Here is a 50,609-nt window from a genome sequence, read left to right as displayed (position 1 = left end):
CCCGCCGACCTGCGCGCCGCCGTCATCGCCGCACCGGGCCGGGTGTTCGTCCGCGCCGACCTCGGCCAGATCGAACCCCGGGTGCTCGCCGTCGTCTCCGCCGACCCCGCCCTCGCCGCGGCCACCCAGGCCGACGACATGTACGCCCCCGTCGCGGCGCAGCTCGGCCGTGACCGGGCGCACGCCAAGGTCGCCATGCTCGCCGCCATGTACGGCCAGACCACCGGTTCGGCCGGCGAGGCCCTGCGCCGGATGCGCCGCGCCTACCCGACCGCGCTGGCCTTCCTCGACGCCGCCGATGCCGCCGGCCGCTCCGGCCGCGACCTGCGCACCTACGGCGGCCGGCTCGTCCGCCTCGCCCCCGCGGCGGCGGACCCACCCCGGGGCCTGACCGACCCGGCGCCGCCCGACGAGGCGTCCCCACCCTCCGGCGGCGTCACCGGGACGGCCCGCGGCCGCTTCGCCCGCAACGCCGTCATCCAGGGCCCCGCCGCCGAGCTGTTCAAGGCCTGGGCGGTGACCGTCCGCGCCGAACTGCCCGCCCTCGACGGCGAGATCGTGCTCTGCCTGCACGACGAACTGCTCCTGCACGTCCCCGCCGCGCACGCCGACGCCGCCGCGGACCTGCTGCGCCGCGCGCTCGCCGCCACGGCCGCCTACTGGGCGGCGGGCAGCGGGGTGCGCTTCGTCGCCGACGTGTCGATCCTGCGCTGCTGGTCCGACGCCGCCCACTGAGCCCGCGGTCCACCCCACCAAGATAATCAACGCTGTTGACGAATCGGCCAGGCATTTTGATCATCCTAGGAAACCAACCAGGACAGCACCCGGGGGAGCAGTGGAATCGACCGGCCCGGGTTCGCCTTCGTGTGCCATAACAACCTGTGTGACAGAGCCCAACTCCCCGGACGGCGCCGAGCCCGTCTTCGACCAGCGCGCCGCGACGTACAGCAACCACACCTGGCACATCCGGTACGCCGAACGGCTCGTCGAACTCGCCGCCCCCACCCCGGGCATGCGCATCCTGGATGCCGCGACCGGCACCGGGCTCGCCGCGATCGCCGCCGCCCGCGCCCTGGGGCCGACCGGACACGTGATGGGCGTTGACATCTCCACGGGCATGCTCACCCGAGCGCGCCAGGCGATCACCGCCGCCGGGCTGACGAACATCGAACTGGTCAGGGCGGACGCCACCGCCCTGCCCCGGTTCGGGAACGGCTCGTTCGACCTGATCCTCTGCTCGGCCGGTCTGCTCTACCTGCCGGTCCAGGCTGCCCTGAGGGAATGGCATCGGCTGCTGACACCGGGCGGGCAGGTCGGATTCTCCACGATGGCGGCGGGTTTCCCCGTCGCGGCCAGGCTCTTTCGCGACCACGCCCGCCGCTACGGCCTGACCCTCACCGACCCGGCCACCGCCCTGGGGACGTCGACGCGATGCCGTCAGGTACTGCGCGACGCCGGGCTCACTGCGGCCAAGCTGGTGGGGGAGACCATCCGCTTCTCCTCACACGACCTCGACCACGCCTGGGAAGCCCATGCCCGCGGCCCGCACCACGACGCGGTCGCCACCCTCACGCCGAAGCAGACAGAGACGTTCCAGCGCGACTACACCGACGCCCTGGCCGATCTCCTCCGCACCGACGAAGACCGCCTCCTCACCTCGGAAGTGATCTACGCCTTCGGTGAGAGGTGAACACCGCGCGGGAAGCACGTCGGCCCTGATCATCGCAGGGCGGCTGCCCACACCTCGGTCCGGGCGTCCAGATAGTCGGAGACCGCGAGCCAGTAGGGGCCGTCTTCGGTCCAGATCCTGGCCCATGGTTGGTGCTGCCGTTGGGCGCCGTCGCGCAGCAGGTTGTACATCGCCCGGGCGCGCCGACCCAGCATGCTCGCCAACGCCGGCCGGGACGCTCCCTCCAAGCCGTAGCCGTCCACGAAAGCGCGTAACCGTGCCGCTGATTCCGCCACCGGCCGATCGGCACGCAGACCCGCCATGGCCTGCGCGGCGTACGCGAGATCCCACAGCCGGGAACTCGGCGCGGCCGCGTCCCAGTCGATGAGCACCCAGCCTCGGGCGGACCTGACGAGGTTCCACGGCGCGACGTCGTTCTGACAGATCAGCTCCTCCCGATCCGGCGGGATGACCCTGTTCCACATGGCCCCGGCCGGCGGCACGAAACCGGCGAGGGCCCGGTGCAGGTCCGCCAGCATCCGACCGATCGAGAACAGCTCCGCCACCGAGTACGTGCCGGCGGCCGCGCCGAGCTCGCCGGGGACGTACTCCAGCACCTGGCGTCCCTGCACGTCCCGCCCCAGCGGGCGCGGGGCACCGGCGAAACCCACCGCGTGCAGGTGTCCCAGCAGTGCCTCGACCGCGTCCGTCCACGGCCCGACCGGGCGGCGAACGGTCCCACCCACCCGCACCACGCCGGTCGTGACCTTCCCCGTCAACGGCTCTTCCTCGCTACCCACCCCAAGAGCCTGGCGCAGACGAGACGCGGAAACGAGTCGTTCCGGCGATCAAGGTGTTCCGCGCAACCGCCCCCGCCCTGCGGCCCGGCCGCGTCCCACTCCCAAGTGGCGATCAAGGTGTTCCATCGATCGGCGGTCTTCCACCAAGATAATCAACGATGTTGACGAAACCTCACACCATGATCAAAAACAAATCCCGAAACCCAGCAACTGAATGCCGGGGGAGCGGCCAATAGTCAGAATGATCATCATTCAGAATGATCATCGTGTCGAACTCGGTTGTGACCTGCCGAAGGTGATCTTGATTGGGTAGGTGGCCCGCTGGTTCGCGGGCCGAGAGAAGTCCGGATGCCGGTGGATCTCACCCGTCGATGCCACCTGCTGTCCGAAGTTTGAGGCGATCGGGAGGAGTGAGGGGAGCGGTCGACACGGTTCTACTTGACATAATGTGCATTATCGGCGCGGCTGGTGGGGTAGTGGTTGCTGGGGTTTCGGGCTGTGTCGGCTGGCTTCGTGTGGAGTGCGTTCTTCCTGTGTGCGCCGATCGTTCTCGGTCGGTCGCTGCTGTTCGTCTGTTCGTTGTCGAGGTGGCGCGGGCTGGGTCGGGTGCGCGCGTATGTCGTACCGGTCGTGGGTTGCGCTGGCCGGTGGTGGGTGCTGCGGGTGGCTTTGCCGGTGGATTGGTGGCACCGCTCGCCGCTTCGTTCTGGTGTTCGACTGGTGTGGTGTTGGGTTGGGGGTCTCTCCCCTGGGCTGTCGTCTGGGCTGTCGTCGTTTGCTGGGTCGGCAATGTTTTTGGGGTGGCTGCGGGTGGTGGGTGAGGGTGTGGGGGTCGGTGTGCGGCTCGGTGTGGAGGGTGGTCGTGATGGTGGAGGCGGGGTTCGGCGGGCTGGGTGGGGTGCCGGTGGCGGAGTTCTGGGATGCGCGGTATGCGGGTGCGCCGCGGATCTGGAGTGGTGAGCCGAATGTGGCGTTGGTGCGGCTGGCGGGCGGGGTGGCGCCGGGGCGGGCGTTGGATCTGGGCTGTGGTGAGGGTGGGGATGCGGTGTGGTTGGCGCGGCGGGGCTGGCGGGTGACGGCGGTGGATGTGTCGGAGGTGGCGTTGGGGCGGGCGGCGGCGCAGGCGGCTGCGGCCGGGGTCGGGGATCGGGTGGTGTGGCGGCGGCTGGATCTGGGGGTGGAGTTCCCGGCGGGGATGTTCGAGCTGGTGTCGGCGCAGTTTCTGCATTCGGAGGTGGAGCTGCCGCGGGTGCGGATTCTGCGGGCGGCGGCGGGGGCGGTGGTGGTGGGTGGGACGCTGCTGGTGGCCGGGCATGCCGCGGGTCCTGCGGGGCATGGGCATCCGGGGCTGGTGTTCCCGTCGGCGGGTGAGGTGCTGGCGTCGTTGGAGTTGGTGGTGGGTGGGTGGGAGGTGGTGGTGTGTGAGGAGTTCGAGCGGTCGGTGCGCTGGCCGGACGGGTCGGTGGGGGTGCGGTTGGACAACGTGCTGGCGGTGCGCCGCCTGGGGGCGGGGGGCGAGGGGCGGTCGCCGGACTCCCCCGGCGGCGGCCGTGTCTGAGCCGGCGTCCCGGTGCTTCGGCGGTGTTCGGGTGGAACCGCCGGTGCGCACCGGGGCGCTGGACGGTGGCGGTCAGGGGCGTGGCCTGTCCCCCGTGGCGGGGTGGGGCGGTGGGGCGGCGAGGGGCTGGTGGGCGGCGGCGGCGGTGCAGCCGGTTTCCCAGGGCAGGGTGCCGGCGGGGTCGCTCCAGAGGATCTGGTAGGCGGCGACGGGGGGGCCGTCGGGGTGCTGGTAGGTGGCGTTGGCGTGCGGGAGCAGCTCGTCGCAGGCGGCGGGGCTGAGGGTGAGCAGGTGGTGGCGTCTGGGGGGTGCGAGGTCGTCGAGGGTGGTGTCGGGTGGCGGGGGGTTGCCGGCGCGGATGCGGGTGGCGAGGAGGTTGAGCAGGGCGGCGGCGTCGTGCGGGTGCAGGCCGGCGATGAGGAGTTCGGGGTGGTGCAGTGCGGTGAGGCCGATGGTGTAGGCGTAGTCGGGTTCGTCGGTGTCGGGTTTGGCGAGGACGGTCTGGACGGCCCAGCCGTGGTGGTGGATGGTCTGGCGGATCCAGGCGGCGTGTCGCCGCTGCCAGCCGTTGGTGCTGGCGGTGAACGCGTCGCCGGCGGTGGTGGCGTCGTCGCGGTTGGGTGACCTGTTGACGGCGGTGCCTGTGGAGGGGTTTCCATCTGGCGAGGCCGGGTGCGTTGCCGTTGCCTCTCGTGCCTGCGGGGTTCGCTCGGCGTTGAGGGTGCTGGGGGTGCGGCTGTTGGTGGTGGGCGGGCCGGCCGGCGCGTGGACGCACCGGCGGCGGCCCGGTTCGCGGCTGGGTGGGTCAGTGGGTGTCGAGGTCGAGGGCGAGGCTGTTCATGCAGTAGCGCTGGCCGGTGGGTCCGGGGCCGTCGTCGAAGACGTGGCCGAGGTGTCCTCCGCAGCGGGCGCAGCGGACCTCGGTGCGGATCATGCCGTGGGAGCGGTCTTCGATGAGTTCGACGGCGTCGGCGACGGCGGGTTCGGTGAAGCTGGGCCAGCCGGAGCCGGAGTCGTACTTGGTGTCGGAGGTGAACAGGGCCGCGCCGCAGCCGCCGCACCGGTAGGTGCCGGTCTCCTTGCTGTAGGTGTAGGCGCCGGTGAAGGGGGGTTCGGTGGCGGCCTGGCGCAGGATGGCGTAGCGCTGGGGGGAGAGTTCGGCGCGCCACTGTTCGTCGCTTTTGGCGACGTCGCCGGTTGCGGGGCCGGTGGGGGTGGTGCCGGTGGCGTGGTCGCTGGTGGTCACGGCGTCACGTGGTCCTTTCTGCGGGCATCCGTCGGTGGACGGGTGCGGCGGGGTGTGGTGGGGTCACTCCCCCGGTCCGGTGTGGGTGGTGCGGGTCAGGGGTGCGGCGGCGGCGACGCCGCCGAGGGCGGCGGTGGCCATGGCGGTGCCGAGGGCGGGTGGGAGGTGGCCGCGGGCGGTGGAGGCCGTGAAGACGGAAACGTCGGCGGCGTCGGCGATCATTCCGGCCCACAGCCAGGTGGCGGTGTCGCGGCCGGTGGCCATGGCGGTGAGCAGGCCGGCGCCGAGGGCGAGGTCGCGGATGCCGGCGAGGCGGGCGACCCAGGCCAGGCGGGTGGCGGTGAGGCGGTCGACGCCGGTGATGCGCAGGGTGTCCACGGCGCGGGTCAGGACGAGGGTGCCGACGGCGCAGCGGGTGATGCCGAGGGTGGCGGTGTGCAGGGTGCGGATGGGGCCTGTGGGACGTTTCGGGGTGGGGCGGCGACGCTGTGCGTTCATGATTGTGTTACGGGTCCTTCCTCGGCGGGAACGTCTCGGCTGGCCAGAACGTTGTCGAGGGGTAGTTGCACACGTCTCGACGCTCGGAGGAGTTATATGGGCGAGCGCATCCTGCGGGGAAGCCGTCTCGGTGCAGTGTCCTACGAGACTGACCGCAGCACCGAGCTTGCCCCACGGCAGTCGGCGTCCTACGACTGCCCCAACGGCCACCAGTTCACCATGCCCTTCGCGGCTGAGGCGGAGGTGCCGTCGGTGTGGGAGTGCAAGGTCTGTGGTGGGGCGTCGGTGATCGTCGATGGTGAGCGGCCTGAGCCGAAGAAGTCGAAGCCGCCGCGGACGCACTGGGACATGTTGATGGAGCGCCGGACCACCGATGATCTGGAGGAGGTCCTGGCGGAGCGGCTGGCGGTGTTGCGCGGTACCGGCGAGGGTCGGCGTACCGCTTAGAGGGCTGTTCGTCCGCGGTTTCAGGGTCGGGCACGGGATGTGCGTGCCCGACCCTTCGGCATGCCCGGGGCCGGTCTGGTGTGCGGTGTGGCGTCGTCGTGGCGGCGGGTGGGGTGGGGCCCCCGCGGGGTGGTGATGGTCAGGCGCCGCGGCTGGTGGTGACGTTGTCGGGGTGGTCGGTGGGGTGGTCGGTGGTGGGCTGGCGTGGGGTGGGGCCCGCGGGGATGTGGGTGGGGCGGGGGGTGGGTCGGCGGCGGCGGGTGGTGGCGGCCCACCAGGCGACGCGCCAGAAGGCTTCGGCGACGATGGCGTTGCTCATCTTGGAGGTGCCGCGTTCGCGTTCGACGAAGGTGATGGGGACTTCGGTGACGCGGAAGCCGGCCCGCCAGGCCTGCCAGGCGAGGTCGACCTGGAAGCAGTAGCCCTGGGAGGACACGCCGGTCAGGTCGCGGTTGCGCAGGACGTCGGCGCGGTAGGCGCGGTAGCCCGCGGTGGCGTCGCGTAGTGGCATGCCGAGGGCGGCGCGGACGTAGATGTTGCCGCCGCGGGAGAGCAGCAGTCGGGTGCGGGGCCAGTTGCGGACCTCTCCCCCGGGTACCCAGCGGGAGCCGATGACGAGGTCGGCGTGGGCGAGGGCGGCGAGTAGGCGGGGTAGCTGTTCGGGTTGGTGGGAGCCGTCGGCGTCCATTTCGACGATGACGGTGTAGCCGTGGTCGAGGGCCCAGGTGAAGCCGGCGACGTAGGCGGTGCCGAGGCCGGATTTGCCGTCGCGGTGCAGGACGTGGATGTGTTCGTCGTTGTCGGCGAGTTCGTCGGCGATCTTCCCGGTGCCGTCGGGGCTGGCGTCGTCGATGACGAGCAGGTCGACCGTCGGGTTCGCCGCGCGCAGGCGGCGGGCGGTGTCCGGGAGGTTGTCCCGCTCGTTGTAGGTGGGGACGCAGACGACAACGCGGTGGAGATCCACGCGGTTCCTTTCCTGATCGGGGGCCATGTCCGTCAGGCCGGCCCGGCGGGCGTCACCGTGGGTGTCGTCTCGTGGGGTCGTGGGGCCTTCGGGGTGGTGCTGGTGTGGTCGGGGCCGCCGGTGGGGCGGGTTCGGCGGCGGATCACTCCCGCCATCATGGCGCCCACGCCGAGGGCGAGCAGCACCGCCTCGGGGACGATTCCGGCACGGTCGGCGAGGGTTCGGCTGGTGCGTCGGGGCAGGGCGGCGGTGAGGATGGCGGGTTCGTACAGGCCGGTCTTGGCCAGCAGGGTGCCGTCGGGGGCGATGAGGGCGCTTTCGCCGCTGGTGGAGACCTGGACGGTGGCGCGGCCGTGTTCGACGGCGCGTAGCCGGGACATGGCGAGCTGCTGCTGGCTTTCGCCCTTGCGGCCGAAGGAGGCGTTGTTGGTCTGGATGACGAGGATTTCGGCGCCGTGGTCGACGGTGTCGCGGACGAGGTCGTCGTAGGCGACTTCGAAGCAGATGACGTCGCCGATGGTGGTGCCGGCGACGCGTAGGGCTCCGGGGGTGTCGCCGGGCAGGAAGTCGCTGGGCATTTCGTCGGCGAAGCGGCCGATGAGGCGGGTGAGCAGGGCGCGGCCGGGGAGGTATTCGGCGAAGGGGACGGGGTGTTGTTTGACGTACATCTGGCCGGTGAAGCCGTTGGCGGTCCAGATCATGCCGGCGTTGCGGACGTGGCCGGCGCCGGGGCCGTCGAGGACGGCGCCGACGAGGAGGGGGGCGCCGGCGGTGCGCGCGGCGCCGCGTAGGGCGGCGGCGACGGTGGGGTCTTTCAGGGGGTCGAGGTCGGAGGAGTTCTCGGGCCACAGGACGAGGTCGGGGGCGGGGCGGCGGCCGGCGGCGACGTCGGCGGCGAGGCGGCGGGTGCCGGCGACGTGGTTGGCGGTGACCTGGAAGGCGCGGCCGAGGGCGTGGATGCCGCCGTTGGCGGGGACGTTGCCCTGGATGGCGGCGATGGACAGGCTGCCGTGTTCGGCGGCGGTGGGCAGGGGGATGAGCAGGCCGGTGAGGGTGAGGGCGCCGGCGCCGAGCAGGGGTGGGGTGAGGCGTCGGGGGGCGGCGCGCCAGCGGCCGGTGGTGGGGCGGGTGAGGGTGTGGGCGTGCAGGAGGGTGCGGGCGAGCAGGGCGCCGGTGGTGGCGACGACGGCGGTGAGCAGGGGGGCGCCGCCGAGGGCGGCCAGTGCGGTCAGGGGGCTGTCGGACTGGGTGAAGGCGAGCCGGCCCCAGGGGAAGCCGCCGAAGGGGGCGCGTCCGCGTAGGGCCTCTTGGGCGACCCAGACGGCGCCGGTCCACAGCCAGGGTGCGGGTAGGCGCCAGGCGAGGGTGGTGGCGGGGGCGACGAGGGCGAGGATGGCGGCTTCGGCGACGGCGAGGGCGATCCAGGCGTCGGCGCCGACGAAGGAGACGAAGCGCAGCAGCGGCAGGCAGAACGCGAGGCCGAACAGCAGGCCCAGGGCGTAGGAGGCGCGTAGGCGGCGGCCGCGGACGGTCAGGGTGAGCACGGTGACGGCGAGGGGGGCCAGTGGCCAGGCGCCGACCGGTGGGGTGGCGAGGTAGAGCAGGGCGCCGCCGAGCAGGGCGGCCAGGGCGGGTGGGGTGCGTCGGCGCAGGGTGGCGCGGCGGCGGGTCCGGCGGGTGGCCTGGTCGGTGTCGGTGGGGGCGGGTTCGGCCCGGTCGGTGTCGGTGGGTTCGGTGGGTGGCGGGTCGGTCGCCGGGGGCAGCTCGGCGGTGGGCCGGGGCTGGGCGGGTACGGCGGTGGGTGGGGTCGGCGGGGCGGCGGGGGGCGGTGGTCGCCGGCCGCCGGGGCCGTGGGGCTGGGGGTGGCCGGCGTGGGGGTCACCCGACCAGTTTCTGTCACGCGGGCCGCGCTGACCACGTCGCCCCTGGACCGAAGGGGGTGGGAGTGTGGCGGCGGTGTGGTCTGGCGGTGCGGTGGGGGTGGGTGAGCCGTTCGTGGGGGCGGTGCGTCGGCGGGTCGGCCGGGCTGCGCGGTGGTGGGCCGCCCTCGACGAAATCGAACGTGTGTGCGATGATCGGGGTGGTTGCGGGGTGGAGGTCAGCGCAGCGTGTCGTGCAGGATGCGTCCGCGTAGGACGGTGCGCCGGCAGTGCGGGGTGGGGCCGGTGAGGTCGGGTAGGCCGGCGACGGCGCCGCGGGGGTCGGTGGACCAGGCGGCGATGCGGGTGTCGGGGGCCTGGATGACGAGCTCGCCGGGGTGGTCCCAGATGGCGTAGGTGGCGGGGTGGCCGGGGGCGAGGATGCCGTGGCCGTCGGTGTCGGCGCGTCCGGCGCGCCAGCCGCCGCGGCTGGCGGCGGTGAAGGCGGCGCGGGCGGAGATGCGGGCGGCGGGGGTGTGGTGGTGCACGGCCGCGCGCAGGGCGCCCCAGGGGTCCAGGGGGGTGACGGGGCTGTCGGAGGAGAAGGCCAGCGCGATGCCGGCGCGGGTGATGGCGGCGTAGGGGTTCATGGCGGCGGCGCGGGTGGGGCCGAGGCGGGTGGTGTACATGCCGCCTTCGCCGCCCCAGCGGGCGTCGAAGGCGGGTTGGGCGCAGATGATGACGCCGAGGGCGGCCAGGCGTGGCAGGTGGTCGGTGGTGGTCATCTCGGCGTGTTCGAGGCGGTGGCGGCCGGCGGCGACGCGGGCGAGGCCGATGGTGGCGGCGGCGGCTTCGAGGCCGGTGAGCACGGTGGTGATGGCGGCGTCGCCGATGGCGTGGAAGCCGGTCTGCAGGCCGGCGTCGGTGGCGTCGAGGACGGCGTCGCGGATGGCGTCGGCGTCGAGGTGCAGGCTGCCGTGGGTGTGGGGGTGGTCGGTGTAGGGGGTGTGCAGGGCGGCGGTGTGGGAGCCCAGGGAGCCGTCGACGAAGGCGTCGCCGCCCCAGGCGGTGCCGAGTTCGATGGCGGTGGGCAGGTCGCCGGCCCAGTAGCCGACGATGTCGGGTCCCGGCACGGTGCGGGCGTGGGTGAGCAGGCCGGCGAGGTCGTCGGCGGAGGAGACGTCGGGTCCGGCCATCTCGTGCAGGGCGGCGATGCCGAGGGCGGCGGCGCGGGTGCGGGTGGCCTGCCAGGCCTGGCGGCGTTGGCTGGGTGCCAGGGTGGTGTCGGCGGTGCGCCGGGCGGTGTGGTGGGCGGGGCCGGTGACCAGGCCGTCGGGGTGCCAGCCGGGGTGGGTGGCGGCGTCGGCGGCGGTGGCCAGGGCGGTGGAGATCACGGCGCTGTGTCCGTCGACGCGGGCGAGGTAGACGGCGGCGCCGCCGCTGGCGCGGTCGAGTTCGCCGGCGGTGGGGGGTGTGGGGTCGGCCCAGGTGGTCTCGTCCCAGCCGGTGCCGAAGATGGTGGTGTGGCGGTGGTGGCGGGCGTGGGTGGCCAGGGCGTCGAGGGCGGCGGTGCGGGTGGGGGCGCTGGTGAGGTCGAGGCCGGTCAGGGCGAGGCCGGTGGCGGTGGTGTGGATGTGGGCGTCGACGAAGGCGGGGGTGATCAGCGCGCCGTCGAGGTCGATGACGGTGTCGGCGTCGAGGGTGGCGGCGGTGTCGTCGGAGCCGATCCAGGCGAGGGTGGCGTCCTGGGTGAGCATGGCGGTGGCGGTGGGGTGGGTCGGGGTGTGGATGTGGCCGCCCCGGTAGAGCACGGTGCGGCGGGGGGCGTCGGGGTCGGTCACGCAGGTGAGTCTGCTCGCCCGTCGGGTCGGCTGGTCGGCGGCCTGGTGCGGTGGAGGTCTCCCCCGGGTGGTGGGTGGCGGTGTGTCGGGGGTGTGGGGCCGGCGGCGAGGTGTGGGTGTGTGCGGTGGTGTGCGGTGGGTGCGTAGGACTCCCCCACCGGCCGGGTTGAGGTGTGTTGCTGTCATCGTGGTTTTATGGTGCGTGGGGCGGGGCATCGCCGATCCGCCGTGGGGTGGGGTGTGCGGGAGCCGGATGGGTGGTGACGGGCACGGTGGTCGTCGTCGCAGGGCCGCGTCCGCGGTGGCGGGTGCGCCGGTCCGGGGGGGTCGCCGGGTTGTTATCCGGTCGGGGTGGGCGGTGCCTGTCGGGTGGGCGGTCTGCGGGGGGTGGGCGGCGTCGGGCGGGGCGGGGCCGGGTCGGGCTGGTCGCGGCGGTGTGCGCGGTGGTGGGGCTGGTGGGCTGCGCCTCGTCGGGTCCGGCGCGGGGGCCGGTGACGGTGCGCTGGTATGTGTACGACGAGTCGTCGGGGTCGTTTGCGAAGGCGGCGGCGGACTGTTCGGCCGCGTCGCGGGGCGCCTATCGGATCGCGATCAGTGTGCTGCCCAATGATGCCGACGGGCAGCGGGCGCAGCTGGTGCGCAGGCTTGCCGCCGAGGACTCCTCGATGGACGTTCTGGCGTTGGACGTGACGTGGACGGCGGAGTTCGCCGAGGCCGGGTGGATCGTGCCGTTCGACGCGGCGTCGGCGCGGGCGATCACGGCGGGGACGCTGCCGGTGGCGGTGCGCACGGGTAGCTGGCGGGGGCGGTTGTATGCGGCGCCGTTGAACACCAACGTGCAGCTGCTGTGGTATCGCAAGGATCTGGTGGCGCGGCCGCCGGTGACGTGGGCGCAGATGCTGGCGCAGGCGAGGGCGTTGGCGGCGGCGGGTAAGCCGCATCTGGTCGAGGTGCAGGGGGCCCAGTACGAGGGCTACACGGTGCTGTTCAACTCGCTGGTGGCCTCGGCCGGTGGGTCGATCCTGTCCGCGGACGGGTCGCGGGTGGAGCTGGGTGAGCCGGCGCGCCGCGCGGTGGAGGCGATTGCGGCGTTGGCGCACTCCGGTGCGGCGGATCCGTCGTGGTCGAACCAGCGGGAGGACGACAACCGGTTGGCGTTCGAGACGGGGTCGGCGGCGTTCCAGTTGAACTATCCGTTCATCTACCCGTCGGCGCGGGCGAACGCGCCGGATCTGGTGGATCGGATCGGGTGGGCGCAGTGGCCGAGTCTGGTGGCGGGCCGGCCGTCGCATACGACGGTGGGGGGTTACAACCTGGCGGTGTCGTCGTACAGCCGGCATCCGGGTCAGGCGCGGGCGGCGATCGGCTGTCTGCGCAGTCGGGCGAACCAGATCCGCACGGCGGTCGACGGGGGGTTGGCGCCGACGCTGGAGGCGTTGTATTCGGATCGGGCGTTCATCGAGGGTGGGTATCCGTTCGCGGCGGCGATCTACGCGGCGTTGCGTCATGCCAGTGTGCGGCCGCAGACGCCGGCGTATCAGAGCGTGTCGTTGCAGATCGCCGACCGGTTGTCCCCGCCGGGCTCGGCGTCGGTGTCGGCGCTGGGTGGGTTGCGGGGGGCGATCGAGGATGCGTTGGACTCGAAGGGGCTGGTGCCGTGATGGCCGGGCGGGTGCCGTCCGCGGGACCGGGTGTGCCCTCGGCGCCAGGAGCGGGCCCGGCGCCGGGGGTGGGTCGGGTGGCGGTGCCGGGCCGGGGGCCGCGGGTGGGGCTGACGGCGCAGCAGCGGGCGCAGCGGCGGTTGGGGTGGCTGCTGTGCGCGCCGGCGGTGGTGGTGATCGTCGCGGTGGCGGGCTATCCGATCGGCTATGCCGTCTACCTGTCGTTGCGCCGCTATGACCTGCGTTTCCCGGCGCAGTCGTCGTTTGTGGGGTTGGGTAACTATGCCACGGTGCTGGGGTCGTCGCTGTGGTGGAAGGCGCTGGCGGTCACGGTGGTGATCACGGTGGTGTCGGTGGTGGTCGAGTTCGTGCTGGGGATGGCGTTGGCGCTGGTGATGCATCGGGCGGTGGTGGGCCGGGGGCTGGTGCGCACGGTGATCCTGATCCCGTACGGGATCGTGACGGTGGTCGCGGCGTTCGGCTGGCAGTACGCGTGGACGCCGGGGACGGGGTATCTGTCGGGGTTGTTCGGGGATGCGGCGCCGTTGACGTCGCAGACGTGGGGCGTGGCGGTGATCGTCGCCGCGGAGGTGTGGAAGACGACGCCGTTCATGGCGTTGCTGCTGCTGGCGGGGTTGGCGCTGGTGCCCGACGAGTTGCTGCGGGCGGCGCGGGTGGACGGGGCGGGGCCGTGGGCGCGGTTCACCCGGGTGATGGTGCCGCTGATGAAACCGGCGATTCTGGTGGCGTTGCTGTTCCGGGTTCTCGACGCCTTCCGGATCTTCGACAACATCTATGTGCTGACGGGTGGGTCGTATGACACCCGGTCGGTGTCGATTCTCGGGTACGACAACCTGTTCACGGCGCTGAATCTGGGGGTCGGGTCGTCGTTGAGCGTTCTGATTTTTCTGGTGGTGGCGCTGGTGGCGTTCGTGTTCGTGAAGGGGTTCGGGACCGCCGCGCCCGGCGGGGAGCGGGAGGCGGGCCGGTGACGACCGTGGCGGCGGGCGGCGCGACATCCGACCGGGCGACATCCGACCGGGCGGCTGGCGGTCGGGGGCGTGGTGGCGGTCGGGGGCGTGGTGGTGGCCGGCGGGGGTCGGCGGTGTCGGGGTGGGTGGCGGTGAACACGGTCATCGTGGTGGTGTCGCTGGTGCCGTTGGCGTGGCTGGTGTCGTTGTCGTTCAAGACGCCGGCGTCGGTCGGGGACGGGCATTTCGTGCCGCGGCACTGGACGTGGGAGAACTATCGGGGGATTTTCGATGCGTCGCTGTTCACCCGGGCGTTGGTGAACTCGATCGGGATCGCGTTGATCTCGACGGTGCTGGCGGTGGCGGTGGGGGCGATGGCGGCCTACGCGGTGGCGCGGCTGGTGTTCCCGGGGCGCCGGCTGCTGGTGGGGCTGGCGTTGCTGATCGCGATGTTTCCGCAGATCTCGCTGGTGAGTCCGCTGTTCAACCTGTGGCGGCAGATCGGGATCTTCGATACGTGGATCGGGTTGATCGTGCCGTATCTGACGTTCTCGCTGCCGTTGGCGATCTACACGTTGTCGGCGTTCTTCCGGGAGATTCCGCGGGATCTGGAGCGGGCGGCGGCGGTGGACGGGGCGACGCCGTGGCAGGCGTTCACGCGGGTGATCGTGCCGCTGGCGGCGCCGGGGATGGTGACGACGGCGATTCTGGTGTTCATCTTCTGCTGGAACGATTTCCTGTTCGCGATCTCGTTGACGTCGACGGAGTCGTCGCGGACGGTGCCGGCGGCGATCGCGTTCTTCACCGGGGCGTCGCAGTTCGCCCAGCCGATCGGGTCGATCGCGGCGGCGGCGGTGGTCATCACGATTCCGATCATCGTGTTCGTGCTGGTGTTCCAGCGTCGGATCGTCGCCGGGCTGACGTCCGGCGCGGTGAAGGGATAGGCGCGCACGGTTATGGCGGACATCGAGCTGGAGCATGTGAGCAAGTGGTTCGCCGACGGGCAGGTGGCGGTCGACGATGTGAACCTGCGCGTCGCCGACGGGGAGTTGGTGATCCTGGTGGGTCCGTCGGGGTGTGGGAAGTCGACGACGTTGAACATGATCGCCGGGTTGGAGGACATCAGCGACGGTGAGCTGCGCATCGGTGGGCGGGTCGTCAACGGGCTGGGGCCGGCCGATCGTGACATCGCGATGGTGTTCCAGAGTTATGCGCTGTATCCGCACATGACGGTGCGGCGCAACATCGGGTTTCCGTTGTCGTTGGCGAAGGTGCCGCGGGCGCGGGTCGAGGAGAAGGTGCTCGAGGTGGCGCGGATTCTGGATCTGACGCCGTTGTTGGACCGTAAGCCGGGGATGCTGTCGGGGGGTCAGCGTCAGCGGGTGGCGATGGGGCGGGCGATCGTGCGCTCGCCGGCGGCGTTCCTGATGGACGAGCCGTTGTCGAACCTGGATGCGACGCTGCGGGTGGCGACGCGCACGCAGGTGTCGCGGTTGCAGCGGCGGCTGGGCACGACGATGGTGTATGTCACCCATGATCAGACCGAGGCGATGACGCTCGGGGATCGGGTGGCGGTGCTGCGGGCGGGGCGGGTGCAGCAGGTCGCGGCGCCGGTGGAGCTCTACGAGCGGCCGGTGAACCTGTTCGTGGCCGGGTTCATCGGTTCCCCGGCGATGAACGTCCTGCCGGCGACGGTCGAGGGGGATCTGCTGCGTTCGCCGCTGGGCGAGGTGTCCCTCGACGATCGGCTGCGCCGGGCGCTGTCCGCCGGCCCGCCGCGGGCTGCGGGTGCGGACGGTGCGGCGGGGTCGGCGGCGAGGGGTGCGTCGCTGGTGGTCGGGATTCGCCCGGAGCATTTCGAGGACGCCGCGATCGTGGGGGCCGACCGGCCCGGCGGGCGGGTGCGGGTGAACGCGGAGGTGGTGGAGTCGGTCGGGTCGGACAAGTACGTCTACGCCGCCGTACCCGCCGGGCCGGGGCGGGTCGGGGACTTTGCGGGGGTGCTGGGTGAGGCCGGTGCCGCCAGTGTGCCCGGCGCCGGGGAGCAGATCGTGGCGCGTCTGGACGCGGCGAGCACGGTGGCCCGTGGGGCGCGGGTCGAGCTGTGGTTCGACCCGGGGCGGCTGCACCTGTTCGACGCGTCCAGCGGCGCGGCGCTGACCGGCTGAGGCGGCCCGGCCGGTTCCCGGGCGCGAGGGGCCTGCCCCGGGGCCGGAGAGCTTTCGGGCCGGGGGCTACAGGGCCGGGGGGCGGCCCTCGTAGGGGGTGGAGAGCACGACCATGGTGCGGGTGGACACGTTCGCCGCGGCGCGGATGCGCTGCAGCAGAACCTCCAGGTCACCGGGGCTGGCGACGCGCACCTTGAGCAGGTAGCTTTCCTCCCCGGCGACGCTGTGACAGGCCTCGATCTCGACGATGTGGGCGAGCCGGTCGGCGGCGTCGTCGGGTTGGCTCGGGTCGATCGGGGTGATCGAGACGAACGCGGTCAGGGGCAGACCTACCTGGGAGGGGTCGACGAGCGCCGTGTAGGACGTGATCACTCCACGTTGTTCCAGGCGTCGTACGCGCTGATGGACGGCGGAGACCGACAGACCGGTGGCCCGGCCGAGGTCGGTGAAGCTCATGCGCCCATCTCGGCACAGCATCTGCACGATTCGACGGTCGAGATCTTCCAGCACGATCCGGAGCGTACGCACGTCGGCGCGGGGCGAGGGAGCTGTTTCTGGTCCGTTGCCTGGTCCCGGTGGGACAGCCGGTACGGTCGGGATCAGGTGTGAGTGGGGCGTGATCGTTGCGGTGGCGGCGGGGCGCGGGCCGGGGGGTGGGGGGCGTCCCCCGGTAGGGGGACGGACGGCAGGGGGCGGATCGGCGATGACGGGAGGCCCGGCTGTGGGGAGCCCCGCGGGGAGTGCGGCGCAGGCCGGTCCGGTGCGGGAGCGCGGGGGCGGGTTGCTGCTCGCCGACGCCCCGTCGCTGTACTTCCGGGCGTTCTACGGGGTGCCGCGTTCGGTGCGTGCGCCGGACGGGACGCCGGTCAACGCGGTGCGCGGCCTGCTCGACGTGCTGGCCCGTCAGATCGTCGAGATCCGCCCGCGGCAGCTGGTGGCCTGCTTCGACGCCGACTGGCGTCCGGCGTTCCGGGTGGCGCTGCTGGCGTCGTACAAGGCGCACCGGGTGGCCGTGCCCGCCGACCGGGCGGGCGCCGCGGCGGGTGGGGACTCGGGGGGTGGGGACGTCGAGGAGGTCGCCGACGAGCTGCGCGTCCAGCTACCGATCATCGACGCGGTGCTGGACGCGTTCGGGATCGCCCGGGCGGCGGCGGCGGGGTTCGAGGCCGACGACGTCATCGCGACGCTCGCGACCCGGCACCGGGTCGCCGCGGGCAGCCGGGGTGAGGCCGACGACCTGGAGGCCGACGACCTGGAGGCCGATGGTCAGGGTGGGGCGGGCGGCGGCGGGGTGGACATCCTCACCGGCGACCGGGATCTGTTCCAGCTCGTCGACGATGCCGCCGGGGTGCGGGTGCGCTACGCGGTGGAGAGGTTCGCCGTGGTGGACGAGGCGTCGGTCGCCGCCCGCTACGGCATTCCGGGGCGGGCCTACGCCGATTTCGCGGTGTTGCGCGGCGATCCCAGCGACGGGCTGCCCGGGGTCGCCGGCATCGGTGCGAAGACCGCGGCGACGCTGCTGGGCCGGTTCGGGTCGCTGGCGGCGATCCTCGCCGCGCTCGACACTCCCCCGGCCGCGGGTGGCGCGGGGGCGCAGGGGCTGCCGGCGGCGGCGCGGCGGCGGCTGCTGGCCGCCCGCGACTACCTCGCCGCCGCGGTGGGGGTGGTCGCGGTGGTGCGCGACTGCGGCGTCGGCGACGTCGACGGGTGGCTGCCGGCGGCCCCGGTGGATCCGCGGGCGGTGGCGGTGCTCGGTGAACGGTGGGGGCTGGCGGGGCCGTGCACGCGGCTGGTGACGGCGCTGGGCGCGGTCGCCGCCGGCTAGGCGGCCTGCCGGCACCGCCAGGGGGGCGTCCGGGAGCACGGCAACGCCGGGGTGGCCCGTTAGTGGCCCCGGGTTGGGGAAGCAGATCGGTGGGGTGGTTGTCCACTCGGCTGGCCGGATGGTGGGGCTGCCCGTCACCGCGTAGGGGTGCGGACGGTAGGTTTCCCTGCGTACCGCGGCCTGGGCACGCACCGGTGATGACCGGGTTGGCGCCGCGGGGGCGGATCGTCGCCTAGGGTGGCCCACCGGATGTGCACCCGCCCATCCGGACTTACGGCGGGTGCGGGTACCCGGATGAGGGTGTCGGCGGTGACGGCAGCGGAGGTCAGGGTGGGGCTGCGCGAGCGGCTCGCGGGCAGGCGTGTGTTCGTGACCGGGGTGACCGGGTTCATGGGTGAGGCTCTGCTCGAACGGTTGCTGTCGGACTTCCCCGACACCTCGGTGGTGGCGCTGGTGCGGCCGCGGGGCAGTCACACGGGGCAGGCGCGGTTGGCGCGGATGCTGCGCAAGCCGGCGTTTCGTGAGCTGCGCGGCCGGCTGGGAGCGGCGGGGCTGGCCGAGCTGGTGGCGCGCCGCGTCGAGGTCGTCGAGGGTGACCTGGCGCGCATGCCGGCGTTGCCCGGCGACATCGACGTCGTCATCCACTGCGCCGGGGAGGTGTCGTTCGACCCGCCGATCGACGACGGGTTTCGGATCAACGTCGGTGGGGTGCAGGAGCTGCTGCGGGCGCTGGCGGCCGCCGGGGCGCGTCCGCATCTGGTGCATGTGTCGACGGCGTATGTGGCGGGGCTGCGCTCGGGGCACATCGCCGAGGGCCCGCTGGCCCATGACGTGGACTGGCGCGTCGAGCAGGACTCGGCCTCCCGGGTGCGTCAGCAGACCGAGGACGCCTCGCGTTCCCCGGAGTGTTCGGCGCGGTTTCGGGCGCAGGCGCAGGGGCGGTTCGCCGCGGCCGGGGCGCAGACGGTGTCGGCGGAGGCGGAGAAGCTGCGCCGGGCGTGGGTGGCGCGCCGGCTGGTGGAGGCCGGCGGGCAGCGCGCGCAGGTGCTGGGCTGGACCGATGCGTACACGTTCACCAAGGCGCTGGGGGAACGCTATCTGGAGGAGCATCACGGCGATCTGCCGTTGACGATCCTGCGTCCGTCGATCATTGAGAGCGCGTTGGCGCGGCCGTTCCCCGGGTGGATCGAGGGGTTCAAGATGGCCGAGCCGCTGATCTTGGCCTACGGCCGTGGGGAGCTGCCGGACTTCCCCGCCTCCCCGGACGCGGTGGTCGACATCATCCCGGTGGATCTGGTCGTCAACGCGACGCTGGCCGCGGCGGCGACGGTGCCGCCGGTGGACACCCCGGCCTACTACACGGTGTGTTCGGGGTTCCGTAACCCGCTGCTGTTCCGGGATCTGTACACCTATGTGCGCGAGTATTTCCTGGCCGATCCGTTGCCGCAGCGGGGCCGGGGGGCGATCGCGGTGCCGTCGTGGCCGTTCGCGGGGGCGGCGGCGGTGGAGGCGCGGCTGCGCCATTCGGAGCGGCTGGTGGGGCTGGCCGGCCGGGCGCTGGCGCAGGTCCCGGCGTCGCAGCGCACGCGGCGGCTGGCCGGGGAGTTGGAGCGGGCGCAGAGCCGGGTGGCGTTCCTGCGCCGCTATTCGGATGTGTACCGGGCGTACACGAAGGCGGAGCTGGTCTACGTCGACGATGCGACGGCGGCGTTGCACGAGGCGTTGGACCCGGCCGACCAGGTGGAGTTCGGGTTCGACCCGGCGTGCTTCGACTGGCGGCACTATCTGCAGCAGGTGCACTGTCCGGCGGTGACGGCGGTGCTGCGTCGCCCGCGGGATGCCGCGCCGCGTCGGCGGCTGTCGGGGCATCTGGCCGCCGGTGACGGGGTGCTGGCGGTGTTCGATCTCGACGGTGCGGTGGCGAGCGCGTCGGTGATCGAGTCGTATCTGTGGATGCGGCTGGCGGATGTGGGGCCGCGTCGGCGTGTCCGGGAGCTGGCGGGGCTGGCGGCGGCGCTGCCCGGGTATGTGCGTGCGGAGCGCCGTGACCGGGGGCATCTGATGCGCGCGGTGTACGCCCGCTACGCCGGGGTGGACCCCGAGGAGCTGGAGCGTCTGGTGGCCGAGGTGGCCGGGGACATTCTGCTGCGGCGGGTGAAGCCGGCGGGGATCCGCCGGGTGCGGGAGCATCGGGCGGCGGGGCATCGCACGGTGCTGTTGACCGGGGCGGTGGAGGTGTTGACCCGGCCGTTCGCGCCGCTGTTCGACGAGGTCGTCGCCGCCCGCCTGGAGGTGGGTGGCGATGGGCTGCTCACGGGCCGGTTGGCCTCCTCGCCGCTGGTCGGCGACGCCCGCGCGGCGTATCTGGGTCATCATGCGCGGCGTACGGGTGCGGATCTGGCGGCGTCGTGGGCGTATGCGGACAGCCAGTCGGATCTGCCGTTGCTGCGCGCGGTGGGTAATCCGGTGGCGGTGAACCCGGATGTGGCGTTGCATCAGGTGGCGCGGGGTGCGGGTTGGCCGATCGAGGAGTGGGCGGCGGCGGCGGGGGAAGCGCGCCTGGTCGTGGGTAGCCGGGTGGAGCGGGGCTGGCAGGCTGCGGCGGCGCGGGCCCGGGCGGCCGGCGTCGCCGGTGCTGGTGGTGCTGGTGGTGCTGGTGGTGGTGTGGGGGGTGGGTGGTGACCCGCGGGCTGGAGCTGTACGACTCCCCGGCGCGTCAGGCCGCGGCGCGGCTGGTCGCTCAGGCGCCGGGGGGGACGTCGGCGAGGCTGGGGCGGGCGGTGCCGTTGCGCTATGTGGACCGCGGTGATCCGCGGCCGCCGGACGGGCGGTGGGTGCGGGTGCGGCCGTCGCTGGCGGGGATCGGCGGGGCGGATCTGGCCCTGGTGACCGGGCGGGCGTCGGCGTATCTGACGGCGGTGGTCGGGCTGCCGTTCGTGCCGGGGCGGGAGGTCGTCGGCCGGGTGGAGCAGCAGGTGACCCTCACCGGCGGGCAGGTGCTGGCCGCGGGCGCCCGTGTCGTCGTCGACCCGGTGGCGCAGGTCGACCCGGGGGCGCAGGCGGGGCCGGGGTTGCGGGCGGGTGAGGTCGGGGTCGGTGGCGGCGGGTGGAGCCGGGTCATGCTCGCCCACCATGCGCAGTTGCAGGCGGTGCCCGACGGTCTGCCCGACGAGCGTGCGGTGCTCGTCGACGCGCTGGCCCGCGCGGTGCACACTGTCGACCGGGCGCGGGTGTCCTGCGGGGCGCGGGTGCTGGTCGTCGGCGCGGGGGCGTTGGGTCTGTTCACGGTGCTGGCGCTGCGGGCGTTCACCGACGCCGGGCCGGTGGCGGTCGTGGCGCGCCATCCGCGTCAGGCGCAGCTGGCCGCCCGCTTCGGCGCGGATGCGGTGTTCGATCCGGCGGGGGCGGTCGCCGGGGTGCGTCGGGGCACGCAGGCGATGCGGGTGACCCCGGATTCGGGCGGGTCGTTCCTGCTCGGCGGGGTGGATGTGGCGCTGGAGGCGGCGGGTAGCGGTGCGGCGCTGGCGACGGCGCTGCGCACGACCCGCGCCGGCGGTCGGGTGGTGGTGGCGGGTACCCCGTCGGGGCGGGTGGATCTGACGCCGCTGTGGGCGCGGGGCCTGGAGCTGGTGGGGGCGGCGCGCACCACGGCCGATCCCGGTGGGGCGGACGTGCTGGCGCGGGCGTGGGCGCTGGCCGGCGCGGCGCCGCTGGACGGGCTGGTCACGGGCGGCTATCCGTTGACCCGCTGGCGTGACGCGCTCGCCCATGCGCTGGGCGCGGGGCGGCTCGGCGCGGTGCGGGTGGCGTTCGATCCGGCGGCGCCGTCGTGACCGGTGCTGTCGTGACCCGCGGCGGGGTGGCGGGGGTGGACTGGGCGCACGCAGGGTGTGGCTCAACGTGGCGGACATGGAGAGGATCGCGACAGTGAGACCGGGGTTCGTGCTCGAGGTCGACGAGCGGACTCCCCCGCTGCTGGTCCATTCCGGCGCCGGGGTGCTGCTGGAACGGTTCCCGTTGGGCACGCGGGTGGTGTATCCGCCGCAGCCGCGGGCGGGGGTCGGCGACGTCGACGCGGCGATCGGTGCGGCGCTGGCCGAGCCGTTGGACAGCGCGCCGCTGTCGGCGCTGCTGCGCCCGGGGATGCGCCTGGCGATCAGCGTGGATGACGTGCGCACGCCGCAGCCGCGGATGCGGCGCGGCGATGTGCGCGGGCGGATCCTGGAGCAGGTGCTCGGCGCGGCGGCGGCGGCCGGTGTCGACGAGGTGACGCTGGTGGTGGCCAACGGGTTGCACCGACGCCTGGGTGCGGCCGAGGTGGCGGGGATCGTCGGGGAGCGGGTGTTCCGCTCGTTCTGGCCGACCGGGCTGGTCTGCCATGACGCCGAGGATGCCGCGAACCTCGTCGAGGTCGGGGTCAGTGACGCCGGCGAGCCGGTGGCTGTCGCCCGCGCGGTGGCCGAGGCCGACCTGCTCGTCGCCGTCGGGATCGTGCAGGGCCCCGGGCAGGGGGGTCTCGGGGCGCTGGTCGAGGGGTTGTCGTCGTATGCGTCGCTGCGCGCGGTGCACAGTGTGGCGGCGGTGACGCAGGCCGCCGCGGCGGGTGCCGGGGGCGGCGGGGTGGTCGAGGGCCGCCTGGTGCAGGGTGCCGCGGCGGAGCGGTTGGGGGCGGTGCTGGGCGCGGCGGTGCCGGTGTTCGCGGTGGCGGCGACGGTGGACGCGGCGGTCGGGCCGGGGCCGTTTCTGACCCGCCGGGAGTGGGAGTGGTCGCCGGCGGACCAGGCGATGGCGTTCGGGGTGGGCCGGGGTCTGGAGCTGCTCGGCGGGCGGGGGCGGGCCCGGGTGTTGCGCGATCTCGCCGCCGACTATGCGATCACCTCGCTGTCGGCCGGACAGCCGCAGCGGGTTGCGGCGGCGGCGTGGCAGGCCGTCGATGCCCAGCAGCGTGTCGACGTCGACGGGCAGAGTGACGTCGTCGTCGTGGGGTTGCCCCCGTTCGGGGCGTATCAGGGTGGGGCGCCGGCGGATCCGGTGCTGGCCGCGCACGGTGCGCTCGCCGAGGTGTTCGCCCGTCATCGGGGGCGGCCCGTCGTCCGCGAGAACGGAGCGATGATCGTTTACCATCCGGTGGCGGCCCGGTTCTCCCAGCTGCATCAGCCGTCGTATGTGGACTTCTACGAGGAGGTGCTCGCCGAGTCGGCCGATCCGGCGACGATCGAGGCGAAGTTCGAACGGCAGTACGCCACCGACCCGTGGTATGCCTCGCTGTACCGGACGTCGCGGGCGCATCACGGGGTGCATCCGTTCCACCGCTGGTATGAGACGGCGCCGGCGCGGGCGCATCTGGCCGAGGTGGTCTTCGTCGGCGGGGATCGGGCGGCGTGCGCGCGGCTGGGGTACCGGGCGGCGTCGACGCTGGCGGACGCGTTGGAGATCGTGGCGGGGTCGGTGGGGCGCGATCCGTCGATCACCTATCTGCACAGCCCGCCGCAGCTGATCACCGATGTGCGGTGAGCCGGCGCGGCGGTGGGCTGGTGGTGGGGCTGCGGCGCGACGGTCGGGGCCGGCGGGTTGCGGTGGAGGGGACCGGTAGGGCGATGGTGCTCGGGACGGATGGGTGATCGGGATGGGTAGGCCGCGACGGGGTGTGGGGCTGCGCGAGGCCGCGCGGGGTTTTCGTCGGGGTGGTCCGCCGTGGGCGCCGGTTGGGGAGGCGGGTCGGGCGGCGCGGCCGGCGGCGCGGGAGTTCCCGACGGGGTGGGCGCGTAGCGGTGCGGCGCGCACGACCCGGGCGGCGTTCCTGCGCGGGGTGATGAACCCGCTGCTGCACGTCTCGCTGACCGCGGATGCGCATGGCGCGGAGGTGTTCGACACCGTCCGCGACACCCCGGTGATCATCGTGTCGAATCACACCAGCCATCTGGATGCCCCCCTGCTGCTGTGTTCGCTGCCGGGGTGGGTGCGTTCGCGCACGGCGGTGACGGCGGCGGCGGACTACTTCTTCGGCAGTGTGTGGCGGGGGGCGTCAAGCGCGTTGGCGTTCGCGACGGTGCCGATCGACCGCAGCGGCGGGGCGCCGTCGTCGACGCCGATGGATCTGCTGCGTGACGGCTGGAATCTGGTGATCTTCCCGGAGGGGACGCGGTCGCGGGACGGGGCGCGGGGCCGGTTCCGGTTGGGGGCGGCGTATCTGGCGATCAACGCCGGGGTGCCGGTGGTGCCGGTGGGGGTGCGGGGGGCGTTCGCGGCGATGCCGCGGGGCCGGTCGTGGCCGGTGCCGGGCCGCCCGCAGGTGACGGTGCGCTTCGGTCGGCCGCTGCGCCCGGTGCCGGGTGAGGATGTGCGGACGTTCACCGCCCGGCTGGCCGCCGAGGTCGACCGGCTGTGCGCCGAGGACGCCACCAGCTGGTGGGATGCCACCCGTGCCGCGCTCGCCGAGCAGCCCAGCGACTCCCCCACCCCACCCGCTCCCGGCGGGCGCGGCGGGCCACCACGTCAGCCGACCGCCGCCGATCACGCCGATGGTGATGCCGACGGCCTGTTCCCCGCCGCCGGGCCTGCCCTCGCCGGGCCTGCCCTCGGTGGGCCGCGCCTGCGCGGGGGGGACGACGGAGCGAACGGCAGCCCGTCCGCCGGGGGGGCTGCGCCGACGGCGGCCGTCGGCGAGGCCCGCACCCTCGGCCGCCACCGTCCGCGTGCCGCGGCGCGCAGCGGGACCGGCCCGGTGTCGATCTCCGCGCGGCTGCGTGGCGCCCCGGGCACCCCGACGGCGCGTTGGCGGCGGATCTGGGCGGCCACCGAACCGCTGCCGCGCAGCACGTCGCGTTCCCCCTGGCGCCGCTGAGCGCCGCCGGCACCGGCGTGCCTGCCCCAACCCCGGCGGCCGCCGCCGGGGTGCAGATGCAGGAGGTTGATGGGTGATGGGTGAGGCCCACCCGGCGGACCAGCTGGTCGAGCTCGCCGCCCACGACCCGGCGTGGGCGGGCAGGTTCGCCGAGCAGCGCGACCGGCTCACCGACATCCTCGGGGATCTGCTCGCCGCCGCGGTGGAGCACATCGGCTCCACCGCGGTGGTGGACCTGCCGGCCAAGCCGGTCGTCGACCTGCTCGCCCCGGTGCACGACCTCGACGCCGCTCGCGGCGCGGTGCCGGCGCTGGCCGCCGACGGCTGGCTGTACTGGCCGCAGGATCCGGCCGGCCGCTACCGCCTGTGGTTCCTGCGCCCCCATCCGGCCGCGCGCACCCACCATCTGCACGTGATTGCCTATGACGATCCGCAGGCCCGCGCGCTGCTCGCCTTCCGCGACGCCCTGCGCGCCGATGCGGACCTGCGCGGGCGGTACGCCCAGCTCAAACGGCGCCTGGCCGCGGCGCATCGCGACAACCGCAACGCCTACACCAACGCCAAGGGTGTGTTCATCGACGAGGCGCTGCGCGCGGTCGGGATCGACCCGCCGCACCGCGAGGTCCTGCCGGAAGAGGTCCTGCCGGAAGAGGCCGCGCGGCCGACGATCCTCGACCCCTGACCGGCCACCGCAGAACGTGCCCCGGACCTCCAGCGCAATCAGTCGCCGGCGACCGCGGCAACGGGGGCGCGGGCGAGCAGGCCAGTGAGGGCGAAGGCGGCCAGGGCCATGATGACCACCCCGAACTCGGTGGAGGTCCGCGACAGCCCGCCCGAGGTGACCAGGGCGCCGGCGATCACCGCGGGGATGCCGAGGGCGAGGTAGCACAGCACGTAGATGGTGGACAGCACGCCGGCGCGTTCGTGGGCGTCGGCCAGCGGCAGCAGGGTGCGCAGCCCGCCCTGGAACCCGGCGCCGAGACCGACCCCGGCGATGGTGGTACCGGTGAAGAACACCGCCGTCGAGCGGGTGGTGACGGCGAGCAGGGTGACGCCGACGCCGACGAGCAGGCCGACGGTGCCCAGGAACATCACCGAGCGGGGCGCGGTGTTGCGGACGGCGATGATCGTCAGCGAGGCGGTCGCGGCGAGGGAGAGCAGGGCCAGGCCGCCGAGGACGATCCAGTGTGAGCCGGCGACGAGGCGGGCCAGGCTCGGGCCGAGGGAGAAGTAGAACCCGCCGAGCGCCCAGGCGGCGACCATGCACGGGCCGGCGACGACGAGGGCGCGGGCGACGGGGCCGGGCAGGCCGATGCGGGGGCGCAGCGAGGCGCGGGCGCCGGGGACCCGCGGGGAGGTCTCGCCCATCAGCGCGACGCCGGCGGCCTGGGCGAGCAGGATCGCCAGCAGCACCAGGTAGACCAGCCGGGTGGGGTCGGGCAGGTAGGCGACGAGCAGGCTGGAACCCAGCGCGCCGAGCGCCATGCCGGCGAACGGGCCGGCGCCGTTGGCCAGGGTGCCGCGGGTGCGGTGCAGGTCGAGCAGGCCGGCGCCCAGCGCCCCGGTGGCCGCGCCGGTGGCCAGCCCCTGGGTGATGCGGGCGGCCATGAGCGCCCCGACCCCACCGGCGGTGGCGAAGACGACCATGGCGCTGGCCTGCAGCGCGGCGGCGACGAGCAGCACCGGGCGGCGTCCGATGTGGTCGGACAGGGCGCCGACGACGAGCAGGGAGCACAGCACCGCCACCGCGTACACGCCGAAGATCACCGTGATGGTGACCGGGGCGAAGCCCCAGGCCTGCTGGTAGACGGCGTAGAGCGGGGTCGGGGCGGCGGAGGCGGCGAGGAAAGACACGATCATCGAGGTCTGCAGTGCGAACCCGGCGCGCGGTCCGAGCCGTCCGGCCAGCCCGCGGCGGCGACGGCCGGCGGCGTCGTCCAGGCGACCGGCGGTGGCGTCCGCGGTGACGGCGTGGCCGCTGGCTGCGTTGTCGCCCGCGGTGGCGAGGTCGGGCGTGGCGAGGTCGGGCGCGGAACGCGGGCGGGGGCAGCCGGCCGGCGCCGCCGGGCCGTGCGTGTCCGGCCGCGCGGCGGCCGTGCCGGTGGGCGTGGCGCTGGCCAGCGGCTGGCTGGTGGGCTGGCTGGTGGTGGGCTGGGAGGGCATCGGGGGTCCCTTCAACCGAACAGCTAAAGCTAAGATTTTGCGTTAGGTGCCAGACGCTACCCCCCGACGGCAGCTAACGCAAAATGTTTGCGTTAGAATTCCTGGTGTGAGTCCGGAGGGTCCGCGCCCCGGTGGGCGCAGCGCGCGCGTGCAGGCCGCCGTGCACGCCGCCGTGCGCGCGTTGCAGTCCGAGCGGCCGCGGCACGACATCACCGTGCCGTTGATCGCGCAGCGGGCCGGGGTGACGCCCTCGACGGTCTACCGGCGCTGGGGGGATCTCACCGAGCTGCTCGCCGACGTCGCCGCCGAGCGGTTGCGCCCCGACACCCCGCCCACCGACACCGGCACGCTGGGCGGGGATCTGTCCGCCTACGCCGAGCAGTACCTGGAGGAAATGTCCGCCCCGACCGGTCGGGCGTTCCTGCGCGACATCGTCGCCTCGGCCGCCCCCGGCCGGCCCGCGGGGCGCTGCGACACCTACATCCGTGAGCAGCTCGAGATCATCGTGGCCCGGGCGCAGGCCCGCGGGGAGCGCCCCCCGCCGGTCGGGGAGATCGTCGAGCAGGTGATGGCGCCGATGATGTACGGGATCCTGTTCGCCGTCACGCCGCTCGCGCTCACCGACGCCGCCCGGCTGGTCGAGGCGATGCTCGCCCGCCGCGCGGTCCCGGCCATCTGACCGGGCGGTGGTCTAGACCCGCGGGTAGCCGATCCTGGCGTTGTAGTTGTTGACCGCCGTCGCCGAGGTGATCATGGCGATCACCCAGAGGATGAGCCACACCGGGACGGTGAGGATCAGCGTGATGATGAAGAACGACAGCATCCACAGGAACAGGTTGACGATCAGCAGGGTGGCGCCGGTGGCGATCCGGCCCGCGTAGAGGTGTCCGGCGCCCAGCCACAGGAAGGTCAGCAGCAGCGCGACGGCGACCGACTTCGGCGGGGCGAGCGGGCCGGGCCCGGGGAACGGCTGCGGCGCGCCCATCGGGTAAGGCCCGCCCGGCGGCGGATACGCCCCGCCGTAGGGCTGGCCCGCCCAGGGCGCGCCCGGCCCGCCCGGTCCTGGACCGCCCGCGGGGCCCGGCTGGGCGTAGGGGTCGTAGTAGCCCTGCGGCGCGGCCGCGGGAGCGCCTTCCAGCGGACCATGGGGCGCCGACGGACCATAGGGCGAGGGGCTGCCCGGGGCGGACGGGCCGTACGAGGCCGGGGGCTGGCCGTGCGGCGCCTGCGGGTCGTACGGGTCTGGTCCGCCGGAGCGCGCCCGGGGGTCGTCCCACTGCGTCATCTCAAGTCCCCGATCAGTCAGCGCCTACTGTAACAGGACCGTCTGGTAGGGTAGCCGACCCGCGGAAGCCGGGGCGGTGAAGCCGGGGCGGTGGTTGACGGGTCGGCACCCGGCGCAGGCTGCCACCCCCGCGTGGGGCGGCGCCCGACGAGCCCGGCCTGCAGGCGGTCGCGATGGGCGGCGACCCGGCGGTGCGCCGTGCGTACCTCCTCGGCGGCGCCGGCTTCGCGCAGGCGCCGGCAGCCCGGCGGCGCGCCCCGGCCTCGATGCCGCGGCATCGGTCCTGCCGCCACAGGAGTCTCGACCAGGCTGGCACGTTGCCGCAGCCCGTAGGCGTCGCAGATCAGCCTGATCCGCCGGGTCGGGTCGGTCACCGACGGGCCGAGCGCGAGGAACTGCCAGCAGTTGACGGCGGCCGGCTGGTCGGCCTGCCGGCATCGGTCGGGCGCAGAATCATGCCGAGGGCTAGTCGCGGTTTTCCGCCTCAGAACCGTGCTTAGACCTCGGCACGATGTGGCCGTTATCTGGCCGGGAAGACGGCTGCCGGCCTGGCGGGCGGCGGCGGTGCGGTGCCGGCGGTCTGTGCTGTGCATGATCTGCGGCGCCGAGACCGTGCGCAGAGGACGCCGCGACCTTCCTTACGGCGGCCAGGCGGATGCGCGAGGGCGCAGTCCCGCCGCCGGCATCTCGGCGGACCTGCAGTCGAGCCTCGATGATCTGTGATGTTCGTCATATGAAGATCGATATGTGGATAACCCTGTCGATGGGGCGGTGGGTAACTCGGCGTGACCCTGTGGATGTCCTGTGGGGAAAGGGTGATCCCGTGCGGCGGGGAGAAGTCAAGGCGTTGCGGTGCGTATCTGGCGCGGTATCACTGATGCATGGCTCTGCTGCACCTGACCGCCCGGTCCACTCCGCCCGCCCGCCAGCCCACGCCCGCCTGCCAGCCCACGCCCGCCTGCCAGCCCACGCCCGCCTGCCAGCCTGGGTCCGCCCGCCCAAGCTCGACGGCGTGCCCCGCCCGGATCGTGGGCCCGGCTCCGCCCGCCCGCCCGACCGCCGGTGCGCGGCTCGACACCTCCCGTCCCGGCGGGGTGGCTCCGGGTGGTGCCGGTCCGGTCGCTACCCGTCCTGCCCATGGTCGTCCGGGCGCGGGCGGTGCGGCCGGGTCGCGCAGTGGGGCGGCCGGGCAGGCGGGTGGGGCAGCGGCGCTGCCGCCGAGTGTGGCCCGGGTCGTTGCCCGCACCCGGCTGTCCGCCGAGCTGCTGGCCGCGATCCTGGAGGTCGACCAGCGGACCCGGGCCACCCTGGACGACATCGAACGCGCCGACGCGCTCGCCGAGCGGCTGCTGGTCCGCCGCGGCCACCGCCTGCGCGCCGCCGGTGGCCGGCCCGCCGGGGCCACCCCCGGTCCGGCCACCCCCGGTCCGGCCACCGCGGATCCGATCGCCGCGGATCCGGCCAGGTCCGGCGAGGGGGGTGTACCGGGTGTCGGCCTGACGGGACGGTGTCCTCCGCCGGCACCTGGGCCGCGGCCCGGGCGGCGCGGTGGGGGGTGACCGTTGCGGGTCGCGGGCCGGGTCCGCCGGGTGTGGCCTGGCCGGGCGGACGGGGTCGGCGGCATAGGGTGCTCGCATGGCGACGATGACCGAGGCGCAGTGGCGGGAGTTCGTCTCGGCGGGCACGCGCACCGGCAAGCTTGCCACCGTCCGCGCCGATGGCCGGCCCCACGTGGTGCCGATCTGGTTCGTCCTCGACGGCGCCGACGTGGTGTTCAACACCGGGGCGGAGTCGGTGAAGGGCCGGGCGCTGCGGCGCGTCGGGGTCGCGGCGCTGTGTGTCGACGACGAGCGGCCGCCGTACTCCTTCGTCACCCTGACCGGACCGGTGGCCCTGTCCGACGATGTGGCCGAGGTGCGCCGCTGGGCCACGCGCATCGCGGCCCGCTACATGGGGGCCGAGCGGGCCGAGGAGTACGGCGCGCGCAACGGCGTGCCCGGCGAGCTGCTCGTGCGCCTGTCCCCCACCCAGGTCGTCGCCCTCGCCGACATCGCGGACTGACCCGCCGGGCGTGGACCGAGCGCCGGGGGTGGACTGGGCCGCCGGGGGTGGACCGGGCCCGCAGGCGCGGCCGGGCCACGTGACGAGGCGGGCGCGTTGCGCCGCCCGGCGCCGCTCAGGTGGCGCCGGCGGTGCGGGGGGCGCGGTCGACCGGGGGTGCGGAGATCAGCAGCAGGACCTCGTGCACCCGGGTGGCCAGCAGCCGCGACGGGCGCACGTCGAGGATGGCGACCATCTCGTCGAGGACGCCGCCGGCGGTGGCCGGGTCGTGGTTGACGATCGTGGTGGCCAGCGCCGCCAGCGCCCAGCCGCGTTCGAGGGTGCCCGGGGTGGTGATCGCCACGGCGCGCCACGCCGCGGAGCGGGCGCCGGGCACGTGCAGCCGGGCCATCGCGTCGGCGACGACGCACGCCTCGCGGATGTCGTCGAAGGCGGGCCAGCCGGGATGGCGCAGGCCGCGCACGACCGGGCGGTCACGCAGGCGGGCCAGCGCGGCGTCCACGCCGGGTTCGTCCCCGGCGGCCGCGGCGAGGGTGACCTGGGCGGCGGCGGCCCAGCCGTGCAGGTAGGGATGCTCGACGGCGGCGGCCCGGGCGGCGGCGTCGCGGGCGGCGTCGAGGCGCCCGTCGGCGAAGGCGATGGTGGCGTCCAGGCTGCGGGAGGTGCCGGTGAGCAGCCGGTCGTCGAGCTGGGCGGCGAACTGCTCGGTGAGGGTGGCGAAGCGGCGGGCGGAGGTGTCCGCGCCGATGTCGGCGCACAGCACGCCCAGGTAGAACGACAGGTAGCCGGCGACGCGGGTCAGCTCGATGTGCACCGCGGGTGACAGCCGCCGTGCCAGGGCGGCCTGCACGCGGCGCCAGTCGCCGATGATCGGGCCGAGCAGGCTGGTGTGGGGCACGCTGAGCAGGGTGGTGGCGTAGCGGTACAGGCGGTCGTCGAACTCGCTCAGTGCCAGCGGGTCGGGGTCGGCGTAGGCGATCTCCCGGGAGATCATCGCCGCGGCGCGGGCGGCGGCGGACAGGCCGAACCGGTCCGGCACCTGCGCGCCCGGCAGCTCCACCGCGTCCATGCCCTCCATCCCCTCCGCTCCGGCGTGCCGGAGCTGGGGTCCGACCTCGGGTCATCGGTAACACGTCCACGGCGACGGTGCTACCGGTGCGTAGTCGGATCGGCCGACGACGTGACGCTGGGCACGCTACCGCGCGGACGGGGGGGTCTGTACAGAGCTTCGATGAACTCCACACCGCCCCCGGGTTGTCCATTCGGGACATTCCTCCTCTTGTGGGCGGGAGGTGAGGCGTGTAGTGGGGCTGTGGGGGGCCCGATCGGACCGGGTGCATCCGGCGCGGAGTCGGCCGCGGATTCGGCCGCGGACCTGGTCAGGGCCGGCGTGGGCGCGGGCGGGCCCACGTGGGCGCCGGGTGGGTGCGGGGTGGGTGACTCGGGTGGGTGCCGCCGGGTCGCGGGCGCGGGTGTGGACCTGGCCGGTGGGGCATACCGGCTTCGCCGCGCCGCCCTCGACCCACCCGAGCGGGTATCACCCGCCGGCGGTCGGCGCGGCCCGCCGGCGGTGGCGGGCGACGGCGTCGGCGGTGGCGTGCTCGCCGCGGGCGCGCAGCCCGGCGAGGACTGCGTCGACGTCGCCGGGTGGACGGTTCTGGCTGAGTTTCACCGCCGCCTCGACGCGGTCGATGAGCACCTCGACGCCGACGACCGCGCGCAGCATCCCGGCGAGGTAGTCGCGCGGGGCGTCGTCGAGGGACCAGGGCTCGGCCTGCGCGGCCTCGTGGGTGTCGATGAGGCGGCGCAGCACGTCGGCGAGCCAGACCGGGTCGTCGTGCACGAGCAGCCGCCCGTGGACGTGGACCCGCACGTAGTCCCAGGTGGGTACGACGCGGCCGTGCTCGGCCTTGGCGGCATACCAGGACGGGGAGACGTAGGCGTCGGGGCCGCCCACGATGACCAGGGCCGGCCCGTCGCGGCCGGTGCGCCACTGGTCGTTGCCGCGGGCGAGGTGGCCGAGCAGCGCGCCGTGTGGGCCGCGGGCGGGGTCCAGCACGAACGGCACGACCGAGGCGAGCGGCCCCGCGGGGGTGACGGTGACGAGATCGGCCGCGCCGGGATGCGCGAGGATTGCGCCGATGGTCTCGGCGTCGGCCGCGAACGGCGCCGGTATGTACATCGCGATCACGCTACCGCGGGGCCGGGCTTCGGGGCCGGCCGGTGGGCGTGACCCCGTCCGTTGACATACCGCTCGGTCGGTTTGGTGTGGGGTGCATGGGTGATGCGGCGCCGATGGTCCCGGCGACGGCCAAGGGTGAGGCGACCCGGGCCTACCTGCTGCGCACGGCGGCGGTGGTGTTCGCCGAGCATGGCTACGCCGCGACGACGATGGCGCAGCTGATCGACGCCTGCGGGCTGACCAAGGGCGCGTTCTACTTCTACTTCCGTTCCAAGGCCGAGCTCGCGCTCGCCGTGCTCGCCGAGCAGAAGACCCGTTTCCTCGACCGGGTCGCCGCGGCGCTGGCGGGCCGGGAGCGGGCCGTCGACGAGCTGCTCGCCATGGTCCCGGTGATGGTCGAGCTGATCGAGCGCGACCCGGCGGCGTGGAGTGTCACCCGCCTGGCCCGCGAGCTCGCCGCCGAACCGGAGCTCACCACGCGGGTGCGCGAGCCGATGACGGCCTGGGTGGCGCTGCTCGCGGGCGTCGTGCGCCGCGCGCAGGCCGAGGGTGACCTGCGTGCGGAGGTGGACGCCGACGCCCTCGCGGCGGTGCTCGTCGCCGCGTTCGACGGGCTGAGGTCGCTCACCGACGTCCTTCGACGGCCCGGGGCCTCGGCCCTCTTCGCCGAGCGGGCGCGGGTGCTGGTCAGCCTCGTCGACCTGGCGCTGTGCGGCGGCCGGGGCGCGGCGGGCTCGCCTGCGTCGCTGCCGGGCCCTCGGGTGGTGCCGGTGCGCCCCGGCGGGTGACCTTGCCCGGGCGCACCGGTGGCCGCTCGCCCGCCGCTCGTCTCGCAAGGCCCCACGCCAGGGCCGTTGCCGCACGCCTGCCCCAACAACCCGACCGGATGGTCTGGAGATGCCGATGGATCTGCAGGGACAGACCGCTGTCATCACCGGGGCGTCGACGGGCATCGGCGCGCTGCGCACACCCGAGCAGGTGGTGGCCTGCGCGTTGCGCGCCTTGGAGCGGGGCCGACCGGTCGTCGTCGACGGGCGGCGCAACGCGCTGCTGGCCCACAGCGGCCGCCGGCTGCCCCGGCGCGTGCTCGTCGGGATCGCCGGAGGCGCCATGCGCCCGGCGCCCGTCCGCGTCTGGAGTGCCGCCGCCTTGGGCCACGCCGGCGCCGTGCCGCTCGTCGCGGGCGATCAGACGGTGACCCGGCGGATCGTGGTGAATCCGCCGGCGAGCAGCGCGGCGGCGAGGGCGGCGAGCACGCCGGTCAGTCCGGCGGCGCTCAGGGCGGTGAAGAAGTCGCCGATGCCTGCCCAGGTGTGGGTCCAGGTCACGACGAGTGCGGCGGCGAGCAGCGTGCTGATGTGCCCGGCGATGAAGGCGACCAGGCCGGTGAGGTTCCAGCGCCGGTAGACGAGCCCGAACCACATGCCGTGGACGAACAGCAGCACCAGGCCCACGAACGAGGTCAGCCAGGTCAGATACCACGGCCCGTCGAGCAGGTAGCTCAGCTCGAAGAAGTGCAGGGTCACGCCCCATCCGCCGGTGGCCCGCTCGAGGGCCTGCGCCGCGGTGAGGGCGAGTCCGTAGACGGCGGCGAGGACGACGCCGAGCCCGGCGGTCCCCAGGTAGTAGGAGCGCCGGCTGACCCCGAGGGCGAGCCCGAACGGCAGGGACCGGACGGTGGCGAGCAGCCCGCCGGCGAACACGTAGACGTAGATCGTGGCCAGGCCGCCGGAGCGGTTCGTGTTGGGTGGCAGCTCGGCGGAGATGACCAGGTTGACGGCGAAGCTGAACGCCAGGATGGCCCAGGGCAGCACGAGGTAGAGGAGCCGTTGCAGGAGGTGGTAGCGGGCGATAGTGATCATGATGCGCCAGGTGGTCATGCGTGCGTCCTGTCGTTCGGTTCCTCGGCGGCCGGATTCGAGGCCTGGACGACCACCTGCTGCAGCGACAGGGGTTCGACGCGCAGGTGCAGCTCGCGGGCGCGCAGGTGGTCGATGTCGTCGAGGGCCCCGGCGACGATGACGGACTCCTGGGAGGCGATCCGGCGGCGGCCGCGGGTGGGGCGCCCGGCGACGAGCTGCTCCACCGCGGCGCTCGGGCCGCTCACGGTCGTCCACTCGCCGCGGATGTCGTCGGCGGCGGCGTCGAGGACGACCCGTCCGCGGTCGATCATCACCACCCGCTCCAGCAGGCCGGCGACCTCGTCGATCAGGTGGGTGGACAGCAGCACCGTGCGGGGGTGCTCGGCGTACTCGGCGAGCAGCCGGTCGTAGAACAGGCGGCGGGCGACGGCGTCGAGGCCGGCGTAGGGCTCGTCGAACAGCGTGACCTCGGCCCGTGCGGCCAGGCCGATCACGATGCTCAGTGCCGAGCGCATCCCCCGGGACAGCCGTTTGATCGCCCGGTCGGTCGGCAGGTCGAACTCGCCGATCAGCGTCTCGGCCAGCTCGCCGCACCAGTGGGGATGGAACCACGACGCCGCCTTCAGGGCGTCGCGGACCTTGATGTCGGGGAAGGTCTGGTCCTCGCGCACGAACACCATGCGGCGCAGGACGGCGTCGTTCTCGATCGGGCTGGCGCCGAACACGAGCACCCGCCCGGCGGTGGGAAGCTCCTGCGCGGCGACGATGCGCAGCAACGTGGTCTTGCCGGCGCCGTTGCGGCCGACCAGCCCGGTGATGGACGGCCCGTCGACGGTGAGTCCGACGTCGTCGAGGGCGAGGTGGTGGCGGTAGCGGCGGGTCAGGCCGCTCACCGTGATCGTGGCCGTCACAGGGTGATGCCTCCTGGGGTGTGGCTGGCCTGCCGGATCAGCGCCACCAGCTCGTCGGGGTCGATGCCGAGCCGGCCGGCCTCGGCGACCAACGGCTGCACGTAGCGCTCGGTGAAACGGCGGCGGCGCTCGTCGAGCAGGCGGCCGCGGGCGCCGGGCGCGACGAACATGCCGATGCCCCGGCGCTTCTCCAGCAGCCCGTCGTCGGTCAGCACGCCCAGGCCCTTGGCCGCGGTGGCCGGATTGATCCGGTAGTAGGCGGCCAGCTCGTTGGTCGAGGGCACCCGTTCGCCCTCGGCGAGGGCGCCGTCGGCGATCTCCTCGGCCAGCCGCTGGGCGATCTGAGTGAACAGCGGTGTGGCGTCATCGAGCACATTCACTCCCCCTCGCTGGTGACTCACGTTCGTCGGTTAGTTACTTGACTAATGTACCGAGGAGGCAAGATCTGTCAAGGACGGCCGGGGCGGCCGCGGTAGGTCGACCCGAGGTGGTCCGGGCGGCGTGCCGGCAGCGGGGTGTTCGCCTTCCCTCGGCCTGCACCCGTGATGTTCGACGCGCGCGGCATCGCCCCCCTCGGCCATGCCGCCTTCGCCTTCACTCTCGGCGTCACCGCCGGCGTCCTCATCCGCCGCGCCGTGCCCGCCATGGCGGGCACCCTCGCCGTCTTCGTCGCCGTCCAGATCGCCATGCCGTCGTGGGTCCGGCCCCACCTCATCGCACCCGCCGAGGCCACCAGCACGATCACTGCGGCGAACCTCGAAGGCTTCCGGGGATCCGGCCCTCCCGGCGCTGGCAGCCCCATCCAGTCCCTGGCGGTGGCCTTCGACAAACCCGGCGCCTGTCCTGACGGAATCCCAGTCTCGCGCGGCGGTTCAGGACGGAGCCGCCGGCGCGGTGTCGGCCGGGGTGAGGGGGCGGGTGAAGGCGACGCGGTGCAGGCCCGGCCCGTCGTAGTCGGTCTGGACGTCGACGTCGGCCGTGCGCTGCCCCGGGATGATGCGGAAGCCCAGCGCGGTGTGGAAGGCCACGGAGGCGGCGTTGCCCGGGCTGGTGATCGCATCGACGCGCCGCGCGCCGCCGGCGGCGGCCTGGGCGAAGAACCACCGGTACAGCCCGGCGGCCACGCCGCGGCGGCGCAGGGCCGGGTCGACACCGACGAAGTGGATGTAGGCGGCGTCGGGCTGCGCGGCGGAGCGGAAACCGATAAGGAAGGCCGTCAGCCGGCCGTCGGCGGCCTCACCGAACACGGAGGTGTCGGCGAAGTGCTGGAAGAACAGCCGCGGCAGCAGCAGGGCCCGCTGCCGGGAACCGGCCTCGCCGCCGAAGCCGCCCCACCAGTCGTCCAGCACGGCGAGCACCCGCGCCTGGTCGGCGCCGCGTGGATGCCGCCAGCGCAGCTCGCCGGGCAGCGTGGGGTGATCGGGCCTTGCGGGGCTGGGGGGCGGCGCCGGGGCGGGGCCGCCGGGGGTGCGGTTCATGCCGTGAGCCTGGCGGCCCCGCCGTGAGCCGTCACCATGTTTTCGGCGCGGGTGCGCAAGCGGGGCGCCGGCGATGGGGCACGGTGGTCCCGCCGCCGGTTGCCCGGCCGTGGGGTCAGGGGCGCAGGGTGCGGAAGAAGGCGGTGACGTCGGCGGTGAACAGCTCGGGCTGTTCGAGGGCGGCGAAGTGGCCGCCGTGGGGCTGCACGGTCCAGCGCCGCAGGTTGTAGTGGCGGGCGATGACGGCGCGCGCCGGCCGGTAGATCTCCTTCGGGAAGATCGTCGCCCCGGTGGGGGTGCTGACCTGCCGTTCGGGGGCGCCGAGCAGGCCCGCGGCGCGCGTTTCGTAGTACAGCCGGATCGACGAGCCGATCGTCTCCGTCACCCAGTAGATGGTGATGTTGGTGAGGATGTCGTCGCGGCTGATCGCCTTCTCCACGTCGCCGTCGCAGTCCGACCAGGTGCGGAACTTCTCCACGATCCAGCCCGCGAGCCCCGCCGGGGAGTCGGCCAGCGCGTGGGCGAGCGTCTGCGGCTTGGTGCCCTGGATGGCCTGGTAGCCGGTCTCGTACTGGGCGAAGCGGCGGGCGAAGTCGAGGTCGGCGATCTCCTCGGGGGTGAGGTTGGCGCGTTCGTCGCGGGTCATCGGCGGCGGCGGGACCAGGTTGAGGTGGATGCCGTACAGCCGGTCGGGATGGTAGGCGCCCAGATGGGCGGTGATGGCCCCGCCCCAGTCGCCGCCCTGGGCGGCGAAGCGGTCGTAGCCCAGGCGGGTCATCAGCTCCGCCCAGGCGTCGGCGATGCGGCGCACGTGCCAGCCGCGTTCGACCGTCGGCCCGGACCAGCCGTAGCCGGGCAGCGACGGGCAGATGACGTGGAAGGCGTCGGCGGCGTCGCCGCCGTAGGACGGCGGGTCGACGAGACGGTCGATGACCCCGCCGAACTCCACGATCGACCCGGGCCAGCCGTGGGTGAGCAGCAGCGGCACCGCCCCCGGATGCGGCGAGCGGGCGTGCAGGGCGTGCACGGTGGTGCCGTCGATGACGGTGCGCAGGTGCGGCCAGTGGTTGAGGCGGGCCTCGGCGGCGCGCCAGTCGTACCCGTCCGCCCAGTAGGCGCACAGCCCGCGCAGGTAGTCCACGTCGGTGCCCAGGTCCCAGCCCGTGCCGGGGATCTGCTCGGTCCACCGCGTCCGGCGCAGCCGCTGGCGCAGATCGTCGAGGACCGCGTCGGGAACGTCGATCGTGAAGGGCTGCAGTGCGGGTGACGGCGACGTCATGGGCACGCTCCGAGGGGTCCGGGTCGGATGGGTGATCATCGGCCGGCGGCGGGTGCCGTGACGGCCAGTTCCGACTATCGACCGCCGCGGCGCCGACCCGCAACGGACCGGGTGCCACCTGCGTCAGGCGAGGGCTGGTCAGACGGTGGTGGTGAGGATGCGCGGCCCGTCGGCGGTGATGGCGACGGTGTGCTCGACGTGGGCGGCGCGGCTGCCGTCGGCGGTGTGCAGCGCCCAGCCGTCGGCCGCGGTGCGGTAGCTGTCGCGGCCACCGGCGCAGAACATCGGCTCCAGGGCGAGGACCAGCCCGGCGGACAGCGGCATGCCCCATCCGGGCCAGCCGTCGTTGGGCACGCTGGGGTCCTCGTGCATGCGCCGGCCGATGCCGTGCCCGCCGAAGCCGCGGGGGATGCCGTAGCCGGCGGCGCGGCCGACCCGGCCGATGGCGGCGGCGATGTCGCCGAGGTGGCCGCCGGGGACGGCGGCGGCGATGCCGGCGGCCAGCGCCGCGGCGGTGGTGTCGATGAGGGCTGCGTCGCCGGGGCGGGGGGTGCCGACGGTGAAGCTGATCGCGGCATCGCCGACCCAGCCGTCGAGTTCGGCGCCGCAGTCGATGCTGACCAGGTCGCCGTCGCGCAGCGGGGTGTCGCTGGGGATGCCGTGGACGATGACGTCGTTGACCGAGGCGCAGATGACCGCGGGGAACGGCGTCGGGGCGAAACCGGGATGGTAGTGCAGGAACACCGGGATGGCGCCGGCGTCGCGGATCACCGCGTGCGCGACCGCGTCGAGTTCGCGGGGGGTGATCCCGACGGCGGCGGCGGCGCGGGTCGCGCGCAGCGCGCGGGCGACGACCGCCCCGGCGGCGGCCATCGCCTCGATCGCCGCGGCCGACTTCAGCTCCACCATCGCGACCACCTTCCCCGCCGGTACCGGCTGACGCCATGCCGACGGCACCCGCCGGACCCGCACCCAATTACTATACCGGCATTACTATCACGGGTATGGTGCGCACGCCGTTGACCAGAGCGGAACGCGAGCGTGGCGAGCGGCTGGGGGTGCTGCTGCGGGCCGCGCGCGGCGAGCGCAGCATGGTCGAGGTCGCCGCCGCCGCCGGGATGTCCCCGGAGACGTTACGCAAGATCGAGGCCGGGCGGATCGCGACGCCGGCGTTCTTCACCGTCGCCGCGCTCGCCGGAGTCCTCGGCCTGTCCCTGGACCTGCTGGCCGACGCCTGCGACCCGGCGGCACTGAGCGCCCTCGACTAACAGAAAACCGCCACGAACCACCAGGCACGAACCACCAGACACGAACCACCAGCCCGGACTTCGACCTACTCGTCCAGGCAGAGCGTCCTCGACTAGGACCCCACCCGGGTCAGGTCCGCGGCGGCGCCCATACCGCGGCGGCGCCTGAGGTGTTTCGGCGCGATCGGGTCGGCCGCTGCTGGTATCCGGGGTGGACGCCGGGAGTGAGCCCCCGCTGGGCGGCGACACCTTCCCCGCACCGTTCAGCTCGTCGCTGTCGTCGTCGAGCCCGCCCGCTGGGCGCAGCGCATCCTGTGGCGGCCCATCGCGATCACCATCCGCGACGTGATGAGGGCGCGGTTCGGTGCCGGTGCGGCGCCGCGTCGCTGACAGCCGCGGGCAGGCGCCACTCGTGCCGCTGCTGGCCCTCGCCAGCACGGCAACGGCCCCGGCCGGCGAGTGCCGGTCGAGGCCGCGGGCGGGTGGGGTCAGGTGCCCGAGACGGCCTCGGTGGGGGTCTTGACGTCGGGGCCGCGCAGGATCGCCTGGGCGGTGTCGCGGAGTTGGCGGGCGCGCAGGCCGGTGTCGGTGGGGTCCAGGTGGTCGGCGGCGTCGAGGATCGTTCGGTCCCCGGCAGCCCAGGTCATCGGCTCGCCGACCGCCCAGTCGATCATGAAGTTGACGTCGGTCACCGGCATCGGACGTTTGGTCTGGCCCTCAGCCGTGCGTGGCTCCACCGATGGTGAGCAGGACGACACCCGCGACGATCAGGCCGATGCCGCCGGCGGCGACCAGCGTGATGCGCTCGTCGTAGAGCACGGCGGCGAGCAGGGTGATGCCGGCGGTGCCGACACCCGACCAGATGGCGTAGGCCGCGCCCACGTTGAGCCCGCGCAGGGCCAGCGCCAGGCAGGAGAAGGCGCCGACGTAGCCGACGACGACGCCGACGGTCGCCAGCGGCTGCCAGCCCGCCGCCAGGCTGCGCAGCGACAGCGTGCTCATGATCTCCAGCGCTATCGCGCCGCCGAGGGCCAGCCAGGCCGTGGTCATGTCCGCTCGATCAGGTGTGCCAGCAGGGCGTAGGTCCGCTCGTGGACGTCGCCGGTCGGGGGCGCCAGATCCAGCAGCCGTGCAAGCCACCAGCCGTCGACCGCCAGTCGGACGGCGGTCGCCGCGGCGGGGTCGACACCGTCGGCCTCCAGCCGGCGTTGCCACGCCGCGTAGACCTCGCGCAGCGGGGCCAGCGTTTCCGGGTCGACCAGGGCGGCGGCCAGCACGGCGACGGTCACCCGGTCGGTGTCGGCGCCGACGGCCGTCGCCGTGGGCTCGACGGTTTCCGCGAGGTAGGCCCTGGTGGCCGATCCCGGTTGCGGGCCGGCCGTGCGCAGCGCGGTGTCGAACCGGCTGACCAGGCGGTCGACGAGGGCGGCCACGAGCGCCTGCTTGCTCGGGAAGTGGTACAGCAACCCACCCTTGCTGACCGAGGCCCGTTCGGCTACGGCGGCGAGCGTGAACTGCTCGACACCGGCCGTGAGCATGACTTCCGTCGCCGCGTCGAGCAGGCGGGTTCGCGTGTCACCCATGCTCTCACTGTACCGTCTGGACGGTACAGTTCAAGTCGATCGGGACGAGCCGACACGCACGCGTCCGCCCGTGAAGCCGAGCATGCGGGCCCCCCGGTCCCGTCCCCGACCAGCCGTAGCGTGATCGCCGCGCGGTGACGAGGTGTGCCGGCCGGCGAATCCTGGCGCATCTGGCGTCGACCCGGCCTCGTCCACCACCTGGCCGGCCCGCACCGCCCGCCGGCACCGCCCGCCGGCACCGCCCGCCGGCATCGCCACCTGGCCGGTCTACCGGTGCCGGATTGGCGGCGACCGTTTCGGCTGCCCGGCAGCCAGTTGCGAGGGCCAGATGGGGGAAGGCATGCTCGGACACATTGTGGTCAAATTGTGGTCCAATGGCGCGACGGGGTGCGGTTGTGGACCGTCAGGAGCCGCCGTACGGCACGGTGATGATTTCCATAAAATGGCCGCCCGGGTCTTGGAAGTAGACGCCCCGGCCGCCGTCGTTGGTGTTGATCTCGCCCGGGTGCTGTTGCGCCGGGTCCGCCCAGTGCTCGACACCCTGCGTCCGGATCCGCTCGATCGCGGCGTCGAAGACATCGTCCGAAACCAGGAAGGCATAGTGCTGGGCCGAGAGTTCGGCGCCGGTGTCGACGTAGTCCAGCGTGACGCCGTCGGCGAGTTGCACGGCTAGAAAATATCCGGCAGGTACCGGTTCGGGCAGTGAGAGCAGCCGGCTGAGAAAGGTTGCCGACTCGTGCCTGTCGCGCGCTGCGACGATGGTGTGATTGAAACGAACGGTCATGCCGACCCCATTCGGTACCACGCCTCCATGCCGGAACCGGAGCGCTCGACGGCACGCGACGTCGCCGTCCAGCCTACCGACCCGGCGCGTCCCCATCGAGGGTCTTCTCCTGGTGCCGGACCCGAATCGCCGCCTCGGGGAACGCCCGCAGGGCACCGAAGACGCCGCAGGCGAGGATCGCCTACCAGAGGTTCTGGTCGCCCGTGGCCCGCAGCCACCCGAAGAACAGCGCCACCGTGATGACGCAGTACGGCACCAGCCGCCAGGGCCGGACACTCGGCGCGTCGATCCTGACGCCGCGGCGCGCGACGGGTGCGGCAGTGCCGTCCGGTTCCGCCGTGGTGGCCGAGTGCTCGGACTCGGGGCCGTCAACCTGCTGGTCCATGCCGTCACCGTCCTTTCGTGGCGGCGGACGCCTCCTTCGGCGTCGCGACCGGGTCCGCGGTTGGGTTGGTTTCCGGGGTGGGCACGGCGGCGAACAGGTCCTCGACCGTGCTGCCGAGCCGGCGGGCGATCGCCAGCGCCAGGTAGACCGACGGGGCGTAGTCACCGGCTTCGACGGCGGCCACGGTCTGGCGCGTCACCCCGACGCTGGTGGCCAGCTCGGCCTGGGTCAGCTCGGCGGCGATCCTGGCCCGGCGGACGCCGTTGCGCCTGCCGTGCGCGGACGTTCTTCCCACGATCGTCAATGTAAAGGCTACTTGTCATGACGTCAAATAGCCTTTACATCGAACGAGGCGCCAAGGCCGCTGGACCCCGCAACGAAGGGGTGGGTGGGCCGCTGGCCGACTAGGCTCGCCGCCGTGCCCCCGGGGCCGGGAGCATCCCTGTGGGGCTCCCAGCCCTTCGTCGAGGCAACCGGGCAACCGGGCAACCGGCGGAGGTTGCTCCTTTTCTGCCGTGTATCTCGGTGGATCCCCTACGGGGACGGTCGCGGGGACCGTTCCCCCGCCGTCGGACCCGGGTCGCCGGTCGTCGGCACCGGGGCGATGGCGGCGCCGCCGTACTCGTAGCGCCACGCCCGGGCCCGCGCGAACGCGCTCGCCTCGCGGACGGCCTGCAGCCGGGTCGGCCAGGTCCGCGCCTCGTCCGGAGCGTCGGTCAGCCGCCAGCCGAGCACGTCGGCGACGTAGCGATGCTCGCCGTCCCAGGCAACCTCGATCCGCCACGTCCCGTCCTGCTCCACACCAGCCAGCAGAGCACACCCGACCCCGCAATGTCGAACCCTCGTTCGAAGTCGGTACGGGTTGGGGATGCTCCCGAGGACGTTTCCCGGGAGCATCCCTGCGGGGCAGGGCCCGTCGGGGACCCGCCGGCACGGGCCCGAGTCCCGGGCCGGCAACGGCAGGCGCGAGTCCGCGGGCCGGGGGTACTGCGTTCGGCAACCGCGGACCCGCCGCGGCCGGGACGCCCTGCTGGGCGCCCCGCCGGCCGGCCAGGCCTCCGCCTGACCGGCCGTGGGGGTCGGATCCGATGCCCTGCGGAGTCCGCCTACAGCCCCATCGCGGCGACCACGACCTCGGTGACGGCGACGAGCAGCCCGAGGGTGGCCAGCCCCGCGCCGGCGCCGGCGCGCCGGAGCGGGATGCGTCGGATGCTGCCGAAACGTGTGCCATCCGTGGCGAACTGCGCGGTTTTGTACTGGTCCGGCCCAGGCGATGGGCCGTCGTGTACGTATCCGGGGTCGTGGACTGAGGTAGCGGCCGGCCCGCTACCGGTAGCGGCCGTGCTACCGGTAGCAGCCCGGTGAGCAGCAGCGATGGGTGTGGGTATCGGGTCGCGGCGCCGGCGGCCGCGCCGGCGGATCCGGCCCGGGGCGGGGGTGCGGGGTGGGGGGTCGGTCGGACCGCTACCGCTATCGGCCGCTCGCCGGCGACGCCACCAGTCGCTGAGCAACGTGCCGGCTACCATCCAGGCGGTCCACCGGACACCCAGCAGCACCGCACCTTTCAGCGCCTCCAGCGCCGGATCGTGCTCAACCTGCCATCGGATGACGAACATCCCAGCCGTGACCAGCGCCCCCCAGGGCAGCTGCCGCAGGACGGTTCTGCGTACCCTGAGCCAAAATCCCATCCGCTCATTCTCGCCTGGACACAGATCCCACGGCGGGCGCGGCCGGCGAGGGCGGCGACGACCGCCGGGACGACAGCGTGTCCGGTGCTCGTTGCCACCGCTGCCTGGCTCCTCCCCTAGGGCTTACCAGGTAAGCCCGCGCTGGACGCCGTGGTGCCCGGCCGTGCCCGGGTCCACTCCACGCGGGAAGGTCGCCAGTGGTGCCGCGGTGCCCAGCCCAGCAGCGTGCGAGCGCCAGACGTGTCGACCAATGCCCGGAACGGGTCTGTGAGATACGCGGATTCGCCGCGCCATGCGACGTCGGGCAGTAGCCGCTTGGTCAGTGTGCGGGCGTCGTCGTGCGCCGAGGAGATATCCGCTGCACAGAGCAGCAGCCGGTGATGCCCGGCAAGCGGAGCGGTCAACGCCCGTTCGACCGCCGACGCAAGATCCCGCACGTCGAGGAATGCACCGTACTCCCAGATCGGGGACCACTCGAAGGCGGGGTCGTCTCGTCGGGCACGCCGTATTCCGGCGTAGATCTCCTCGGTGAACACTCCAGGTGGGCGCAGGCACACCGTGCAGACGCCCGTCGCGGCGGTGGCCGCCTCGCACATCTGCTCGGCCAGCCATTTCGACATCCCGTACGCACCCGCCGGGCGAGCGGGATGCCGGTCGTCGAGGGGAAGATACGCCGGTTTACCACGGCCGCCGAAGCAGCCCAGCACGTCCACGCTGCTCATGACGACCACCCTGGGCAGACCATGCCGCTCGGCCGCCCGCAGCACGTTGCTCATCCCGAGCATGTTGGTCTCAAACACCAGCGCGTCCGTACCGGTGGTGGTCGGTCCGAACTCCGCCAGGTCCGGATCGTCGACCGGCTCGTCGAGGGCGGCCAGATGGACGATCCCGTCACAGCCCTCGGACATCCGCTCGAGATCGGCAGCGTCGCGCACGTCGTGCCCGTCCACCAGGTCGAATCCCACCGTCTGGTGTCCGGCCGAGGCCAACGCCGCGGTCACGGCCGTGCCCACGAGACCCCGATCTCCGGTCACCAGAACACGCACAGCCCGACAGCCAACCAGCCCGGCCCCTGTCCAGCGAGTCATTTCTCGGTCCCTCCAGGGACCCGTCGAGTCGAAGCGGGCTCGGCAGGTTCTCCCGGCTGGTCACCGACCGCCGAGGTGCCCTACGGCTTCTGCATGGTGGTGCCGTCCTGTGGGTCGGCGTCGGGCACGGTTGCGCCCCGGCCGGTGCCGGATGCCGGTGGCCCTCGACCGTTTTCACCGGCGAGGCGCGGCTCCTCCGGGACCGCCGGCGCGACAACCGGCGCGCGAAGCGGACTTACCATGACGGCAGGGCCGCGATCCGGCGCGACGGTCGCACGGTGAGGGCGTCGCCGGCGCCGGCCCGCGCCGCAGAGAGGTGGTCATGACGCAGCCGACGACCGCCGGCGGGCAGGCCAGAACGCCGGCGCGCACGCAGAGCCTGACCCATCGGGACCCGGCGCAGGTCAGTCTGCAGGAGGCTCTCGACGCCCTCGGTGACCCGGTGCGCCGCTGCATTCTGCGCACGCTGGCCGCCCACCCGGACTGGACGCTGCCCTGCGGCAGTTTCGAGCTGCCCGTCAGCGCGGCGACCCGCAGCCATCACTTCGTGGTGCTGCGCGCGACCGGGCTGCTCGAGCAGCGCGACGCCGGATCCCGCCGGTTCAACCGGCTGCGCCGCGCCGAGTTCGACCACCGCTTCCCCGGGCTGCTCGACCTCGTCCTGCACGAGGACGCCTCCTGACGCCGCGCCTGCGGGCTGACGGCCCGGCAGGCCGGGGTCAGTCGGGGACGATCGTGTGCAGCAGGGCGTGGACGGCGGCGGCGGCGACGGCCGGGCCGCCGCGTGCCGAGCGGTTCGACAGGGCGGGGATGCCGCTGTCGCGCAGGCCCATCTTGGCCTCCACCGACCCGACGAAACCGACGGGAAGCCCGACCACGAACGCCGGGCGGGCCACGTCGGCCAGCGACAGCAGCTCCTCCAGCGCGCTCGGCGCCGCCCCGATCACATAGATGGCACCCGGGCCGACCTCGTCGACGGACAGCGCCACGCCCACCGCCGGGCGGCTGAGGTCGTCGCGGCGGGCGACGTCGGGGTCGGCGCGGGCGAAGCCGCACACCACCGGCCGCCCGGCCAGGCGCGGTGCGGCGTGGGCGTGGGCGTCGGGTGGGTGGCGGGGGTCGTCGGCGAGACCGAGGGCCGTCATCGGCACGTCGGTGACCAGCGCGACCCCTGCGCGCAGTGCCTCCACCCCGGCGTGCAGGTCGTCCTCCCGGCAGACCAGATCGTCGGCGAAGCGCACATCGGCGCTGGCGTGGACGACCCGTTCCAGCACGGCCCTGGTCAGCCGGGGCAGCCGGGAGGTGTCCAGCCGGGCGCGCACGACCGCGTAGGACATCCGCTCCACCGGATCGACCGCGCCGATCGGCTCCCGCCTCGCCATGATCCCTCCCGCCGCGGGTCGCCGCTGCCGGTCCGCGCCCCGTGTGCGCCGCTGCCCGCCCTGCCCGCCCTGGCCGCACCGGTCGCCCAGGCTGTGGCGGCGTCCCCGGGTGCCCATCATGGGGGTCGAGGCTGGCGGAGCCGTGTATTCGACTGTCGCGGGTTCGGGGGCCAGGCACGACCTTTCGTCACTTTTGGTCACCGTAAAACCGGGGATGCTCTAGCTGGTGGTGGTGCTGGTACTCGCTCACGGTCGGCCTCCGCATCCCGATCGTTACCTCTTGGGCCCGCCTCGGTGCCGCTGGGATATCGATCGACTTCTTCCGCTCCAAAGGCGTGTCGCTCGCGGTCGCATCGTCCTCCTACTACCAGATCATCGATGCCGTGCTTGGACGTTTCGACCTCTTGTCACGGTTCGATCTCGTGTATTCGGCGGAGGACGAGAAGCTCGGCAAGCCGTATCCGGCGATCTATCTCAGCGCCGCTCGAAAGCTTGGCGTTGATCCCTCCGAGGGTGTCGCCATCGAGGACTCCCGCCACGGCGTGCGGTCCGCGAAGAGCGCCGGCTACCGCTGCGTTGCTGTGCCGCAGGAACGGTACGTCGATCGTGCGGGCTATCACGAGGCCGAGGTGGTCCTGCGTTCACTCGCCGAGGTCGACGGCATTCTCTGGCGGCGCCTGCTCGTCGCCGATGGGGATGCTCTCCCCCTTGCGGGATCGGCTTCTCAGCTCGATGGACGAAGCCGGAGTGCCGTCCGAGGATGACCAGATCAGCCGTTCGGGAACTGGGTCACCCAGCGGCGTTGCCAGGGGGTTTCGACGGCTCGGTGGTGGTGGTGTTCCCGGGTCCAGGCGACGGCATCCGCCGGGTCCAGTCCGGTCAGGACGGCGAGGCAGGCGATGACGGTGCCGGTACGGCCGACGCCGCCTCCGCAGGCGACCTCGACCGCTGCGCCGGCGCGTGCCTGCTCGTGCAGCGCGCGGATGTGTCCGATGGCCTGGTCCCGGTCGCGGGGCAGCAGGAAGTCGGGCCAGTCGATCCATGTGTGCGGCCAGCGCAGCTCCCCGTCGTGACGCTGGCGAAGCCGGCCCGATCCCAGGTAGAGGCCGAAGTCGGGCACCTGTCCGTTCGGGGCCGGATGTCGCAGGCCGCGGCCGCGGACCCAGGAGCCGTCCGGGAGTTGGAAGGCGCCGGTGAGGGGCGGGCCGCTCACCGCGTCACGCTCCCGAGCTGCCGGCGTCAGCGGCGTCGCGGCTGGGCGCCGGGCCGAGGCCGGACCGTCTGATCAGCACGGTCGCGTCTGCGACGGCGTAGTTCTCCGTCGCGGTTCCCGCCCTCGGCCACCCCGAAACGGTTCACCAGATGACGGGGCCCAGGCTCGTACGAGTCCTTCGCCGGGGCAGGCCCACCAGGGCGCTGTCTGGTGCACCACGGGTCGCATCGGATGGGGATGGTGCGGGCACGGCGGGGTGGGAGCGGAGACACCCCCGTCGGCGAGGAACTGTTGCAACCAGTCGGCGAGGTCGACAGCGAGGGTGGCAGGGTCTGTTGCTGGAGACGCAGACGTGGCCGCAACGGTGCCCAGGCCCTGGGCGGACACGGGCCACTGGCTGACCCAGCCCACGAGTTCGGGCTCCGCTACCGCAACGCCGAGCCGCCGGCTGGCATCGGCCGCGGTGAGCTGACCGTCCGCGAGCCAGCTCTGGGCCTGGGCGAGTTCGACGCTGTCGGGGACGCCGACAGTGACCGTGATCTGCCTGGAGGCCGGTAGAAGTTCGGCGAGTGCGGCAGCTACCGCCTCCTCGGCCCGTCGACGGGCAGTGAGCAGGTGCTGGTCGGTGGCGGAAGACGGCGTGTCGTTCTCCAGCACTGCCCGTCCTCCCCTCCGGTGGGTGTGTAGGAGTTGGAATGCCCCGCCCCGGTCGGGAAAGGACGTCAAGGGACCTGCATCGTACTCCGCTGCCACGAGATCAGTCGTTCCCGGACGGGCGGGCGGAAGTCGGGGAACATGGACCGGAACTCGTTCGCCGAGATGCTCTCGTCCACCGTACGTATCTCGACGCCCGACGCCGCGAGGAAGCGACGCAACTCGGTAGGGTTCCAGACCTTGCCGTCGAACCTCACCGGCGCCGCGTCCGACGTCAGATCCAGGACGACCCACTCCACCGGGGTGCCCGCGTACCGGACGCTGACGAAGGTTGCCCGAGCGAGGTCTCGTAACTGGATCGCGGTCGCACGACCGAGCATGTTCACCTGCGTCAGGGTGTGTTCCCCGAGGACCAGGCGTTCCACCTTCCACCGGAGCGCGACAACAGCGCCCAGGACCACCAGCCCGCTGGCCCCGATGACGGTGGGCCCCACCCACCCGTCGTCCGCCCAGCGGTAGTTGAGCACTGCCACGCGTCGCGTGTTCGTCATAGTTGAGCATTGACATGGCGGAGAACGGCGACTGAGCGTCGCTCCAGTCCGAGTAACGGACCGTGAGGATGTGCACGTGCTGGCAATGGATAGCGAGGGAAACACGCTCGTGGCGTTCGACCGCGCCCGGTAGGACGCCGTCGCCGACGATGCGCCGTTGCCTCTCGCCCCGGTCGCGCTGTGGCACGGTGATCATCTGCTGCTGGTCTTCAACCAGCACCGCCGATGCTGCTGGGAACTACCCGGCGGCATGACGGGATGTCCGTCCTGGTCATCTGCTGGCTTTACTCCCCGGTGGACGCCCGAGACCGGCTGACTCCCATCACGCGCTGACGCGTGGGTGGCGGGCGCTGGCGACCGTCGCCCGGGTGCTGATGCGTTTGGGCAGCACCAGGACGGGTGGCGGTCCGGCGGGGTCGGAGCCGACGGGAAGCCGACAGGCTGCCTCGGTGACGACACCTACCAGCTCGGCACCATCACCACGGACGACCGCCCGTGCGGGTGTCCGGGCCGGGCGTGGTCCGGACAGAGGTGAGGGTCCCGGCGTGGTGCCGGGGTCCTCGGGTGGTCGGGGTGGTGCTGGGTCGAATCCCTGGTTTGATCACCCCACCGGTCAAGATCGACGTAAATTCGTTAGAAACCCAAGGATCTGTACGGGTTGAAGGTGACGCCTTTCGGCTTGGCTTTCACGAGGTTCTGGTGGAATGCGCTGGTATTCAAACCGAACGTGGCTTTTCCCCAGTTGGCTGCGGACAGCCTTTCACGTATTCCGGCGGGGTAGCCGTTCCAGCCGACGAGGTCCGGGAACCGCCACGTGTGATAGGCGTTCTCCGGCGGCTCGTCACCGGATTTCGCCGGCCGGAAGCAGTGCGTACTCACACTGTCTTTATGGTAGACGATCTTCGGGTGGGTGCCGGTCCAGCGGATCTGGTTGGCCGGGTAGATGTTGAATGTGTCGTGCGCCGAGGTGGCGACGTACTTCGCCTGGTTGTTCTGTACCCAGACGACGACGTGTTCCCAGTCGTGCCGGTGGCCGGGGTCGGCAAAGCCGGCGAAGGTGGCCTGGTCCTTTTCGAAGTAGAGGTCGTAGAGGATCGCGCACCAGCCGTTGTCGCAGTGGTAGCGCGAGTATCCGTTGGTGTTGTCGAGGTCACCTGGATCGTGACAGTTACCGCTGATCGAACCCGACGGGTTGAGCCCGCTGTTCAGTGCTCCGGTGGGGCCGATCGCAGGGGTGGGGTAGCAGCCGTCGGCGTCGTAGTCGTATGCCGGCTGGAAGGCCCGCTCGAAGCTGTCCGCGTTGGCCGGCAGCCGGTTGGGGGGAGACGGGGTTGCCGCGCCGGCCGGTACCGACGTGACGTCAAGCAGCGCGACCGTCAGGACCCCGGTGATCGCCATCAGCTTTGAAACGGGACCAACCATGGCCCGTAATGGACGAAACGGGCGTATCGCTTTCTTGCCGGAGCCCTGGCCGGTGCGGCGCAGGTGACGCCGAGCAGGATCGCGGCGTGCGGACACCGCAAACCTCCCGAGGATCAGCAGCCCACCTGTCGCGGGCTCTTCGATGGGAAGTTAGCAAAGTTATGCCGTGACATCTTCGCAACTTGGCTGCTTCTTGACGCTATTTGTCCTGATGTCCGAGAAGTGGGTGCGGGCTGATTCATCGGGCGCTGGTCCAGTCGCCCTACGGGCACCCCCTGGCCGCGGGCGACCGTCCAGGCGATGCCAGCGCTGTTCCCCGCCCGCCGGGCCGGCGCCTGTCCGTCCGCTCGGTCGAGCGCATCATCCGCACCGCCGGCCGGGACGCCGGGCTGGAGGTCTCCCCCACGTCCTGCGACACACCCTTCGCCACCACCCTCGTCCGCGACAGCGCCGGCACTGACAGCACCCGCCACGATCAACTGCTTGGCGTTGTTTTTGTGCTGCTTACTACCGGGGGTCCGTTCAGCGACCGCGCGGAGATGGAGGGGATTTCGGGGATGGGGCCGCCTGCGTAGGAGTGGGATGGCGGGCGACGGCGATCGTGGCCCGCCGGCCGGCGCGTTTGGGCAGCAGCAGGATCGGCCGTGGCGCGGCCGGATGCGGGTCGAGGGGAAGCAGGCAGGCGGCCTCGGCGACGCCCGGTAGCCCGAGTGCGGCCCGCACGGCGGCGCTGGGATGGGGGACGTCGACCGTGGCGAGGCGCGCCGGTGGATAGCCCGCGACGGGCCAGTGGTGGTGGTCGGCGGCGGCGACGATGCCCGCCTCGTCGCGGCGGGCGGCGACGGTGGCCAGCAGGCGCACCGCGCCCGCCGGCACGCCGAGCTCCCGCAGCGCCGCGTCGACGAGCGCCAGGATCTCGGCCGCGTCGACCCCGGGCCGCGCGCCCACCCCGACGACCAGATCGGCCGCGGTCCACCCGTCCGCCGGGCCGGCGCGGTCGGTCGTGCGGCGGGCCGTCATCCGGGTGGCTCAGGCCGCGC

General features: G+C 73.3%; 52 protein-coding genes. 21 read left to right on the top strand and 31 right to left on the bottom strand.

Annotation, left to right across the window (positions count from 1 at the left end; genetic code table 11):
* The coding region (locus tag FRAQA3DRAFT_RS08270) for a DNA polymerase (protein WP_009738612.1) at positions 1–735 on the top strand (735 nt) is incomplete at its 5' end.
* 148 nt (positions 736–883) lie between these two features.
* Positions 884–1,690 carry a class I SAM-dependent methyltransferase gene (locus tag FRAQA3DRAFT_RS08265; RefSeq protein ID WP_157467211.1) on the top strand — a complete coding sequence of 269 codons (807 nt, stop codon included), beginning with the start codon at positions 884–886 and terminating at the stop codon, positions 1,688–1,690.
* Between the two features lie 29 nt (positions 1,691–1,719).
* On the opposite strand, the gene FRAQA3DRAFT_RS08260 is transcribed toward FRAQA3DRAFT_RS08265, so the two are convergent.
* Complete coding sequence (locus FRAQA3DRAFT_RS08260; protein WP_232291970.1) at positions 1,720–2,448, bottom strand: phosphotransferase; 729 nt, start codon at positions 2,446–2,448, stop codon at positions 1,720–1,722.
* A gap of 886 nt (positions 2,449–3,334) precedes the next feature.
* On the opposite strand from FRAQA3DRAFT_RS08260, the gene FRAQA3DRAFT_RS08255 reads away from it, so the two are divergent.
* On the top strand, positions 3,335–4,027 hold the full coding sequence (locus FRAQA3DRAFT_RS08255; RefSeq protein WP_009738609.1) for a cyclopropane-fatty-acyl-phospholipid synthase family protein: 693 nt from the start codon (positions 3,335–3,337) through the stop codon (positions 4,025–4,027).
* Between the two features lie 72 nt (positions 4,028–4,099).
* Here FRAQA3DRAFT_RS08255 and FRAQA3DRAFT_RS38545 read toward each other — a convergent pair whose 3' ends face one another.
* From FRAQA3DRAFT_RS38545 to FRAQA3DRAFT_RS08240, 3 genes are all read right to left on the bottom strand, one after another.
* Positions 4,100–4,555: a DUF4262 domain-containing protein gene (locus FRAQA3DRAFT_RS38545; RefSeq protein WP_369809448.1), complete on the bottom strand. Its 456-nt coding sequence runs from the start codon at positions 4,553–4,555 to the stop codon at positions 4,100–4,102.
* Between the two features lie 277 nt (positions 4,556–4,832).
* Positions 4,833–5,273 carry a peptide-methionine (R)-S-oxide reductase MsrB gene (gene msrB, locus FRAQA3DRAFT_RS08245; protein WP_009738608.1) on the bottom strand — a complete coding sequence of 147 codons (441 nt, stop codon included), beginning with the start codon at positions 5,271–5,273 and terminating at the stop codon, positions 4,833–4,835.
* 63 nt (positions 5,274–5,336) lie between these two features.
* A complete protein-coding gene (locus FRAQA3DRAFT_RS08240) occupies positions 5,337–5,771 on the bottom strand; it encodes a hypothetical protein (protein ID WP_009738607.1) in 435 nt (144 codons plus the stop codon).
* A gap of 96 nt (positions 5,772–5,867) precedes the next feature.
* Between FRAQA3DRAFT_RS08240 and FRAQA3DRAFT_RS08235 the strand changes: the two genes are divergently transcribed.
* Positions 5,868–6,218 (top strand): RNA polymerase-binding protein RbpA, encoded by a 351-nt coding sequence (locus FRAQA3DRAFT_RS08235; protein WP_009738606.1) that lies wholly within the window; start codon positions 5,868–5,870, stop codon positions 6,216–6,218.
* Positions 6,219–6,357: 139 nt separating this feature from the next.
* Here FRAQA3DRAFT_RS08235 and FRAQA3DRAFT_RS08230 read toward each other — a convergent pair whose 3' ends face one another.
* The 3 genes from FRAQA3DRAFT_RS08230 to FRAQA3DRAFT_RS08220 all read right to left on the bottom strand — a co-directional run bounded on the left by FRAQA3DRAFT_RS08230 (position 6,358) and on the right by FRAQA3DRAFT_RS08220 (position 10,882).
* Positions 6,358–7,182 (bottom strand): polyprenol monophosphomannose synthase, encoded by an 825-nt coding sequence (locus tag FRAQA3DRAFT_RS08230; RefSeq protein ID WP_009738605.1) that lies wholly within the window; start codon positions 7,180–7,182, stop codon positions 6,358–6,360.
* Positions 7,183–7,214: 32 nt separating this feature from the next.
* On the bottom strand, positions 7,215–8,747 hold the full coding sequence (gene lnt / locus FRAQA3DRAFT_RS08225; protein ID WP_369809447.1) for an apolipoprotein N-acyltransferase: 1,533 nt from the start codon (positions 8,745–8,747) through the stop codon (positions 7,215–7,217).
* A gap of 533 nt (positions 8,748–9,280) precedes the next feature.
* A complete protein-coding gene (locus FRAQA3DRAFT_RS08220) occupies positions 9,281–10,882 on the bottom strand; it encodes an amidohydrolase (protein WP_009738603.1) in 1,602 nt (533 codons plus the stop codon).
* Between the two features lie 443 nt (positions 10,883–11,325).
* Between FRAQA3DRAFT_RS08220 and FRAQA3DRAFT_RS08215 the strand changes: the two genes are divergently transcribed.
* From FRAQA3DRAFT_RS08215 to FRAQA3DRAFT_RS08200, 4 genes are all read left to right on the top strand, one after another.
* Positions 11,326–12,543 carry an ABC transporter substrate-binding protein gene (locus tag FRAQA3DRAFT_RS08215; protein WP_232291968.1) on the top strand — a complete coding sequence of 406 codons (1,218 nt, stop codon included), beginning with the start codon at positions 11,326–11,328 and terminating at the stop codon, positions 12,541–12,543.
* The gene (locus FRAQA3DRAFT_RS08210) at positions 12,543–13,535 is read left to right on the top strand and encodes a carbohydrate ABC transporter permease (RefSeq protein WP_009738601.1); all 993 of its coding nucleotides are present in this window, start codon (positions 12,543–12,545) and stop codon (positions 13,533–13,535) included. Before FRAQA3DRAFT_RS08215 ends, FRAQA3DRAFT_RS08210 begins: the two co-directional genes overlap by 1 nt.
* A 113-nt stretch (positions 13,536–13,648) precedes the next feature.
* Positions 13,649–14,458: a carbohydrate ABC transporter permease gene (locus FRAQA3DRAFT_RS08205; protein ID WP_035920687.1), complete on the top strand. Its 810-nt coding sequence runs from the start codon at positions 13,649–13,651 to the stop codon at positions 14,456–14,458.
* Positions 14,459–14,470: 12 nt separating this feature from the next.
* Positions 14,471–15,682 carry an ABC transporter ATP-binding protein gene (locus FRAQA3DRAFT_RS08200; protein ID WP_009738599.1) on the top strand — a complete coding sequence of 404 codons (1,212 nt, stop codon included), beginning with the start codon at positions 14,471–14,473 and terminating at the stop codon, positions 15,680–15,682.
* A 66-nt stretch (positions 15,683–15,748) separates the two neighbouring features.
* Here the strand turns inward: FRAQA3DRAFT_RS08200 and FRAQA3DRAFT_RS08195 are convergent, their stop codons facing one another.
* A complete protein-coding gene (locus FRAQA3DRAFT_RS08195; protein WP_035922554.1) occupies positions 15,749–16,189 on the bottom strand; it encodes an Lrp/AsnC family transcriptional regulator in 441 nt (146 codons plus the stop codon).
* Positions 16,190–16,385: 196 nt separating this feature from the next.
* Here FRAQA3DRAFT_RS08195 and FRAQA3DRAFT_RS08190 point away from each other — a divergent pair, with 196 nt between their 5' ends.
* The 6 genes from FRAQA3DRAFT_RS08190 to FRAQA3DRAFT_RS08165 all read left to right on the top strand — a co-directional run bounded on the left by FRAQA3DRAFT_RS08190 (position 16,386) and on the right by FRAQA3DRAFT_RS08165 (position 25,033).
* Entirely contained in the window at positions 16,386–17,507 is a 1,122-nt protein-coding gene (locus FRAQA3DRAFT_RS08190) for a 5'-3' exonuclease H3TH domain-containing protein (RefSeq protein ID WP_035920686.1), read from the top strand.
* A 330-nt stretch (positions 17,508–17,837) separates the two neighbouring features.
* Positions 17,838–20,189 (top strand): SDR family oxidoreductase, encoded by a 2,352-nt coding sequence (locus FRAQA3DRAFT_RS08185; RefSeq protein ID WP_009738596.1) that lies wholly within the window; start codon positions 17,838–17,840, stop codon positions 20,187–20,189.
* Entirely contained in the window at positions 20,186–21,340 is a 1,155-nt protein-coding gene (locus FRAQA3DRAFT_RS08180) for a medium chain dehydrogenase/reductase family protein (protein ID WP_009738595.1), read from the top strand. Before FRAQA3DRAFT_RS08185 ends, FRAQA3DRAFT_RS08180 begins: the two co-directional genes overlap by 4 nt.
* Before the next feature lie 76 nt (positions 21,341–21,416).
* The gene (locus FRAQA3DRAFT_RS08175) at positions 21,417–23,021 is read left to right on the top strand and encodes a lactate racemase domain-containing protein (RefSeq protein WP_035922550.1); all 1,605 of its coding nucleotides are present in this window, start codon (positions 21,417–21,419) and stop codon (positions 23,019–23,021) included.
* A 112-nt stretch (positions 23,022–23,133) separates the two neighbouring features.
* Positions 23,134–24,351 (top strand): lysophospholipid acyltransferase family protein, encoded by a 1,218-nt coding sequence (locus FRAQA3DRAFT_RS08170; protein ID WP_009738593.1) that lies wholly within the window; start codon positions 23,134–23,136, stop codon positions 24,349–24,351.
* A gap of 76 nt (positions 24,352–24,427) precedes the next feature.
* On the top strand, positions 24,428–25,033 hold the full coding sequence (locus FRAQA3DRAFT_RS08165; RefSeq protein WP_009738592.1) for a GrpB family protein: 606 nt from the start codon (positions 24,428–24,430) through the stop codon (positions 25,031–25,033).
* A gap of 38 nt (positions 25,034–25,071) precedes the next feature.
* Here FRAQA3DRAFT_RS08165 and FRAQA3DRAFT_RS08160 read toward each other — a convergent pair whose 3' ends face one another.
* Positions 25,072–26,514: an MFS transporter gene (locus FRAQA3DRAFT_RS08160; RefSeq protein WP_009738591.1), complete on the bottom strand. Its 1,443-nt coding sequence runs from the start codon at positions 26,512–26,514 to the stop codon at positions 25,072–25,074.
* 106 nt (positions 26,515–26,620) lie between these two features.
* Here FRAQA3DRAFT_RS08160 and FRAQA3DRAFT_RS08155 point away from each other — a divergent pair, with 106 nt between their 5' ends.
* On the top strand, positions 26,621–27,193 hold the full coding sequence (locus FRAQA3DRAFT_RS08155; RefSeq protein ID WP_009738590.1) for a TetR/AcrR family transcriptional regulator: 573 nt from the start codon (positions 26,621–26,623) through the stop codon (positions 27,191–27,193).
* A 12-nt stretch (positions 27,194–27,205) separates the two neighbouring features.
* On the opposite strand, the gene FRAQA3DRAFT_RS08150 is transcribed toward FRAQA3DRAFT_RS08155, so the two are convergent.
* The gene (locus FRAQA3DRAFT_RS08150; protein ID WP_009738589.1) at positions 27,206–27,799 is read right to left on the bottom strand and encodes a TM2 domain-containing protein; all 594 of its coding nucleotides are present in this window, start codon (positions 27,797–27,799) and stop codon (positions 27,206–27,208) included.
* A gap of 881 nt (positions 27,800–28,680) precedes the next feature.
* On the opposite strand from FRAQA3DRAFT_RS08150, the gene FRAQA3DRAFT_RS34060 reads away from it, so the two are divergent.
* Together FRAQA3DRAFT_RS34060 and FRAQA3DRAFT_RS08140 are read left to right on the top strand one after the other, a co-directional pair.
* Positions 28,681–29,358, top strand: a complete 678-nt coding sequence (locus tag FRAQA3DRAFT_RS34060) for a hypothetical protein (RefSeq protein WP_157467208.1) — start codon at positions 28,681–28,683, stop codon at positions 29,356–29,358.
* A 76-nt stretch (positions 29,359–29,434) separates the two neighbouring features.
* Entirely contained in the window at positions 29,435–29,860 is a 426-nt protein-coding gene (locus FRAQA3DRAFT_RS08140; protein ID WP_009738588.1) for a PPOX class F420-dependent oxidoreductase, read from the top strand.
* 115 nt (positions 29,861–29,975) lie between these two features.
* Here the strand turns inward: FRAQA3DRAFT_RS08140 and FRAQA3DRAFT_RS08135 are convergent, their stop codons facing one another.
* Together FRAQA3DRAFT_RS08135 and FRAQA3DRAFT_RS08130 are read right to left on the bottom strand one after the other, a co-directional pair.
* Positions 29,976–30,929 carry a hypothetical protein gene (locus FRAQA3DRAFT_RS08135; protein WP_035922544.1) on the bottom strand — a complete coding sequence of 318 codons (954 nt, stop codon included), beginning with the start codon at positions 30,927–30,929 and terminating at the stop codon, positions 29,976–29,978.
* Positions 30,930–31,397: 468 nt separating this feature from the next.
* Positions 31,398–32,042 (bottom strand): FMN-binding negative transcriptional regulator, encoded by a 645-nt coding sequence (locus FRAQA3DRAFT_RS08130; RefSeq protein ID WP_009738586.1) that lies wholly within the window; start codon positions 32,040–32,042, stop codon positions 31,398–31,400.
* A 95-nt stretch (positions 32,043–32,137) separates the two neighbouring features.
* On the opposite strand from FRAQA3DRAFT_RS08130, the gene FRAQA3DRAFT_RS08125 reads away from it, so the two are divergent.
* A complete protein-coding gene (locus FRAQA3DRAFT_RS08125) occupies positions 32,138–32,830 on the top strand; it encodes a TetR/AcrR family transcriptional regulator (RefSeq protein ID WP_009738585.1) in 693 nt (230 codons plus the stop codon).
* Between the two features lie 399 nt (positions 32,831–33,229).
* Here the strand turns inward: FRAQA3DRAFT_RS08125 and FRAQA3DRAFT_RS08120 are convergent, their stop codons facing one another.
* The 6 genes from FRAQA3DRAFT_RS08120 to map all read right to left on the bottom strand — a co-directional run bounded on the left by FRAQA3DRAFT_RS08120 (position 33,230) and on the right by map (position 38,481).
* The gene (locus tag FRAQA3DRAFT_RS08120; protein WP_009738584.1) at positions 33,230–33,922 is read right to left on the bottom strand and encodes a hypothetical protein; all 693 of its coding nucleotides are present in this window, start codon (positions 33,920–33,922) and stop codon (positions 33,230–33,232) included.
* A complete protein-coding gene (locus FRAQA3DRAFT_RS08115; RefSeq protein WP_009738583.1) occupies positions 33,919–34,815 on the bottom strand; it encodes an ABC transporter ATP-binding protein in 897 nt (298 codons plus the stop codon). Before FRAQA3DRAFT_RS08115 ends, FRAQA3DRAFT_RS08120 begins: the two co-directional genes overlap by 4 nt.
* Positions 34,812–35,189 carry a GntR family transcriptional regulator gene (locus FRAQA3DRAFT_RS08110; protein ID WP_009738582.1) on the bottom strand — a complete coding sequence of 126 codons (378 nt, stop codon included), beginning with the start codon at positions 35,187–35,189 and terminating at the stop codon, positions 34,812–34,814. Before FRAQA3DRAFT_RS08110 ends, FRAQA3DRAFT_RS08115 begins: the two co-directional genes overlap by 4 nt.
* A gap of 498 nt (positions 35,190–35,687) precedes the next feature.
* Entirely contained in the window at positions 35,688–36,293 is a 606-nt protein-coding gene (locus FRAQA3DRAFT_RS08100; RefSeq protein WP_009738581.1) for a GNAT family N-acetyltransferase, read from the bottom strand.
* A 115-nt stretch (positions 36,294–36,408) separates the two neighbouring features.
* A complete protein-coding gene (locus tag FRAQA3DRAFT_RS08095; RefSeq protein WP_009738580.1) occupies positions 36,409–37,572 on the bottom strand; it encodes an epoxide hydrolase family protein in 1,164 nt (387 codons plus the stop codon).
* A gap of 138 nt (positions 37,573–37,710) precedes the next feature.
* On the bottom strand, positions 37,711–38,481 hold the full coding sequence (gene map, locus FRAQA3DRAFT_RS08090; RefSeq protein ID WP_009738579.1) for a type I methionyl aminopeptidase: 771 nt from the start codon (positions 38,479–38,481) through the stop codon (positions 37,711–37,713).
* 95 nt (positions 38,482–38,576) lie between these two features.
* On the opposite strand from map, the gene FRAQA3DRAFT_RS08085 reads away from it, so the two are divergent.
* A complete protein-coding gene (locus tag FRAQA3DRAFT_RS08085; RefSeq protein ID WP_035920682.1) occupies positions 38,577–38,840 on the top strand; it encodes a helix-turn-helix domain-containing protein in 264 nt (87 codons plus the stop codon).
* 467 nt (positions 38,841–39,307) lie between these two features.
* Here FRAQA3DRAFT_RS08085 and FRAQA3DRAFT_RS08080 read toward each other — a convergent pair whose 3' ends face one another.
* From FRAQA3DRAFT_RS08080 to FRAQA3DRAFT_RS08040, 8 genes are all read right to left on the bottom strand, one after another.
* Complete coding sequence (locus FRAQA3DRAFT_RS08080; RefSeq protein ID WP_009738577.1) at positions 39,308–39,517, bottom strand: hypothetical protein; 210 nt, start codon at positions 39,515–39,517, stop codon at positions 39,308–39,310.
* A gap of 19 nt (positions 39,518–39,536) precedes the next feature.
* Positions 39,537–39,869: a multidrug efflux SMR transporter gene (locus FRAQA3DRAFT_RS08075; protein WP_009738576.1), complete on the bottom strand. Its 333-nt coding sequence runs from the start codon at positions 39,867–39,869 to the stop codon at positions 39,537–39,539.
* Positions 39,866–40,402 (bottom strand): TetR/AcrR family transcriptional regulator, encoded by a 537-nt coding sequence (locus FRAQA3DRAFT_RS08070; protein ID WP_009738575.1) that lies wholly within the window; start codon positions 40,400–40,402, stop codon positions 39,866–39,868. Before FRAQA3DRAFT_RS08070 ends, FRAQA3DRAFT_RS08075 begins: the two co-directional genes overlap by 4 nt.
* Before the next feature lie 403 nt (positions 40,403–40,805).
* On the bottom strand, positions 40,806–41,186 hold the full coding sequence (locus FRAQA3DRAFT_RS08065; RefSeq protein WP_035920680.1) for a VOC family protein: 381 nt from the start codon (positions 41,184–41,186) through the stop codon (positions 40,806–40,808).
* Positions 41,187–41,367: 181 nt separating this feature from the next.
* A complete protein-coding gene (locus FRAQA3DRAFT_RS08060; RefSeq protein ID WP_009738573.1) occupies positions 41,368–41,571 on the bottom strand; it encodes a hypothetical protein in 204 nt (67 codons plus the stop codon).
* 4 nt (positions 41,572–41,575) lie between these two features.
* Positions 41,576–41,815 (bottom strand): helix-turn-helix transcriptional regulator, encoded by a 240-nt coding sequence (locus tag FRAQA3DRAFT_RS08055; RefSeq protein WP_198287134.1) that lies wholly within the window; start codon positions 41,813–41,815, stop codon positions 41,576–41,578.
* A 290-nt stretch (positions 41,816–42,105) separates the two neighbouring features.
* Positions 42,106–42,372: a hypothetical protein gene (locus FRAQA3DRAFT_RS08050; RefSeq protein ID WP_009738571.1), complete on the bottom strand. Its 267-nt coding sequence runs from the start codon at positions 42,370–42,372 to the stop codon at positions 42,106–42,108.
* A 1,003-nt stretch (positions 42,373–43,375) separates the two neighbouring features.
* On the bottom strand, positions 43,376–44,272 hold the full coding sequence (locus FRAQA3DRAFT_RS08040) for an NAD(P)-dependent oxidoreductase (protein WP_232291966.1): 897 nt from the start codon (positions 44,270–44,272) through the stop codon (positions 43,376–43,378).
* A gap of 397 nt (positions 44,273–44,669) precedes the next feature.
* Between FRAQA3DRAFT_RS08040 and FRAQA3DRAFT_RS08035 the strand changes: the two genes are divergently transcribed.
* Positions 44,670–45,029, top strand: a complete 360-nt coding sequence (locus FRAQA3DRAFT_RS08035) for a helix-turn-helix transcriptional regulator (RefSeq protein WP_009738568.1) — start codon at positions 44,670–44,672, stop codon at positions 45,027–45,029.
* Positions 45,030–45,066: 37 nt separating this feature from the next.
* On the opposite strand, the gene FRAQA3DRAFT_RS08030 is transcribed toward FRAQA3DRAFT_RS08035, so the two are convergent.
* Complete coding sequence (locus FRAQA3DRAFT_RS08030; protein WP_009738567.1) at positions 45,067–45,729, bottom strand: precorrin-8X methylmutase; 663 nt, start codon at positions 45,727–45,729, stop codon at positions 45,067–45,069.
* Positions 45,730–46,064: 335 nt separating this feature from the next.
* Here FRAQA3DRAFT_RS08030 and FRAQA3DRAFT_RS08025 point away from each other — a divergent pair, with 335 nt between their 5' ends.
* Positions 46,065–46,493, top strand: a complete 429-nt coding sequence (locus FRAQA3DRAFT_RS08025; RefSeq protein WP_051054213.1) for an HAD family phosphatase — start codon at positions 46,065–46,067, stop codon at positions 46,491–46,493.
* A gap of 5 nt (positions 46,494–46,498) precedes the next feature.
* On the opposite strand, the gene FRAQA3DRAFT_RS08020 is transcribed toward FRAQA3DRAFT_RS08025, so the two are convergent.
* From FRAQA3DRAFT_RS08020 to FRAQA3DRAFT_RS08005, 4 genes are all read right to left on the bottom strand, one after another.
* A complete protein-coding gene (locus FRAQA3DRAFT_RS08020) occupies positions 46,499–46,942 on the bottom strand; it encodes a protein-tyrosine phosphatase family protein (protein WP_009738566.1) in 444 nt (147 codons plus the stop codon).
* 722 nt (positions 46,943–47,664) lie between these two features.
* On the bottom strand, positions 47,665–48,147 hold the full coding sequence (locus tag FRAQA3DRAFT_RS08015; RefSeq protein WP_009738565.1) for a hypothetical protein: 483 nt from the start codon (positions 48,145–48,147) through the stop codon (positions 47,665–47,667).
* 633 nt (positions 48,148–48,780) lie between these two features.
* Entirely contained in the window at positions 48,781–49,545 is a 765-nt protein-coding gene (locus FRAQA3DRAFT_RS08010) for an NPP1 family protein (protein WP_035920676.1), read from the bottom strand.
* A gap of 546 nt (positions 49,546–50,091) precedes the next feature.
* Positions 50,092–50,589 (bottom strand): cobalamin biosynthesis protein, encoded by a 498-nt coding sequence (locus tag FRAQA3DRAFT_RS08005; RefSeq protein ID WP_051054211.1) that lies wholly within the window; start codon positions 50,587–50,589, stop codon positions 50,092–50,094.
* Between the last annotated feature and the right edge of the window lie 20 nt (positions 50,590–50,609).

The organism is Frankia sp. QA3 (genome assembly GCF_000262465.1).
Lineage (GTDB): Bacteria > Actinomycetota > Actinomycetes > Frankiales > Frankiaceae > Frankia.
Note: the sequence above shows the minus strand (reverse complement) of the source record. Positions and strands in the feature narration are given on the sequence as shown.

Bases quoted from the DNA above. Each gene is read 5' to 3' on its own strand.
- FRAQA3DRAFT_RS08255 (WP_009738609.1), top strand. From the start codon at position 3,335: ATGGTGGAGGCGGGGTTCGGCGGGCTGGGTGGGGTGCCGGTGGCGGAG.
- FRAQA3DRAFT_RS08240 (WP_009738607.1), bottom strand. From the start codon at position 5,771: ATGAACGCACAGCGTCGCCGCCCCACCCCGAAACGTCCCACAGGCCCC.
- FRAQA3DRAFT_RS08235 (WP_009738606.1), top strand. From the start codon at position 5,868: ATGGGCGAGCGCATCCTGCGGGGAAGCCGTCTCGGTGCAGTGTCCTAC.
- FRAQA3DRAFT_RS08210 (WP_009738601.1), top strand. From the start codon at position 12,543: ATGGCCGGGCGGGTGCCGTCCGCGGGACCGGGTGTGCCCTCGGCGCCA.
- FRAQA3DRAFT_RS08200 (WP_009738599.1), top strand. From the start codon at position 14,471: ATGGCGGACATCGAGCTGGAGCATGTGAGCAAGTGGTTCGCCGACGGG.
- FRAQA3DRAFT_RS08190 (WP_035920686.1), top strand. From the start codon at position 16,386: ATGACGGGAGGCCCGGCTGTGGGGAGCCCCGCGGGGAGTGCGGCGCAG.
- FRAQA3DRAFT_RS08175 (WP_035922550.1), top strand. From the start codon at position 21,417: ATGGAGAGGATCGCGACAGTGAGACCGGGGTTCGTGCTCGAGGTCGAC.
- FRAQA3DRAFT_RS08170 (WP_009738593.1), top strand. From the start codon at position 23,134: ATGGGTAGGCCGCGACGGGGTGTGGGGCTGCGCGAGGCCGCGCGGGGT.
- FRAQA3DRAFT_RS08165 (WP_009738592.1), top strand. From the start codon at position 24,428: ATGGGTGAGGCCCACCCGGCGGACCAGCTGGTCGAGCTCGCCGCCCAC.
- FRAQA3DRAFT_RS08160 (WP_009738591.1), bottom strand. From the start codon at position 26,514: ATGCCCTCCCAGCCCACCACCAGCCAGCCCACCAGCCAGCCGCTGGCC.
- FRAQA3DRAFT_RS08150 (WP_009738589.1), bottom strand. From the start codon at position 27,799: ATGACGCAGTGGGACGACCCCCGGGCGCGCTCCGGCGGACCAGACCCG.
- FRAQA3DRAFT_RS34060 (WP_157467208.1), top strand. From the start codon at position 28,681: ATGGCTCTGCTGCACCTGACCGCCCGGTCCACTCCGCCCGCCCGCCAG.
- FRAQA3DRAFT_RS08140 (WP_009738588.1), top strand. From the start codon at position 29,435: ATGGCGACGATGACCGAGGCGCAGTGGCGGGAGTTCGTCTCGGCGGGC.
- FRAQA3DRAFT_RS08135 (WP_035922544.1), bottom strand. From the start codon at position 30,929: ATGGACGCGGTGGAGCTGCCGGGCGCGCAGGTGCCGGACCGGTTCGGC.
- FRAQA3DRAFT_RS08130 (WP_009738586.1), bottom strand. From the start codon at position 32,042: ATGTACATACCGGCGCCGTTCGCGGCCGACGCCGAGACCATCGGCGCA.
- FRAQA3DRAFT_RS08125 (WP_009738585.1), top strand. From the start codon at position 32,138: ATGGGTGATGCGGCGCCGATGGTCCCGGCGACGGCCAAGGGTGAGGCG.
- FRAQA3DRAFT_RS08120 (WP_009738584.1), bottom strand. From the start codon at position 33,922: ATGACCACCTGGCGCATCATGATCACTATCGCCCGCTACCACCTCCTG.
- FRAQA3DRAFT_RS08100 (WP_009738581.1), bottom strand. From the start codon at position 36,293: ATGAACCGCACCCCCGGCGGCCCCGCCCCGGCGCCGCCCCCCAGCCCC.
- FRAQA3DRAFT_RS08095 (WP_009738580.1), bottom strand. From the start codon at position 37,572: ATGACGTCGCCGTCACCCGCACTGCAGCCCTTCACGATCGACGTTCCC.
- map (WP_009738579.1), bottom strand. From the start codon at position 38,481: ATGGTGGAGCTGAAGTCGGCCGCGGCGATCGAGGCGATGGCCGCCGCC.
- FRAQA3DRAFT_RS08085 (WP_035920682.1), top strand. From the start codon at position 38,577: ATGGTGCGCACGCCGTTGACCAGAGCGGAACGCGAGCGTGGCGAGCGG.
- FRAQA3DRAFT_RS08080 (WP_009738577.1), bottom strand. From the start codon at position 39,517: ATGCCGGTGACCGACGTCAACTTCATGATCGACTGGGCGGTCGGCGAG.
- FRAQA3DRAFT_RS08075 (WP_009738576.1), bottom strand. From the start codon at position 39,869: ATGACCACGGCCTGGCTGGCCCTCGGCGGCGCGATAGCGCTGGAGATC.
- FRAQA3DRAFT_RS08070 (WP_009738575.1), bottom strand. From the start codon at position 40,402: ATGGGTGACACGCGAACCCGCCTGCTCGACGCGGCGACGGAAGTCATG.
- FRAQA3DRAFT_RS08065 (WP_035920680.1), bottom strand. From the start codon at position 41,186: ATGACCGTTCGTTTCAATCACACCATCGTCGCAGCGCGCGACAGGCAC.
- FRAQA3DRAFT_RS08060 (WP_009738573.1), bottom strand. From the start codon at position 41,571: ATGGACCAGCAGGTTGACGGCCCCGAGTCCGAGCACTCGGCCACCACG.
- FRAQA3DRAFT_RS08035 (WP_009738568.1), top strand. From the start codon at position 44,670: ATGACGCAGCCGACGACCGCCGGCGGGCAGGCCAGAACGCCGGCGCGC.
- FRAQA3DRAFT_RS08030 (WP_009738567.1), bottom strand. From the start codon at position 45,729: ATGGCGAGGCGGGAGCCGATCGGCGCGGTCGATCCGGTGGAGCGGATG.
- FRAQA3DRAFT_RS08015 (WP_009738565.1), bottom strand. From the start codon at position 48,147: ATGACGAACACGCGACGCGTGGCAGTGCTCAACTACCGCTGGGCGGAC.
- FRAQA3DRAFT_RS08010 (WP_035920676.1), bottom strand. From the start codon at position 49,545: ATGGCGATCACCGGGGTCCTGACGGTCGCGCTGCTTGACGTCACGTCG.
- FRAQA3DRAFT_RS08005 (WP_051054211.1), bottom strand. From the start codon at position 50,589: ATGACGGCCCGCCGCACGACCGACCGCGCCGGCCCGGCGGACGGGTGG.